This is a genomic window from Microvirga mediterraneensis, assembly GCF_013520865.1.
In the GTDB taxonomy this organism is placed as follows: Bacteria; Pseudomonadota; Alphaproteobacteria; order Rhizobiales; family Beijerinckiaceae; genus Microvirga; species Microvirga mediterraneensis.
The window spans coordinates 1,392,397-1,447,350 of sequence record NZ_JACDXJ010000001.1; the positions used below are offsets into that span (position 1 = coordinate 1,392,397).

The 54,954-nt window shown below is 65.3% G+C and carries 56 protein-coding genes and 1 tRNA gene (2 of these 57 cut by a window edge); 36 read left to right on the top strand and 21 right to left on the bottom strand.

Translation table 11 applies throughout. From position 1 onward, the window contains the following. Positions 1-812, bottom strand: the 5' portion of a protein-coding gene (gltB, locus tag H0S73_RS06535; RefSeq protein WP_181054262.1) for a glutamate synthase large subunit. It extends 3,850 nt beyond the left edge of the window; 812 of the gene's 4,662 nt are visible here — the first part of the coding sequence; its start codon is at positions 810-812; the stop codon falls past the left edge of the window. A 723-nt stretch (positions 813-1,535) separates the two neighbouring features. On the opposite strand from gltB, the gene H0S73_RS06540 reads away from it, so the two are divergent. After that, positions 1,536-2,621, top strand: a complete 1,086-nt coding sequence (locus tag H0S73_RS06540) for a threonine aldolase family protein (protein ID WP_181051392.1) — start codon at positions 1,536-1,538, stop codon at positions 2,619-2,621. 155 nt (positions 2,622-2,776) lie between these two features. Here the strand turns inward: H0S73_RS06540 and H0S73_RS06545 are convergent, their stop codons facing one another. Continuing rightward, the gene (locus tag H0S73_RS06545) at positions 2,777-3,235 is read right to left on the bottom strand and encodes an Hsp20 family protein (RefSeq protein ID WP_181051393.1); all 459 of its coding nucleotides are present in this window, start codon (positions 3,233-3,235) and stop codon (positions 2,777-2,779) included. Between the two features lie 187 nt (positions 3,236-3,422). On the opposite strand from H0S73_RS06545, the gene H0S73_RS06550 reads away from it, so the two are divergent. Next, positions 3,423-4,484: an alpha/beta fold hydrolase gene (locus H0S73_RS06550; RefSeq protein ID WP_181051394.1), complete on the top strand. Its 1,062-nt coding sequence runs from the start codon at positions 3,423-3,425 to the stop codon at positions 4,482-4,484. Here the strand turns inward: H0S73_RS06550 and hisN are convergent. Continuing rightward, positions 4,404-5,186, bottom strand: coding sequence for a histidinol-phosphatase (gene hisN / locus H0S73_RS06555; RefSeq protein WP_181051395.1), 783 nt, complete (start codon positions 5,184-5,186; stop codon positions 4,404-4,406). The two genes, H0S73_RS06550 and hisN, sit on opposite strands and share 81 nt — an antisense overlap. Positions 5,187-5,348: 162 nt before the next feature. Between hisN and H0S73_RS06560 the strand changes: the two genes are divergently transcribed. After that, a complete protein-coding gene (locus H0S73_RS06560) occupies positions 5,349-6,608 on the top strand; it encodes an MFS transporter (RefSeq protein WP_181051396.1) in 1,260 nt (419 codons plus the stop codon). 171 nt (positions 6,609-6,779) lie between these two features. Here H0S73_RS06560 and H0S73_RS06565 read toward each other — a convergent pair whose 3' ends face one another. After that, a complete protein-coding gene (locus tag H0S73_RS06565; RefSeq protein WP_181051397.1) occupies positions 6,780-7,670 on the bottom strand; it encodes an N-formylglutamate amidohydrolase in 891 nt (296 codons plus the stop codon). Between the two features lie 174 nt (positions 7,671-7,844). Between H0S73_RS06565 and cpdR the strand changes: the two genes are divergently transcribed. The 5 genes from cpdR to H0S73_RS06590 all read left to right on the top strand — a co-directional run bounded on the left by cpdR (position 7,845) and on the right by H0S73_RS06590 (position 10,211). After that, positions 7,845-8,201: a cell cycle two-component system response regulator CpdR gene (gene cpdR, locus H0S73_RS06570; RefSeq protein ID WP_036361886.1), complete on the top strand. Its 357-nt coding sequence runs from the start codon at positions 7,845-7,847 to the stop codon at positions 8,199-8,201. A gap of 89 nt (positions 8,202-8,290) precedes the next feature. Beyond that, positions 8,291-8,365: transfer RNA gene (locus H0S73_RS06575), tRNA-Val, on the top strand. 43 nt (positions 8,366-8,408) lie between these two features. Continuing rightward, positions 8,409-8,534 (top strand): type B 50S ribosomal protein L36, encoded by a 126-nt coding sequence (gene ykgO / locus H0S73_RS06580; protein ID WP_009763379.1) that lies wholly within the window; start codon positions 8,409-8,411, stop codon positions 8,532-8,534. Positions 8,535-8,606: 72 nt separating this feature from the next. Beyond that, positions 8,607-9,212 (top strand): tetratricopeptide repeat protein, encoded by a 606-nt coding sequence (locus H0S73_RS06585; protein ID WP_181051398.1) that lies wholly within the window; start codon positions 8,607-8,609, stop codon positions 9,210-9,212. Positions 9,213-9,227: 15 nt separating this feature from the next. After that, entirely contained in the window at positions 9,228-10,211 is a 984-nt protein-coding gene (locus H0S73_RS06590; protein WP_181051399.1) for an alpha/beta fold hydrolase, read from the top strand. On the opposite strand, the gene pyk is transcribed toward H0S73_RS06590, so the two are convergent. From pyk to H0S73_RS06605, 3 genes are all read right to left on the bottom strand, one after another. Then, positions 10,202-11,638 carry a pyruvate kinase gene (gene pyk, locus H0S73_RS06595; RefSeq protein WP_181054263.1) on the bottom strand — a complete coding sequence of 479 codons (1,437 nt, stop codon included), beginning with the start codon at positions 11,636-11,638 and terminating at the stop codon, positions 10,202-10,204. The genes H0S73_RS06590 and pyk overlap by 10 nt on opposite strands. 2 nt (positions 11,639-11,640) lie before the next feature. Further along, entirely contained in the window at positions 11,641-12,102 is a 462-nt protein-coding gene (locus tag H0S73_RS06600) for a DUF1036 domain-containing protein (protein WP_181051400.1), read from the bottom strand. Between the two features lie 194 nt (positions 12,103-12,296). After that, complete coding sequence (locus tag H0S73_RS06605; RefSeq protein ID WP_181051401.1) at positions 12,297-13,235, bottom strand: DMT family transporter; 939 nt, start codon at positions 13,233-13,235, stop codon at positions 12,297-12,299. A gap of 111 nt (positions 13,236-13,346) precedes the next feature. On the opposite strand from H0S73_RS06605, the gene H0S73_RS06610 reads away from it, so the two are divergent. The 5 genes from H0S73_RS06610 to H0S73_RS06630 all read left to right on the top strand — a co-directional run bounded on the left by H0S73_RS06610 (position 13,347) and on the right by H0S73_RS06630 (position 17,317). After that, entirely contained in the window at positions 13,347-14,186 is an 840-nt protein-coding gene (locus H0S73_RS06610; RefSeq protein ID WP_181051402.1) for an N-formylglutamate amidohydrolase, read from the top strand. A 4-nt stretch (positions 14,187-14,190) separates the two neighbouring features. Next, on the top strand, positions 14,191-14,496 hold the full coding sequence (locus H0S73_RS06615) for a DUF1244 domain-containing protein (RefSeq protein WP_181051403.1): 306 nt from the start codon (positions 14,191-14,193) through the stop codon (positions 14,494-14,496). 61 nt (positions 14,497-14,557) lie between these two features. Next, a complete protein-coding gene (locus H0S73_RS06620) occupies positions 14,558-14,818 on the top strand; it encodes a DUF2312 domain-containing protein (RefSeq protein WP_181051404.1) in 261 nt (86 codons plus the stop codon). Between the two features lie 759 nt (positions 14,819-15,577). Next, positions 15,578-16,501: a helix-turn-helix domain-containing protein gene (locus tag H0S73_RS06625; RefSeq protein WP_181051405.1), complete on the top strand. Its 924-nt coding sequence runs from the start codon at positions 15,578-15,580 to the stop codon at positions 16,499-16,501. A gap of 102 nt (positions 16,502-16,603) precedes the next feature. After that, the gene (locus H0S73_RS06630) at positions 16,604-17,317 is read left to right on the top strand and encodes an alpha/beta hydrolase (protein ID WP_181051406.1); all 714 of its coding nucleotides are present in this window, start codon (positions 16,604-16,606) and stop codon (positions 17,315-17,317) included. Positions 17,318-17,563: 246 nt separating this feature from the next. Here H0S73_RS06630 and H0S73_RS06635 read toward each other — a convergent pair whose 3' ends face one another. After that, positions 17,564-18,292, bottom strand: coding sequence for a TetR/AcrR family transcriptional regulator (locus tag H0S73_RS06635; protein WP_181051407.1), 729 nt, complete (start codon positions 18,290-18,292; stop codon positions 17,564-17,566). Positions 18,293-18,411: 119 nt separating this feature from the next. Between H0S73_RS06635 and H0S73_RS06640 the strand changes: the two genes are divergently transcribed. From H0S73_RS06640 to H0S73_RS06660, 5 genes are all read left to right on the top strand, one after another. Next, the gene (locus H0S73_RS06640; protein ID WP_181051408.1) at positions 18,412-19,443 is read left to right on the top strand and encodes an HlyD family secretion protein; all 1,032 of its coding nucleotides are present in this window, start codon (positions 18,412-18,414) and stop codon (positions 19,441-19,443) included. Beyond that, positions 19,440-21,218, top strand: a complete 1,779-nt coding sequence (locus H0S73_RS06645; RefSeq protein WP_181051409.1) for an ATP-binding cassette domain-containing protein — start codon at positions 19,440-19,442, stop codon at positions 21,216-21,218. The genes H0S73_RS06640 and H0S73_RS06645 overlap by 4 nt, the downstream gene beginning before the upstream one ends. Continuing rightward, on the top strand, positions 21,215-22,363 hold the full coding sequence (locus H0S73_RS06650) for an ABC transporter permease (protein WP_181051410.1): 1,149 nt from the start codon (positions 21,215-21,217) through the stop codon (positions 22,361-22,363). Before H0S73_RS06645 ends, H0S73_RS06650 begins: the two co-directional genes overlap by 4 nt. A gap of 7 nt (positions 22,364-22,370) precedes the next feature. Then, positions 22,371-23,489, top strand: coding sequence for an ABC transporter permease (locus H0S73_RS06655; protein ID WP_181051411.1), 1,119 nt, complete (start codon positions 22,371-22,373; stop codon positions 23,487-23,489). Between the two features lie 99 nt (positions 23,490-23,588). After that, entirely contained in the window at positions 23,589-24,449 is an 861-nt protein-coding gene (locus H0S73_RS06660; protein ID WP_181051412.1) for an urea carboxylase-associated family protein, read from the top strand. Between the two features lie 41 nt (positions 24,450-24,490). Here the strand turns inward: H0S73_RS06660 and H0S73_RS25510 are convergent, their stop codons facing one another. Both H0S73_RS25510 and H0S73_RS06670 read right to left on the bottom strand, forming a co-directional pair. Further along, positions 24,491-26,149: a peptidoglycan L,D-endopeptidase MepK gene (locus H0S73_RS25510; protein WP_343058257.1), complete on the bottom strand. Its 1,659-nt coding sequence runs from the start codon at positions 26,147-26,149 to the stop codon at positions 24,491-24,493. A 134-nt stretch (positions 26,150-26,283) separates the two neighbouring features. Next, positions 26,284-28,050: a L,D-transpeptidase family protein gene (locus tag H0S73_RS06670; RefSeq protein ID WP_181051413.1), complete on the bottom strand. Its 1,767-nt coding sequence runs from the start codon at positions 28,048-28,050 to the stop codon at positions 26,284-26,286. Positions 28,051-28,435: 385 nt separating this feature from the next. Between H0S73_RS06670 and H0S73_RS06675 the strand changes: the two genes are divergently transcribed. From H0S73_RS06675 to H0S73_RS06715, 9 genes are all read left to right on the top strand, one after another. Then, the gene (locus tag H0S73_RS06675) at positions 28,436-30,262 is read left to right on the top strand and encodes a M3 family oligoendopeptidase (RefSeq protein ID WP_202049779.1); all 1,827 of its coding nucleotides are present in this window, start codon (positions 28,436-28,438) and stop codon (positions 30,260-30,262) included. 95 nt (positions 30,263-30,357) lie between these two features. Then, entirely contained in the window at positions 30,358-32,301 is a 1,944-nt protein-coding gene (locus H0S73_RS06680) for a PQQ-dependent sugar dehydrogenase (RefSeq protein ID WP_181051415.1), read from the top strand. A 111-nt stretch (positions 32,302-32,412) separates the two neighbouring features. Further along, positions 32,413-33,780 (top strand): ABC1 kinase family protein, encoded by a 1,368-nt coding sequence (locus H0S73_RS06685; RefSeq protein WP_181051416.1) that lies wholly within the window; start codon positions 32,413-32,415, stop codon positions 33,778-33,780. A 57-nt stretch (positions 33,781-33,837) separates the two neighbouring features. Continuing rightward, entirely contained in the window at positions 33,838-35,055 is a 1,218-nt protein-coding gene (locus tag H0S73_RS06690) for a glycosyltransferase (protein ID WP_181051417.1), read from the top strand. Positions 35,056-35,168: 113 nt separating this feature from the next. After that, positions 35,169-35,462 carry an aa3-type cytochrome c oxidase subunit IV gene (locus tag H0S73_RS06695; RefSeq protein ID WP_181051418.1) on the top strand — a complete coding sequence of 98 codons (294 nt, stop codon included), beginning with the start codon at positions 35,169-35,171 and terminating at the stop codon, positions 35,460-35,462. A gap of 79 nt (positions 35,463-35,541) precedes the next feature. Further along, positions 35,542-36,678, top strand: a complete 1,137-nt coding sequence (locus H0S73_RS06700; RefSeq protein WP_181051419.1) for a Re/Si-specific NAD(P)(+) transhydrogenase subunit alpha — start codon at positions 35,542-35,544, stop codon at positions 36,676-36,678. A 20-nt stretch (positions 36,679-36,698) separates the two neighbouring features. Further along, positions 36,699-37,148: a proton-translocating transhydrogenase family protein gene (locus tag H0S73_RS06705; RefSeq protein ID WP_181051420.1), complete on the top strand. Its 450-nt coding sequence runs from the start codon at positions 36,699-36,701 to the stop codon at positions 37,146-37,148. A 4-nt stretch (positions 37,149-37,152) separates the two neighbouring features. Then, complete coding sequence (locus tag H0S73_RS06710) at positions 37,153-38,550, top strand: NAD(P)(+) transhydrogenase (Re/Si-specific) subunit beta (RefSeq protein ID WP_181051421.1); 1,398 nt, start codon at positions 37,153-37,155, stop codon at positions 38,548-38,550. 208 nt (positions 38,551-38,758) lie between these two features. Continuing rightward, positions 38,759-39,238: a GNAT family N-acetyltransferase gene (locus H0S73_RS06715; protein ID WP_181051422.1), complete on the top strand. Its 480-nt coding sequence runs from the start codon at positions 38,759-38,761 to the stop codon at positions 39,236-39,238. On the opposite strand, the gene H0S73_RS06720 is transcribed toward H0S73_RS06715, so the two are convergent. From H0S73_RS06720 to H0S73_RS06745, 6 genes are all read right to left on the bottom strand, one after another. Further along, positions 39,208-39,831 (bottom strand): nucleotidyltransferase family protein, encoded by a 624-nt coding sequence (locus tag H0S73_RS06720; RefSeq protein WP_181051423.1) that lies wholly within the window; start codon positions 39,829-39,831, stop codon positions 39,208-39,210. The genes H0S73_RS06715 and H0S73_RS06720 overlap by 31 nt on opposite strands. Before the next feature lie 117 nt (positions 39,832-39,948). After that, entirely contained in the window at positions 39,949-40,812 is an 864-nt protein-coding gene (locus H0S73_RS06725) for a tetratricopeptide repeat protein (RefSeq protein WP_181051424.1), read from the bottom strand. A gap of 297 nt (positions 40,813-41,109) precedes the next feature. Continuing rightward, complete coding sequence (gene rpsU / locus H0S73_RS06730) at positions 41,110-41,340, bottom strand: 30S ribosomal protein S21 (RefSeq protein ID WP_009763401.1); 231 nt, start codon at positions 41,338-41,340, stop codon at positions 41,110-41,112. Between the two features lie 168 nt (positions 41,341-41,508). Next, a complete protein-coding gene (locus H0S73_RS06735) occupies positions 41,509-42,588 on the bottom strand; it encodes a 5-(carboxyamino)imidazole ribonucleotide synthase (protein WP_181051425.1) in 1,080 nt (359 codons plus the stop codon). Between the two features lie 8 nt (positions 42,589-42,596). Continuing rightward, positions 42,597-43,088 (bottom strand): 5-(carboxyamino)imidazole ribonucleotide mutase, encoded by a 492-nt coding sequence (gene purE / locus H0S73_RS06740; protein WP_181051426.1) that lies wholly within the window; start codon positions 43,086-43,088, stop codon positions 42,597-42,599. 94 nt (positions 43,089-43,182) lie between these two features. After that, on the bottom strand, positions 43,183-43,383 hold the full coding sequence (locus tag H0S73_RS06745; protein WP_036355000.1) for a YdcH family protein: 201 nt from the start codon (positions 43,381-43,383) through the stop codon (positions 43,183-43,185). Positions 43,384-43,686: 303 nt separating this feature from the next. Between H0S73_RS06745 and H0S73_RS06750 the strand changes: the two genes are divergently transcribed. After that, a complete protein-coding gene (locus tag H0S73_RS06750) occupies positions 43,687-43,869 on the top strand; it encodes a YdcH family protein (protein WP_181051427.1) in 183 nt (60 codons plus the stop codon). A gap of 76 nt (positions 43,870-43,945) precedes the next feature. Here the strand turns inward: H0S73_RS06750 and H0S73_RS06755 are convergent, their stop codons facing one another. Continuing rightward, positions 43,946-44,704 (bottom strand): TSUP family transporter, encoded by a 759-nt coding sequence (locus tag H0S73_RS06755; protein WP_181051428.1) that lies wholly within the window; start codon positions 44,702-44,704, stop codon positions 43,946-43,948. Positions 44,705-44,817: 113 nt separating this feature from the next. On the opposite strand from H0S73_RS06755, the gene H0S73_RS06760 reads away from it, so the two are divergent. Both H0S73_RS06760 and H0S73_RS06765 read left to right on the top strand, forming a co-directional pair. Continuing rightward, the gene (locus tag H0S73_RS06760; protein ID WP_181051429.1) at positions 44,818-46,731 is read left to right on the top strand and encodes a propionyl-CoA synthetase; all 1,914 of its coding nucleotides are present in this window, start codon (positions 44,818-44,820) and stop codon (positions 46,729-46,731) included. Positions 46,732-46,743: 12 nt separating this feature from the next. Next, positions 46,744-46,953 (top strand): hypothetical protein, encoded by a 210-nt coding sequence (locus H0S73_RS06765; RefSeq protein WP_181051430.1) that lies wholly within the window; start codon positions 46,744-46,746, stop codon positions 46,951-46,953. Positions 46,954-47,007: 54 nt separating this feature from the next. Here H0S73_RS06765 and H0S73_RS06770 read toward each other — a convergent pair whose 3' ends face one another. Next, positions 47,008-47,724, bottom strand: a complete 717-nt coding sequence (locus tag H0S73_RS06770) for a DUF1013 domain-containing protein (protein ID WP_181051431.1) — start codon at positions 47,722-47,724, stop codon at positions 47,008-47,010. Between the two features lie 152 nt (positions 47,725-47,876). Next, positions 47,877-48,875: an NAD(P)H-quinone oxidoreductase gene (locus tag H0S73_RS06775; RefSeq protein WP_181051432.1), complete on the bottom strand. Its 999-nt coding sequence runs from the start codon at positions 48,873-48,875 to the stop codon at positions 47,877-47,879. A 101-nt stretch (positions 48,876-48,976) separates the two neighbouring features. On the opposite strand from H0S73_RS06775, the gene H0S73_RS06780 reads away from it, so the two are divergent. The 3 genes from H0S73_RS06780 to H0S73_RS06790 all read left to right on the top strand — a co-directional run bounded on the left by H0S73_RS06780 (position 48,977) and on the right by H0S73_RS06790 (position 50,576). Further along, positions 48,977-49,183: a DUF1192 domain-containing protein gene (locus tag H0S73_RS06780; protein WP_181051433.1), complete on the top strand. Its 207-nt coding sequence runs from the start codon at positions 48,977-48,979 to the stop codon at positions 49,181-49,183. Between the two features lie 282 nt (positions 49,184-49,465). Then, positions 49,466-50,002, top strand: coding sequence for a protease adaptor protein RcdA (rcdA, locus tag H0S73_RS06785; RefSeq protein ID WP_202049780.1), 537 nt, complete (start codon positions 49,466-49,468; stop codon positions 50,000-50,002). 235 nt (positions 50,003-50,237) lie between these two features. Further along, the gene (locus H0S73_RS06790; RefSeq protein WP_181051435.1) at positions 50,238-50,576 is read left to right on the top strand and encodes a low affinity iron permease family protein; all 339 of its coding nucleotides are present in this window, start codon (positions 50,238-50,240) and stop codon (positions 50,574-50,576) included. Positions 50,577-50,652: 76 nt separating this feature from the next. Here H0S73_RS06790 and rpmE read toward each other — a convergent pair whose 3' ends face one another. After that, the gene (gene rpmE / locus H0S73_RS06795) at positions 50,653-50,892 is read right to left on the bottom strand and encodes a 50S ribosomal protein L31 (RefSeq protein ID WP_181051436.1); all 240 of its coding nucleotides are present in this window, start codon (positions 50,890-50,892) and stop codon (positions 50,653-50,655) included. A 164-nt stretch (positions 50,893-51,056) separates the two neighbouring features. Here rpmE and H0S73_RS06800 point away from each other — a divergent pair, with 164 nt between their 5' ends. The 3 genes from H0S73_RS06800 (at position 51,057) to pip (ending at position 54,168) form a co-directional block, all read left to right on the top strand. Further along, the gene (locus H0S73_RS06800) at positions 51,057-52,856 is read left to right on the top strand and encodes an ABC transporter transmembrane domain-containing protein (protein ID WP_181051438.1); all 1,800 of its coding nucleotides are present in this window, start codon (positions 51,057-51,059) and stop codon (positions 52,854-52,856) included. Positions 52,857-52,972: 116 nt separating this feature from the next. Then, entirely contained in the window at positions 52,973-53,146 is a 174-nt protein-coding gene (locus tag H0S73_RS06805) for a DUF3606 domain-containing protein (RefSeq protein ID WP_181051440.1), read from the top strand. Between the two features lie 68 nt (positions 53,147-53,214). Next, positions 53,215-54,168, top strand: coding sequence for a prolyl aminopeptidase (gene pip / locus H0S73_RS06810; RefSeq protein WP_181051441.1), 954 nt, complete (start codon positions 53,215-53,217; stop codon positions 54,166-54,168). 1 nt (position 54,169) lies between these two features. Here the strand turns inward: pip and H0S73_RS06815 are convergent, their stop codons facing one another. Beyond that, positions 54,170-54,954 carry the 3' portion of a peptidoglycan -binding protein gene (locus H0S73_RS06815; RefSeq protein ID WP_181051442.1) on the bottom strand. It continues 244 nt past the right edge of the window, so only the last 785 of its 1,029 coding nucleotides appear in the window; its start codon lies beyond the right edge, outside the window; the stop codon is at positions 54,170-54,172.

The following is a 54,954-nucleotide window of genomic DNA, read 5'->3' on the forward strand; positions in this document are numbered from 1 at the left end:
CCGCGCAGCGTGTTGATCTCGCCGTTATGGGCGACCATGCGGTAGGGATGGGCGAGCTGCCAGGTCGGGAAGGTGTTGGTGGCGAAGCGCTGGTGCACGAGCGCGATGGCGCTCTCGAAACGCTCGTCCTGAAGGTCGGGATAGTAGTCGCGCAGCTGCGTCACCAGCACCATGCCCTTGTACACGATGGTGCGCGAGGACAGGCTGACCGGGTAATAGCCCGCGGTGCGCTCGTCCTTCATGTCGTAGACGGCGTTGGAGATGACCTTGCGGGCGATGAACAGACGGCGCTCGAAGGTCTCCGCGTCGTCCATGCCCTTGCCCTTGCCGACGAAGATCTGGCGGTGCTGCGGCTCGGTCGCCTTCACGCTCTCGCCGAGATCGCTCGAATCCACGGGCACGTCGCGCCAGCCGAGAACCTGTAGGCCCTCGTCGGTGATCGCCTTGGTGACGATCTCCTCGACGAGCTGGAAGCCCTCCGGGTCGCGGGGCATGAACAGGTGGCCGACGCCGTACTGGCCTTCCTCGGGCAGCCAGATGCCGACCTTGGCGCATTCGGCGGCGAAGAACTTGTGCGGGATTTGGACGAGGATGCCGCAGCCGTCGCCCATCTTCGGATCCGCGCCCACCGCGCCGCGATGGTCGAGGTTGTGCAGGATGGACAGGCCCTGCTCGACGATGGCGTGGGACTTGCGGTTCTTCATGTCGGCGATGAAGCCGACGCCGCAGGAATCCTGCTCGTTGGAGGGATTATAGAGGCCCTGGGCGGCCGGCAGGCCCGGATCGCGCACCGTTTTGACCGTGTCCGCCATCGTGGCCGTACGGCTCGGCACTTGGGCTTCCAGGCTCTTGGTCGGCTCGTCGCTCATGGCAGATCCTCACATCCGAACACGTCTTCAGGTTGTTTGAGGCGGCTTTCAGGCCTGCCGGATGATCGAATCGTCCGGAGTGCCCGCCGCTTCTTTAAGGTTTTCGAGGGGTGGGTCCGGCAGGGGAGCCCGCACCTCGCGGGCACCTTTGGGCTGTCGTCAGCCCAGAGTCGCCCGTCCCGCCCACGTTTTGCGGGCGGCTTTCGTGGTATCTCGTTTCGTTCGCGTCAGGCGAAGCATCAAGAAAACCCCAGGGCGAAGGCGAGGAGTGCAGGCACTCCAAAAGGGACAGCGATACTGTCCTAATGTCTTCAAAGTGCCAGAGTTCGATGCAGCGCACAAGAGGTCTTGGAAAAATTTTAGACAAAAGTTACAAGCGGGCGATGCCGAATGTAACAAAAGCAGCTTTTTGAGCCTACGGACGAAAGTCTCCGCCGAAGGGTCAATGACCTTGACATGTCGGGGCTGCATGAACTCCCTAAGGGAAGGCATGGACCTCATGCCTGGGTCGGCATTCCCCTTTTCCTGGCAATACTCAAGCGCATCGTGCGAGAAAGTGGCTCTCCGGTTTTTCGCGTCCAACGATGCGCCAGCGAAGAGAGGGAGCATCGGATGGGATCCCGAAAGTGAATTCCACTTTGGGGTCCGATGCTCTAGGAACGCATCATGAATTTCGCCAGCGACAACATCGTGGGGGCCAGCGCTCCCGTCCTCCAGGCCATCGTCCAGGCCAATGCCGGGGCCATGGCGGCCTACGGGAACGACGAGATCTCCCGGCGCGTCAGGGCCCGGTTCAGCGCCATCTTCGAGCGCGAGGTTTCCGTTTTCTTCGTCGCGACGGGGACGGCCGCCAATGCGCTCGCCCTGTCCTCCGCCGTTCCGCCTTACGGCCTCTGCGTCTGCCACCGGGAAGCCCACATCATCGACGACGAATGCGGGGCGCCGGAATTCTTCATGCACGGGGCCAAGCTCGCAGGGCTCCCGGGCGTCGGCGCCAAGCTGAGGGCCGAGGATGTCGCCGCCTATCTCGGGAGCCTGCCCCGGGCGGTCAAGCAGATGCCGCCCAAGGCGCTGTCGATCTCGCAGGTGAGCGAGGGCGGCATGGTCTACGGCCTCGACGAGCTTGCGGCTCTCGGGGCCGTCTGCCGGGAGCACGGCCTGTCCTTTCACATGGACGGCGCCCGCTTCGCCAGTGCGCTCGTCTCCCTCGGCTGCACTCCGGCCGAGATGACCTGGAAGCAGGGCGTCGACATCCTGTCCTTCGGGGCCACCAAGAACGGCGGCCTCATGGCCGAGGCCATCGTGGTGTTCAAGCCCGAACTGGCGGAGGCGCTCGACTACCGGTCCAAGCGCGCCGGCCAGATCATTTCCAAGGGGCGCCTCGTGGCGGCGCAGTTCGAGGGGTACTTCGCCGACGGCCATTGGCTCGACAATGCCCGCCACGCCAATCGCATGGCGGCGCTGCTCTCGCAGGGCCTCCTGCAGGTGCCCGGCGTGCGCCTGGCCTGGCCGTCCGAGGCCAACGAGGTCTTCCCGATCATCCCGAAAACTCTGGACCGGGCCCTGAAGGACGCCGGTATCCTCTATCATGACTGGACGGAGCTGAGCCTGCCGGAGACAGAGCATGTCGCCGATCACGAGGTGCTGATCCGCCTCGTCACCTCCTGGGCCACTCGGGAGGAGGATGTACGCAGGCTTCTGGAGATCGCCTCTTCGGGAGTAGGGAGCCATGCGGCCGGGCGATTGCCCTAACCCTGCCGCATTCGCCCGCGATTGGTTCTCTCCAGAGACCCTTGACCGGCGGGGACCCCTCCAACCCCGGCGGGATACCAAGGACCAGGATCCGACAAAACAAAAAGCGCCCCGGCCGAACCGGGGCGCTCTTCGTTTGGGGCTCTGAAAGGGCCTTAGGCAGCCTGCTTGGCTTCGATGGCCTGGGCGCCGTTCGAGGAAATCGGGATGAGCTTCGGCTTCTTGGCCTCGGGAATCTCGCGCACGAGGTCGAGATGGAGCAGGCCGTTCTCGAGGGCAGCACCCGTCACCTGCACGCCGTCGGCCAGCTGGAAGCGCCGGTCGAAGCTGCGCGCCGCGATGCCCTGGTGGAGCACGTCGGTCTTGCGATCTTCGTTGGGCTTGCGCTCGCCGCGAACGGAGAGGGTGTTTTCCTTGACCTCGATGGTCAGGTCGCGATCGGTGAAGCCGGCGACCGCGATGGAGATGCGATAGGCATTCTCGCCGGTGCGCTCGATGTTGTAGGGCGGGTAGCTCGGAGCCGTGTCGACGCTGACGAGCTGGTCGAGCATCGAGAAGAGACGGTCGAACCCGACCGTGTTGCGGTAGAGGGGAGCAAGATCGTACTGTCGCATGGCATATCCTCCGCTTGAAGCGACATGCAGGAAGGGATCCACCGGAAGAGGCTGGATCCGGGCTGATGCGCCGCCATCATGGCCGGCACGAATTCGATGTGGGAGCCGCTTCGTTTGCTTTCAAGGGGGCCGTTCCTTAAGCTCCGGCCGCCCTATAAAGGCGTGAGATTTCGAGTTGGAACCTGCCGTGGAACTCATCACCACCCCCGACAATCCCCTGCCCGGCGAGCCCAAGCTCATCAGCGTCACGACCCGCGACGGGATCCCGCTTCGCGTGGCGACCTGGATGCCGGAAACCGAGGCGCCGCAGGGGACCGTCTGCATCCTGCAGGGCCGGGCGGAGTTCATCGAAAAGTATTTCGAGGTGGTGGGAGAACTGCTCGACCGGGGCTTCGCCGTCGTCGCCTTCGACTGGCGCGGACAGGGCTTGTCAGGCCGGCAGGTCGGCAATCTCCGCAAGGGCCATGTCAGGCGCTTCTCCGATTTCCGGCACGACCTGGAGGCGGTCCGCGACCAGGTTTTGATGCCGCACATGCCGCAGCCGCATTTCGGCCTGGCCCATTCCATGGGCGGCGCCATCGCGCTCGACGCGGCCTACGAAACCTGGCTGCCCTTCCGCCGTCTCGTGACCACGACGCCGATGATCGCCCTGTGCATCATCAAGCGCACCGCGTCCGCCGCGCTCCTGGCCCGGTTCCTGCGGTTCTTCGGCATGGGCAAGATGTTCGTGCCCGGCGGCGGCGAGACGTCGATCTCGACCCTGCCGTTCAAGGGCAACCGCCTGACCGGCGACCCCGTCCGCTATGCCCGCAACGCCAACGCGGCCCACGCCATCGGGGCGGGGGCCATCGGGGCGCCGACCGTGTCGTGGCTCGACGGCGCCTTCCGCTTCATGAAGCGCTTCGTCGATCCGGCCTACGCGGTGAAGATCCGGGTACCGACCCTGATCGTGGCGGCCGGGGCCGACCCGGTCTGCGCCACGCCGGCTACCGAGCGCTTCGCCGCGCGGCTCAAGGCCGGCTCCGCCATCGTCATCCCGGGCGCCCGGCACGAGATCCTGATGGAGCGTGACCCGATCCGCGAGCAGTTCTGGGCCGCCTTCGACGCCTTCATCCCGGGCACTCCCGACCCGGAGGTCGGAGCGAAACGCGATTCGGCCGAAATTGGCCTATCGGCTGAGCAGCTCGACGGCAGCCGCGTGGACCCGGCGGTCGCCCGCGGCGACGATGCGCCCGCCGTCGGCGGCTGATCCGCCCTCCCAGGTGGTCACCACGCCGCCAGCGCCCTCGATGATCGGCACCAGGGCGGCGATGTCGTAGGACTTCAGGCCCGATTCGACCACGAGGTCGATATGGCCGGCGGCCAGCATGCAATAGGCATAGCAATCGCAGCCGTAACGGGCGAGCCGCGCGACGCTCTCCACCCGGTCATAGGCGCGCAGCTCCTCGCCGGCGAAGAGGCGCGGGCTCGTGGTCGAGATGACCGCGTCCTTCAGGGAGGCGCAGCGGCGGGCCATCAGCTTGCGCTCGCCGCCCGGCCCCCGGTACGTCGCGCTGCCGCCGTCGCCGAAGAAGCGCTCGCCCGTGAAGGGCTGGTGCATCATGCCGAAGACCGGACGGCGCTTGTAGGTCAGCCCGATCAAGGTGCCCCAGGTGGGAAGCCCCGCAATGAAGGCCCTGGTTCCATCGATGGGATCGAGCACCCAGACGTAATCCGCATCCTCGCGCTCGGCGCCGAACTCCTCGCCGACGATGCCGTGGGTCGGGAAACTGCGCTTGATGAGGTGACGCATGATCGCCTCGCTCGCCCGATCCGCCTCCGTCACCGGGTCGAAGGCTCCGCCGCGGGACTTGTCCTCGGTGGCGATGGCAGTGCGGAAGAAGGGCAGGATCGCCTGGCCCGATTGGGTCGCGAGCTCGTTGACGAAATGCGTGAAGTCGATGAGCCCCATGACCTGGCGTATCCCCTAAATGATGAGAGCGGGCGGTATTGGCCCGCCTGCAATCAGCTTCTATCAAGCGCTTGGCGCGCGGCAAGAGAGCGGTCGCGCATCGCGCGGAAAAGTGGGCCCTGTGTCCCGTGCGCTGCACGCGCGTCAAAGGATTTCGCCTTCATGAATTTTGCGTCCAAGTCCGGCACGACCCGATTCGAATCGGCCCTGTTCCTGATCGCGGTTCTCGCCGCGCTCTATGCAGTCAGCCAGTTCCTGCGCAATTCCATCGGCGTCATCGCCAATGACCTCGCCCGCGAGCTGCATCTCACGGCAACCCAGACGGGCCTTCTCTCCAGCGCCTTCTTCTTCGCCTTCGCGGCGGTCCAGATCCCGATCGGCATCCTCATCGACCGGTACGGCCCCAAGCGGGTCATGCTGGCGACGGCCGTGCTGACGGTTGCGGGAACAATCCTCTTCGCCCTTGCTCCTTCGGCTTCCCTGCTCATCGCCGCGCGGGCGCTCATGGGGCTCGGCTGCTCCACCTTCTTCATGGCGCCCCTGGTGATCTATGCCCGGCGCTTCCCGCCGCAGCGCTTCGCCGGGTTGACCAGTCTGCAGATGGGATTGGCCAATACCGGCACCCTGGCGGCGACGGCCCCGCTGGCGGCCTCCGCCGCGGCCTTCGGCTGGCGCGCCTCGTTCCTCGCGGTGGCCGTCCTGACCATCATCATCTGGTTCGCCATCCTGTGGATCGTGCCTAAGGATCCGCACGCGGAGCGGCCGAAGGAGACCTGGAGTGATGCATTCCGTGGCGTGGCCGCCGCCCTGAAGGTGCCGTCCTTCTGGCCGGTCTTCTTCATGCACCTGACCACATATGGGTGCTTCGCCTCAGTGATCGGGCTCTGGGGCGGGCCCTGGCTGTCCGACGTGCACGGGGCCGATCTCGCCATGAGAGGAAACATCCTGCTGCTGGGCGCGACGGCGCAGATCTGCGGCATGCTGCTCTGGGGCGCCATGGACCGGTTCTGGGGCAGCTACAAGAAACCCGTCCTCATCGGCAGCACGGCGACGATCCTCCTGCTTCTCCTGCTCGTCCTCGCGCCTCTCGACCGCACCGCCGTCACGTTCTGGTTCCCCCTCTTCGGCCTCTGCGTCGCCTATACGCCCATCCTGACCAGCCACGGGAAGTCGCTGTTCCCATCGACCCTCACGGGGAGGGGTATCACGCTCATGAATATCGGCACGATGGGCGGGGCGTTTCTCTCCCAGAGCGTGACGGGCATGCTGATCGACCTCATGGGACGGTCGGACCAGGGGCTTTACCGCCCGGAGGGCTATCGCCTCGTTTTCGCGGCTCTCGCGGGCTGGCTGCTCCTGAGCCTTGCCTTCTATGTCAAAGCCATCGATCCGCATCCGAGCAGGCATGCAACAAAGGCATAACCGGAGGCGAGATTTTGGTTGCAATTTGTGCGATGCGGCGTAATTATTGCAGTGCGATATGGCGATGGCGTCGCCGTATCGCTGCCCTTCTTGGGCGTTTCCTCCCTAAACTTCGGGCCGCTGGCAACAGTGGCCTTTTTTCTTGCCCGAACGGGTTTGATGCGCAGAGGATCACTCCGCTGCGATGGACCGAATCGTCAGCTCGCCCTCGATATCCGCGATTACCTGGGTGAAAGCCTGGGTCACGTCCTCCGCAAGCACCGCGAAGCCCGGCTTCTTCTGCATGCTGCGCTCGTCCATGTAGAGCGCCCGGTTGATCTCGATCTGGAGCGCGTGCCGCCCCAGGGCGGGCTCGCCGTAATGCTCGGTGATGAATCCGCCCGCATAGGGCTTGTTGCGGATCACCGTATAGCCGCGTCCTCTCAAGGCCGCTTCCACCAGGTCGATCAGAAGGGTGGCGCAGCTCGTGCCGTAGCGGTCGCCCAGCACGATGTCGGCCTTGGCTCCGTCCTCGCGGCTGACGCTGGAGGAGGGCATGGAATGGCAATCGATCAGGACGGCATGCCCGAAATGCTGGGCCGTGCGGCGCACGAGATGGCGCAGGGTCCGGTGATAAGGCTTGTAGAGCCATTCGATCCGGTGCAGGGCCTCGTCCACGTGGAGGCGGGAGCGGTAGATCTCCTGCCCGTCGGCCACGATGCGCGGGATGGTCCCGAGGCCTCCGGCCACCCGCATGGAGCGGGTATTGGTGAAAGGCGGCAGGCGGCCGTCGAACATGCGGGAATCGAGCTCGTAGGGTTCCCGGTTCAGGTCGAGAAAGGCCCGCGGGAAGCGCGCAGTCATGAGGGGCGCGCCGAGATCCGGCATCGCGCTGAAGAGCTCGTCCACGAAGGCGTCCTCGGAGCGCCTCAGGGCGACGGCATCGAGCCGGGACGCAGCCAGGAAGGACGCCGGATAGACGGCTCCCGCATGAGGCACGTTGAAGACGAAGGGGATCGTCTGCGCCGAAGGTTCGGTGATCGTGAAGGGGGGATCGAACTCATCAACGATGGTTGGCCGCATCAGAAATCTTGGCTTTATTGGAAAAGAAGCAGGTGTTCGCGCTAGTGTAAGGCAGCTCCGCCGCCTGTCCATGACAATATCGTAGCAACGCTGCGTCGTACTTTCACGGCTTGTTTACCATCGACCCGTCATGAAGGAGCGAGTCAAACCGCCACGATTCGGGACTGGCAACCGATGAAGATTCTTCTTGCCGAAGACGATAACGACATGCGCCGCTTCCTCGTGAAGGCGCTGGAGAACGCAGGCTACGACGTCGCCTCGTTCGACAACGGCCTTTCGGCCTATAACCGCCTGAGGGAAGAGCCCTTCGAGCTCCTCCTGACCGACATCGTCATGCCGGAGATGGATGGCATCGAGCTGGCCCGCAAGGCCACCGAGCTCGACCCGGAGATCAAGGTGATGTTCATCACCGGCTTCGCGGCCGTCGCCCTCAACCCGGATTCCCAGGCCCCGCGCGACGCGAAGGTCCTGTCGAAGCCGTTCCACCTGCGCGATCTGGTGAGCGAAGTCGATAAAATGATGGCCGCCTAAAAAAGGCTGGCCTTCAGGCTTGCGCCAGAGCCCGCTTGTGGGTATATCGCCCCCACAGCCGAAGCGGGACCTCAAAATCACCGTTTCCCGGGCGCGTAGCTCAGCGGGAGAGCACTACGTTGACATCGTAGGGGTCGCTGGTTCGATCCCAGCCGCGCCCACCATTTTCTTTTTCCGGCCTTCCCGAAGGGCCGCAGGAGACCGGATATGAAGATCCGTAACTCGTTGAAGTCGATCCGCGGCCGTCACCGCGACAACCAGCTGGTTCGTCGCAAGGGCCGGGTCTACATCATCAACAAGACCCAGAAGCGCTACAAGGCTCGTCAGGGCTAAGCCGGCGCGTGCGGCATCGCCGCACACGATAATCTGAATTGACCACGCATGCCGGGACCCTAAAATCCCGGCATGCGTTTTTTCGCGTGCCTGCTGGCCCTCGCCCTCGTGTCCGCCGCGCTCCCTTCGAGCGCACAGGAACCCGTGCGCCCCAAGGATTCCAAGGAGCAGGCTCAGCCGCCTCGGCCGCGCCCACGGACGTCCACTCTCGACGAGCTCTTCGAGCGTTTAGGAAAAGCGCAGTCCGAGCGCGAAGCGGAAGGCATCTCCTCCCTGATCGAGCGGCGCTTCTCCCGCTCCGGCTCCGATACGGCCGATCTTCTCCTCCAGCGCGCGGGCGAGGCTTATGGAAAGAAGGATTTTCCCCTCGCCATCGAACTGATCGACCGGGTCCTGGTGCTCCAGCCCAACTGGGCGGAGGCCTGGTACAAGCGGGCGACGGTGTTCTACCAGCTCGACGATCCGGTGGGCGCCATGGCCGACCTCAACCGGGCGATCAGGATCGAGCCCCGTCACTTCAACGCCTGGACCGGGCTCGGCCACATCCTCATGGCTTCCGACGACAAGGTGCATGCGCTCGTGGCCTATCGCCGGGTGCTCGCCATCAACCCGCAGATGTCCGACGTGAAGACCATCGTGAACCGCCTCTCGCCCGAGGTTGACGGACAGGATCTCTAAATCCACGTTGCGGGGATGTCCCTGCTCCTCGTTCCCGCCGTGCCGCTTGCGCTCCTGAGCCTCGGAGCCGCGTTCACCTATCTCTACGCGTGGTCGATCGAAAGGCGCTTCCCGCCGACCGGCCGGTTCATCACGGTCGAGGGTTCCAGGCTGCACTACCGGGAGGAGGGGCCTCGTGACGGTCCAGCGCGCGGAACCATCGTGCTCCTGCACGGCGCCTCGTCGAATCTGGTCGAATCCATGCTGAGCCTGGGCCGGGCGCTGTCGCAGCGCTACCGGGTCCTCGCCTTCGACCGTCCCGGCCATGGCTGGAGCGAGCGGAAGCCGGGCCTGGGCGAGGCCGAGCCCGCCCGGCAGGCGGCGCTGATCGCCGGCGCCCTGCGGCAATTGGGCGTCCGGGACGCGGTGGTCGTGGGGCATTCCTGGTCGGGAACCGTGGTGCCCCATTTCGCCCTCGATCATCCAGACGTCGCGGGGGCGGTCCTCGTTCTGTCCGGGATCACGTCTCCCTGGCCGGGCGGCTATGTCGGCTGGTATCGGCGCCTGATCGATTCCCGGGCCGGATGGCTCATGATGCGCACGCTTGCCGTGCCGGTTCTTCTCGTCCTGCGGCCCTGGATGAAGGCGAAGACCTTCCGGCCGCAGCCGGCTCCGCCCCATATCGTGACGAAGGGCTTCATCCCCCTGGCTTTCCGGCCCCGGGCTTACGAGGCCAACATGCAGGATTTCGCCGTCATGTACGATGCGGTCCTGCGGCAGAGCGCGCGCTACGGGGAGATTCGGATGCCCGTGACGGTGGTGGCCGGCGACCGGGACGAGATCGTCTGGAGCGACCTCCACAGCCTCTCCTTCGCCCGGGCGGTGCCGGGCGCGGAGCTGATCCTGATGCCCGGCATCGGCCACATGCCGCAATACGCCGACCAGACGACGGTCCTCGCGGCTATCGAGGCCCTGGCCGGGCGGGTTGCGTCGGCCAGGGTTGAGGCGCCTCAGGCCTGAGCGGCGTGCTCCTGGTTGACGAAGGCGATGCGCACCATGTTGGTGGCGCCGGGGGTGCCGAAGGGCATGCCGGCCACGATGATGATGCGCTCGCCGATGGCCGAGTAGCCCTCGCGCACGGCGAACTTGCAGGCGCGGAAGGCCATGTCGTCGATGTCGCTGGCGTCCTTGGTGCGGATCGAGTGCACACCCCAGACCAGGGCGAGGCGCCGGGCGGTGTTCACGCTGGGCGTCAGCGCGACGACGGTGGAGTTCGGCCGCTCGCGGGCGATGCGGAACGCGGTCGAGCCCGAGAAGGTCCAGGCGGCGACCGTCTTGATGTTGAGCGTATCGGCGATCTGGTGCGAGGCCGCCGCGATGGCGTCCGAGCCGGTGGCTTCCGGCTCCGCGTTCAGGGTGCGCATGATCGACCAGTAGTTCTGGTCCTGCTCCACCTCCTCGGCGATGCGGCTCATAGTGGAAACCGCATCCACCGGGTACTGGCCCGAGGCGCTCTCGGCCGAGAGCATGACCGCATCCGCTCCGTCATAGACGGCGGTCGCCACGTCGGAGACCTCCGCGCGGGTCGGGACCGGCGAGGTGATCATGGATTCCAGCATCTGGGTCGCCACCACAACGGGCTTCCCGAGCTTGCGGGCCGTGCGGACGATGCGCTTCTGGATGCCGGGCACCTTCTCCAGCGGCATTTCCACGCCGAGATCGCCGCGGGCGACCATGACCGCGTCGGAGATCTCCATGATCTCGTCGAGACGGGTGATGGCCTGGGGCTTCTCGAGCTTCGACATCACGAGCGCGCGGCCGCGGGCGACCTTCTTCACTTCGGCCACGTCCTCGGGACGCTGCACGAAGGACAGGGCGATCCAATCCACGCCGGCATCGAGGGCGGCTTCGAGATCCGAGCGGTCCTTCTCCGTCATGGCGGCGACGGGAATCGTCGTGTCGGGCAGGCTGACGCCTTTGCGGTTGGAGATCTTGCCCGCGACTTCCACGATCGTGGTGGCCGAGCCCTGCTTCACGCTCTTCACGCGCAGCCGCAGCTTGCCGTCGTCGATCAGCACCGTGTGGCCGGGCTCGAGCGAGGACAGGATTTCGGGATGGGGCAGGTGCACGCGGTTCTTGGTACCGGGCGTCTTGTCGGCATCGAGGGTGAAGCTCTGGCCCTGCACCAGCATGGCGCTGTCGCCCTCGAAGGCGCCCACGCGCAGCTTCGGACCCTGCAGATCGGCGAGGATCGCGATGGGACGCTTGAACCGGGCCTCGACGGCGCGGATCATCTCGACCCGCTCCTTCAGCTTCTCGCGGGGGAGGTGGCTCATGTTGAGGCGGAAGACGTCGGCACCGGCCTCGAACAGCTTGGCGATCATCTCCGGATTCTCGGAAGCCGGGCCCAAGGTTGCTAGGATCTTCGTGCGCCTGTCGCGTCTCATCGTCATGGCCCCCCTGGCCGGTTCGTTTCGGTGAGCTGGATCGTCCAGCTCTTCTGTTCACCTGTGTCGACTTCGAAGAAGCCGCTGCGGTCAAAGCCTCTTGCGAGGCAATCCTCCGTTCCGCGAATCGTGAATTCGCGCTCCCGGGTGCACATGAAGGAGCGTCCGCTCCATTCACCGCCCCGGTCGTAGTCGATGGCATAGATATAATAGAAGCGGCCGCCCAGCTGCCCCTTGAGCAGCGTCTCGCAGGCGCGCGCGGTGAGATTCCACCAGCCTTCCGTAACCCACCCTTGGGCGTCCCGGTAGCCGAGCGCGATGCCGACCCGGCTCGAGGTCATGTTGCACAGGCGCAGATCCGCCTTCGCGGGCGATGCGGCCAGAAGGCACCCGCTGGCGAGGAACGTCGCGAGTGCAAGGCTTCGCCGCCGGCGAGGGGACGATGTGAGGAGAGCGGCCTTCATGGATGCGGTGTGATCGAATCGAAAGGAATGAAATCGCACAATGCGGTGAGAACTATGTCGAATCGTTGTCGGCCAGAAGTTCAGCCGGGGCAAGGCTTTACAGCAGGCTCGCTGCAGATTTTGCAGGCCGCATGGCCTTTACAACACTCCGGGGCCTCTTTGAAATGGGCCTTGCCCTCCATTTAGAGGGGAATCTATCCGGCCGGTGCATCGGCCTTGGGGCGCGCGATCCAGATGCCGAACAGAATCAAGGCGCCGCCGACGCTCTGCACCAGGGTCAGTGGCTCGCCGAGGATCGCCCAGCCGAACAGCGCCGCGGCAATCGCCTCCAGGAAGATCACCAGAGACGAGAAGACCGCCGGCAATCGCCCGAGCGCGATGGCGAGAAGGCCCTGTCCGCCCGCATGGCTGACATACGACATGGCGAGAAGCGCCGCGATGCCCTGCGCGGTCTGCGGGATCACGCGCGTGTCGAAGAGAAACGCCACGACCAGAAGAATCGCCGAGGTGATCAGCCCGGCCTCGAACGTCACCCGCGCGGCGCCTGCCGTCTTGCGCGCCCGGCTGGCCGCCAGGAAATACATGCCGAAGAAGAAGGCCGTGGCGACGCCGTAGAGATCGCCGACGATCCGGGCGGGATCCGCCTGGAGGCTCTGGCCGATCAGAGCCGCGCCGCCGAGCAGGCAGAGGCCGAGGCCCATGAAGGTCCCCCGCGAGACCCGCTGTCTGAGCACGAGCCACACGGTCAGCACCACGAAGAGCGGCGCCATGGTGGCGAAGAAGGTGGCGTTCGCCACCGTGGTCTTGAGAATCGCCAGGTGCCAGAAGAAGAGATCGCCGGCGAAGACGATGCCCCCGAGGATGCTCGCCCTGGAAAACCGGACCGTCACTGTGCCGGCGGGCGCGCGCTTCTCCTCGATTCGCATCCAGGCGTAGAGGAGGGGCAGGCAGAGCGAGACGCGCCAGAAGGCGCTGGCGAAGGGGCCCACATCGGCCGGTGCCCCGCCTATGCTGGAAGACGCAAAGCGCACGAAGATCGGGGAAATCCCCATGGCGACGGCGCCGAGGCACAGCGCGGCAAAAGCCGAGGTCAAGCCCGGTTCGAGCCGGGCCGTTGTGGATGGGGCGGGCATAAGCGTCGTGAAAGTGTGTTGCGCGGAAGGTCGCGTTGTCAGGGTCGGAGGGGCACGTTAAGGCTTTTCGTCCGCCGTTCAATCCATCCTTCCTGAAATCCGCAGCCCGCCATGTCCGCTTCCGTCGCCGTCGCGCTCGACGCCCCCTCCTGTGAGCCTCATCCCGTCGAGATCGTCCCCGGTTCCGTCGAATCGGGGATCCTCATCCTGTGCGATCACGCCTCCAACGCGGTGCCGCCGGATCTCGGCGACCTCGGTCTCCCCGAATCCGAGTTCGAGCGCCACATCGCCTACGACATCGGGGCCGCCGCCGTGACGCGCTCGCTCGCCCGGCACTTAGGCGCTCCGGCGATCCTGACGCGGTTCTCGCGCCTCATCATCGACCCGAATCGAGGCCGCGACGATCCGACCCTGGTCATGCGCCTGTCCGACGGCGCGGTGGTGCCGGGCAACGCCAGGGTCGACGAGGCCGAGGTGCAGCGGCGCATCGCCCGCTTCTACGATCCCTATGACGACGCCATCGCGGATGCGATCCACAGGGCCATGGCGGCGGGCCATCCGCCCGTCGTGGTGACGGTCCACAGTTTCACGCCGATCTGGCGCGGCTGGGCCCGGCCCTGGCACGTGGGCATCCTGTGGGACGCGGACGACCGCTTCGCCAAGCCGCTCCTCGAAGGGCTGGCGGCTGAGGACGGACTCGTCGTCGGCGACAACGAGCCCTATGATGGGGCGCTGGCGGGCGACACGGTCGACCGGCACGCCACAGTCCGGGGGCTCGCCAACGCTCTCATCGAGATCCGGCAGGACCTGATCGGGTCGGACGAGGGCGCTGAGGAATGGGCCGAGCGCTTCGCCCGGCTGCTCAAGCCGCTCGCCGGCCGGCCGGAGCTGAGGGCTCCTCACATTTTCGGGACCCGCACGCGCGACCGCCTGCGCCAGCACGGAGGGTAGGACCATGAAGAATATCGACGCGAAAACGCAAGGAGAGCTGGAGGCCGCGGCTTTTCGCAGGCTCGTCGAGCATCTGCGGGAGCGGACCGACGTCCAGAACATCGACCTCATGAACCTGGCGGGGTTCTGCCGGAACTGCCTTTCCAACTGGCTGAAGGAGGCCGCCGACGAGCGGGGCGTCGCCCTCTCCAAGGAGGAGAGCCGCACCCATGTCTACGGCATGCCTTACGAGGAGTGGAAGGAGCGCCATCAGCGCGAGGCTTCTTCCGCCCAGCTCGCCGATTTTGAGAAAACGAAGCCCGGGCATTAAAACCGCTTCAACCAAATGGCCATAACACTGGCACCAACACCACAATTAAGGGGCTTCCCTCATGGATGACGCAGCTTTCAATACCGAATCCGTCGCAGCCGACCAGCTGAAGGCCTTCATCGAGCGCATCGAGCGGCTCGAAGAGGAAAAGGCCGGCATCGCGGGCGACATCAAGGACGTCTATGCCGAGGCGAAGGGCAACGGCTTCGACACCAAGGTCCTGCGCAAGATCATCTCCCTGCGCAAGCGCGACTATGCCGAGCGTCAGGAGGAAGAGGCGATCCTCGAGCTCTACATGCAGGCGCTCGGCATGCCTATCTAGTTTCAATAAGTGTTGCGCATGGGATTGTTCATGCGCAACACGCTTGGCCCTGGGTAAGGGCCATTCAGATTGTCGGCTCAATTCAGGTTTTATCATTCGGATTGGGTTTGCTGATCGGAAAACGCGCCGACAGCGGCATGGGGCTGCCGCTGCTGAGGGACATTGGGCCCACACGTCTGATAGGCCGGATCCGCCTGACCGCAGAGCCTGTCGCCGACGCAGCCTGATGAAGCATCCGTCTCGCCGCTCGAAGGCCGTAATCCTCGTCGAACGGGACGTTCCCAAAACGCCGGGTATCTTAGCTCCTGACCTATAGCTGACTGTCGCTGGTCGGGGATCATTTGCCTTGCACGTAGTTTGCCTTGCACGTAGCACGCCCCCCTGGATCAGCTCTGATATCAGGGGGCTACAGGGGCCAGGCAAAATGGCACTGGATTATGCCCCGTTTCAACATGGGTCCGGGTGATTTTGACGTCGGCCATCCTAGAACCCGACCTGTCTGCCATCCATGTCGGCTTCCTCTCCATTTGGCTGACACAAGTGGCTTTGGCAAAGCGGCCTGCCCGATGAACGCATGTGAATGAGTCGCCACAACTGGGATAGGAATGAAGGGCGAACCGAGGGAGAAATGAAGACTCGCCCGCTCAGCTCATCAGTGCCAGAATAAAGCCCGCGAGTGACCGGCGGGGCGAGATGCTCGCTCCGTTTCGACGCTTCTCCCCATAGGCAGACCCTGAGGGAGGCTGAAGGCACAGGCCAATGCCCAGTGTTGCCAGACAGGCGCCCACGAAGAATCCCGTCACCGAGGCGGTCGGGTTGCCGGACGCGCCGGTGCTCACCACACGCGCGGCCCGGGGGACAGGTCTGGCGTTCCTTGAACTCAACTGCGAACGGCGCAACATCGGAATCACCCATCCGGTGCACGAAGATGCGTTCTTGGTTGCACTCCAGTTGAAGACGTGCCCGGATTTCGACTTGTACGCAGATGGCAAGCCGATACCGCCCAAGGACTTTGCTGCGGGCGCCGTCGCAATCTTCGACTTGAGGATGAATCTGGCCACTGATTTGCGCGACCCGTTCCACGCCGTGAACCTCTACCTGCCACACAAGGCGCTTGTGGCCATGGGCGACCATGGCGACATCCCAAGGCACATCCAGGAACTTCGCCATACCCCTGGTACCACCGTTTGGGATCCAGTCGCCCGCGATCTCCTGTTAGCGATGCGACCGGCCCTTGCTGCGAGACCAGACGAGACGCCCGAACTGTTCGTTGATCACCTTGCCCTCGCGCTTTCGATCCACGTCGCCCGTCGCTATGGGGATGTCGCGGCCTTGCCCCGGCAATGGGGCGGCGGCCTTGCCCCGTGGCAGGAACGTCGGGCCAAAGAGCTTCTCGACGTCCACATGGGCGGGGGCATCACGCTGGACACTCTCGCTCGCTCCTGTGGGCTTTCGGTGAGGCACTTCACCCGAGCGTTTCGTCAGTCGACCGGGATGGCACCTTATCAGTGGCTGCAATACCGCCGGATGGAGAAAGCGAAGCAACTCCTGGAGGAATCTTCTGCTCCGCTGAGCACCATTGCCTTGGACTGTGGCTTTGCAGACCAGAGCCATTTCACCAGAACGTTTTCTCGGGTTGTTGGCGTTACGCCAGGGACATGGCGCCGCCTGCAACGCGAATAGTTTGGCTCGATCGTTCCATGTTTGGCCGTTTCGTTCATGACCCGGAGTGTCGCGCCCCCGTAAATCTCGGCCGTCCATTCCGTAAACCCTAGGAGGTGCCAAATGGCCGGTGCTGCTGAAGTCCCCGTTTCGATTGTTCTTGTCCACGGTGGTTTTGTGGACGGTTCCGGCTGGGAGCCGGTCTACACCATGCTGAAGAACGACGGCTACGCGGTCAGTGTCGTGCAGAACCCGACGTCGTCGCTGGCCGATGACGTTGCGGCCACCAAGCGGGTCGTCGCAGGCGAGGCCAATCCTGTCATTCTTGTCGGACACTCATATGGCGGCGTCGTGATCACGGAAGCAGGCAACGATCCGAAGGTCCGAGGCTTGGTCTACATCGCGGCGTTCGCGCCCGACCATGGCGAATCCGTCGCCTCGCTCATCAAGAATCCCGCGCCCGGAGCTCCGGTGCCCCCGATCCTGCCGCCGCAGGACGGATATCTGCTGCTCGACAAGAGCAAATTCGCGGCGTCCTTTGCGGCCGATCTCCCGAAGGACAAGGCGGATTTCATGGCGAACTCACAACTTCCCTGGGGAGTAGAGGCTTTGGAGGGGGCAGTGACGGAGGCGGCCTGGAGAAAGAAGCCGAGCTGGTATCTGGTCGCAACCGAGGACAAGATGATCCCGCCTGAGGCACAGCGTGCCATGGCGAGCCGCGCTGGCGCAAAGGTGACCGAGGCTAGGGGCAGCCACGCGGTTTACGTCTCGCAGCCGGAAGCGGTGGCCGCTCTTATCAAGAATGCTGCGATGGGCGTTGGAGTGGCGGCACCGTAGACATGTGCTCCTCGATTGGGAAGCGGGGACTTCGGTATCTCTGCTTCCCGGTGAAAGGATCCGCCAGGAGCCGCCTTATCGTGGTTGCCGCACAAAGGACGGCAGCCGTGTCACCTGGGAACGTCTTGAAATGGCATTCCTGCAACGTAAGAGCCTGGTCCGCTTCGGCACCTGAGAGCCGACATCCTCTGCGCGGTCGGAGGATCGACCCAGGGCGAGTCTTGGCACAGCACATTCTCGCCGATCTCAAATCTTCCGATGATCGTTGCCGCCTGATACGAGCATTCTGGCAGCGTCGGGGTGGGCCAAGGCCGCCAAGCCCCCTAGGGCAAACTGCACCATGTGATCCGCCAGGGCCTGCGCATTGGCCGCGTCGGCACCCAAGGCCGGGAACAGTTGCGCCACCAAGTGTCTATCGGCCACCAGGAGCATGATGCAGGGGGCCGCGATGCTGACGCAGGCTCGTGCCACGATGGGATGCTCCCTCGGCAGGCCGAGCAGTTCGGAGACGAGCCCGAAGACGAGCAGTTTCTTGGGCTCGATCTCTTTCTGGCGCAGGGCATTGATGTAGGGCGACGGGGCAAGGACCTCCCGGGTGAGCACCCGCACGGCCCAGGACGACGAGGCGGGCCCCGTCACGGTTCTGATGATGAGCTCTATCAGCCCGCGGAGCTTCTGCCTCGGATCGGCATCGCCGGCCATGACGGCGGCCAGGGCCTGATAGCTGACGATACGATGGTGTGCCGTAACGAGAACCTCCTCGTAGAGGCCTTCGATCCCGCCATAGTAATAATTGACCGAGGCCGCGTTGGCGCCGGCCCTTTCCGCGATCTCCTTGGCGGTCGCGCGGTCGAAACCCTTCTCGGCGAATACCATGCCGGCGGCCTCGAGAAGCTGGGCTTTCGTGGTCGCCCCGTCATCGCGCCGGCCTCGGACGCCGGATCGCCTTTTCCTGATCGAACTCGTTTGTGTCATGCGCCCACCGCGTCAGATCCTTCGCCAATATCAAATCTATAATTAAAATTCAAATTTGACATCACGCCGGTGGCGTCCTACCTGTCTTGCACACGACCGTGCTCCGGATTCTGGCCGCCATGCTTCGACGCATCCTTGTCATAATTCTGCTGATCGCAGCCCTCGGAGGCGGCATATGGTGGTACCTGAACCGCCAGCCGGCGTCGGACGAGCTCGTTCTGTACGGCAATGTCGAGCTGCGTCAGGTCACCCTGGCGTTCAACGGGAGCCAGCGGATCGCCGAGGTGCTCGTCGAGGAGGGTGCGCAAGTCCGCAAGGATCAGGTTCTGGCGCGGCTCGAGACCGGCAGGCTGGCACCGCAGGTCGCTCAGGCCGAGGCCCAGGTCGCCAGCCAGCAGGCGGTGGTCGATCGCCTGCGCAACGGCAGCCGCCCGGAGGAGATAGCCCAGGCCCGCGCGAACCTCGAGGCCGCCCGGGCGGAAGCCCTGAACGCCCGGCGGCAATACGAGCGTCAGAGCGCCCTTGCCACGCGGGCGGTCGCCAGCGAGCAGGCCGTCGATCAGGCCAAGGCCGCCACCGACATTGCCGACGCCAAGGTCGACGTCGCCCTGAAAGCCCTGGACCTGCTCGTCGCCGGTTCAAGGGTGGAAGAGATCGCGCAAGCCGAGGCCCAGCTCCGGATGAGCGAGAGCCAGCTCGAGCTCCTGCGCCAGGAGCTTCGCGATGCCGAACTGCGGGCGCCCACGGATGCCATCGTCCGGTCCCGGCTGATGGAGCCGGGCGAGATGGCCTCGCCGACCCGTCCGGTGTTTTCTCTCGCGACCACTGATCCGAAATGGGTGCGGGCCTATGTGTCGGAAACTCAGCTCGGCCGCGTCCGCCCCGGCATGAAGGCCAGCGTGACCACCGACAGCTTCCCCGGCCGGGCGCTGGAGGGCTGGATCGGGTTCATCTCCCCGGTCGCCGAGTTCACCCCGAAGACCGTGCAGACCGAGGAGCTTCGCACCAACCTCGTCTATGAGGTACGCGCGTTCGTGGCCGATCCCGATAATCTCCTGCGCCTCGGCATGCCGGCGACGGTCAGGCTGATCGAGGATGCTGCGGCGCCCGGGGCGCAGCCGGAGGCCAGGCAGGCAGGGCAGACCCCATGACCGAGACTTCCCTCCCGGCTCCGGTCGTCGGCCGCGACCTGCGCAAGACGTTCCGCCGCGAGACCGGCGAGGTGGTCACGGCGCTGGATGGCGTCTCCCTGGCGGTAGGCACAGGCTCCCTGACGGCGCTCGTCGGTCCCGACGGGGCCGGCAAGACGACGCTGCTGCGCCTGATGTGCGGTCTCATGCCGCCCGATGCCGGCGATCTCGCGATCATGGGCATCGACGTCACAGCCGCCCCGCAGGCAGTCCAGGACATCCTCGGTTACATGCCGCAGAAGTTCGGCCTCTACGAGGACCTGAGCGTCCAGGAGAACCTCGATCTCTACGCCGATCTCCACGGCGTGAGCCTGGAGCAGCGCCGGGCGGTCTATCCCCGCCTGATGGAGATGACGCAGCTCGGCCGGTTCCGCGACCGCCTCGCGGGCAAGCTGTCCGGCGGCATGAAGCAGAAGCTGGGGCTCGCCTGTACGCTGGTCCGAGCGCCGCAACTCCTGTTGCTGGACGAGCCGACCGTCGGCGTCGACCCGCTCTCCCGCCGCGAATTGTGGGAGATCGTCCTCAAGCTCGTGCGGGAGGACGGGCTGACCGTAGTCGTCAGCACATCCTATCTCGACGAGGCCGAGCGGTGCGATCATGCCGTGGTCATGCATGCCGGACGGGTGCTGGCGCAGGGCGCGCCTGCCGAGATCATGGCCGAGGCGGCCGGATGCACGTTCCTCGCCACCGCGCCGGAGGGCATGCCGGCGCGCTCGCTTCAGGCTCGCCTGTTCGCCTTGCCCAGGGTCATCGATGCCGTTCCGGAGGCGGGACGGGTCCGCGTTGTGCGGGCTTCCGCCGAGGATCGCGCCCCGCTGGCGATCGATGGCGCGGATATCCCCCTGGAGGCGGTGCCGGCCCGTTTCGAGGACGGCTTCATGATGCTCTTCCACGCCGTTGCCGATGAAGGGGTGCGGAACACGATGACGGTCCGCACACCGCGGACCGGCGGCGGCGATGCAGTCGTCGTCGAGGTGCACGATCTCGTGCGGACCTTCGGCGACTTCACCGCCGTCGATCATGTCAGCTTCCAGGTCCGCCGGGGCGAGATCTACGGCCTGCTCGGCCCGAACGGCGCCGGCAAGAGCACGACCTTCCGGATGCTCTGCGGGCTGCTGCCCGCCAGTGGAGGCACATTGCGCGTGGCCGGGGCGGATCTTCGCACCTCGCGGGCTGCCGCCCGCGAGCGCCTGGGCTACGTCGCCCAGAAGTTCTCGCTCTATGGGCAGCTCAGCGTCGACGAGAATCTCGATTTCTTCGCCAGTGCCTACGGCCTGCGGGGCGGCCGCAAGCGCGAGCGGATCGCCTGGGCGAAGCAGCAGTTCGAGCTCGACCGGTTCTCGGACTTGGCCAGCGGCCAGTTGCCCGGCGGGTTCAAGCAGCGCCTGGCCATGGCGGCGGCCCTGCTGCACGAGCCGGAGATCCTCTTCCTCGACGAGGCCACGAGCGGGGCCGATCCCCTGGCGCGGCGGGAGTTCTGGGGACGGATCACCTCCCTGTCCGAGCAGGGCGTCACGGTCATCGTCACCACGCACTTCATGGAGGAGGCAGAATACTGCGACCGGATTCTCATCCTCGATGCCGGGCGCAGCCTGGCCGAGGGGACGCCGGCCGAGGTCCGCTCCCGCGCCGACACCACGGATGGTCGCCCCCCGACGATGGAGGATGCTTTCATCGCCATCGTCGAGAAGGCCAGGCAAGAGCGGAACAACGGACCTGCGCGGAGCGCCGCATGACGGCGCCCGGTCCAGCCACGGCCCGTGGAGGTGGCGCCCTCCGTCGGATCGCGGCCCTGATCCGCAAGGAAACCTATCAGCTTCTGCGAGACCCGAGCAGCATCGCCATCGGCATCGTCATGCCGCTTCTGATGCTCGTGCTGTTCGGCTACGGCCTGAACCTCGACGTCAAGAACGTGCCGATGGCGCTGGTGATGGAGGACACGTCCGCCGACGCGCGCGGCGTCGCCTCCGGCTTCGAGCTCTCCGAGTATTTCGACACGGTGACGGTCAAGACCATGGCCGAGGCCGAGCGCCTCCTGCTGGCCGGGACCGTCGATGCCATCGTCCGCGTTCCCTTCGACTTCGCACGCCGGGTCGAGCTCGGTTCCGCCGAGATCCAGGTCATCGTCCACGGTGCAGACGCCAACACCGCGCGCATTTCCCTCGGCTATGCCCAGGGCGCGGTCGCAACATGGCTCGCCCGGGAGGCGGCCAGGGGCCGCATGCTCGCTCAGGCCTCGGTCAGCATCGAGAACCGGTTGTGGTTCAACGAGGCCAACGAGAGCACCTACTTCCTGGTGCCGGGGCTGATCGTCCTGGTCATGACCCTCATCGGCGCCCTGCTGACGGCGCTCGTTGTGGCGCGCGAGTGGGAGCGCGGGACGTTCGAGGCGCTCTTCGTGACCCCGGTGCGGTCGGTCGAGGTGCTCCTCGGCAAGACGATTCCCTATTTCGTCCTGGGCATGATCGGGCTGGCTTTGTCCGTCCTCGGCAGCCTGATCCTGTTCGGTGTGCCGTTGCGGGGATCGGTCCTCGTCCTGGCGGGCGTGTCGATCCTCTACCTGCTGGTGGCCCTGGGGATCGGGCTCGTCATCTCGTCGGCCACGAAGAGCCAGTTCCTGGCCAGCCAGATCAGCATGGTGGCCACGTTCCTGCCCGCCATGATGCTGTCCGGGTTCATGTTCGACCTGCGCAGCATGCCCTGGGTGATCCAGCTCGTCACCTACGTCTTCCCGGCCCGCTACTTCGTGAGCCTGCTCCAGACGCTGTTCCTGGCCGGCAACGTCTGGAGCGTGATCGTGCCGAACGCGGCCGTGCTCGCGGCCATGGCGGCGCTCCTGCTGACGCTCGCCGTCCGGTTGACCCGCAAGAGGATCGGATGAGGCAGTCATGATCGAAGCGCTGTTCAGGATCCTGGCGCTGATGCGCAAGGAGCTGCTGGTGATCCTCAAGGATCCGCGGAGCCGGGTCACCCTGATCCTGCCCCCGGTCCTGCAATGCCTCATCTTCGGCTATGCCGCCACCTACGACCTGAACAACGTTCCCTATGCCCTCGTCGATCACGATCGGAGCGCGGCGTCGCAGGCGCTGGCCGCCCGCCTGGACGGGTCCGGGATCTTCACGCGGATCGCCACGCTCGAGCAGACGGACCTGGCGGCCGCCTATCTTGCGAACAGGCGCGTCGTTCTCATCGTCGTCATCGACCAGGATTTCGAGAGGGACCTGACCGCGGGCCTGCCGGCCGCGGTGCAGGTCATCGCCGATGGGCGGAACTCCAACACTGCGGGCATCGCGCAGGGCTATGTCGGCACGATCGCCGCCGCCTTCGGCCAGGCCTGGCGTGTCTCGCACGGCCTTCCGGGGCAGGCGGTGCAGGTGACGACGCGGGCTTGGTACAACCCGTCGCTCGAGACGCGCTGGAACATGATCCCGTCGCTGATCGGAACGATCACGATGCTGATGACGATGATGCTGACGGCCATGTCCGTGGCGCGGGAGCGGGAGGAGGGCACCTTCGATCAGCTCCTCGTGGCGCCGTTCAGGCCGACCGAGATCATGATCGGCAAGGCCGTCCCGTCGATGATGGTCGGGATCGTGCAGTCCAGCCTGATCTTCCTGGTGGCGCTGTTCTGGTTCCAGATACCCTTCGCAGGCTCCTATCTCGTGCTCTATCTCGGCCTCGTCCTGTTTCTGGCCGCGGCGATCGGGATCGGCCTGTTCCTGTCGTCGATCGCCGGGACGATGCAGCAGGCGATGATCCTGACCTTCGTGTTGCTGATGCCGTTCATGCTGCTGTCGGGGCTGATGGCGCCGGCCGAGAACATGCCGGCGGCCCTGCAATACTTCACCCTGATCAACCCGCTCCAATACGCCATCAGCATCACGCGCCGGGTCTACCTCGAGGGCGCGGGCCTCGATCAGCTCCTGCCCGACATGCTCGCGCTCGTTGCCATCGCGGCCGTGACCCTGCCGTTTGCGGCCTGGCTGTTCCGCAACCGGCTGACATGAGGACGCGATCCGCCATGCCGCCATGGTCGCCCTTCTTCGTGCTCGCAGGCCGCGGTCCGGTTGCCTATAAGGAACCAACCACGAAAGCTGGAGAAACGCATGAAGCTCGCCCGGAACCAAGTGCCGGAACCTCTCGATGCGGAGGCGCGCCGGAAAATCGCTCCCGTCATCTGCTACCCGGTCGAGACCCTGCCGCGGCCCGACCTCGCCGCATACCAGGCTGCCCGGGAGGGGTGGGAGAAGATCGCCGAGGTGATCGTGCCGCCCCGCGATGCGCGCTGCTTCACGGTGCCCGCCGGCTGTTTCTTCCGGATCGTCAGCATCGAGGGGCCGCAGGTGGGCGATCTCAATCTCTGGTCGGCGGATGACCTGAACGAGCGCTTCTTCTCCGGCAAGACGCGCGCCCTCAACGGCACGCATGTGTCGACCGGCGACCAGCTCTGGTCGTCCCTGCCTTACTTAAGGCCGATGGCGACGATCACCCACGATACCCTTGGCTGGTACGGCTTCGACGAATTCGGCGGCTCCGTGCACGACGTGATCGGAACGCGCTGCGATCCCTACACGCATCGCCTGCTCTCGGGGCAGGATTATCACCATTGCTGCCATTCCAACCTCACCCGGGCGCTCGCGCACCGGCTGGGGCGTCCCAAAGACGAGGTGGAGCCGGCGGTGCATGACGTGCTCAACGTCTTCATGTGCACCGGTTTCACGCGCGATACGGGACAGTACTTCATGAAGGCGAGCCCCGTACGGCCGGGCGATTATCTGGAATTTTTCGCCGAGATCGACATTCTGGGCGCGCTTTCCGCCTGTCCCGGCGGCGATTGCAGCGCGGAGCATTCGAGCGACGTGGCGGCCTGCCATCCGCTGCTGGTAGAGGTCTACAGGCCGAAGGCGCCGCCGCAGGGCTGGAGCCCTCCGGCGCGCAGCGCCTACGGCCGACAGCACGGCGAGTAAGCGATACCGACAAAAAAGGGCCCCGCGAGGGGCCCTTTTCCTTATCGCACCACCGGCAGCGGCTTGACCGCCGGACCCGTGAATTTGTTCGTCGCCAGATCGCCCACGGGCTTGTTCGAGAAACCCATATGCAGGCTGGGCTCCGCCGACATGAGGGTGCTCAGGGCCGTGGCCGGAGGCTTCTTCGCGGCGGGGGCCGCCTTGGCTTCGGGAGCGGACGCCGGCTTCGCCTTCTCGGCCTTGGGCAGGGCCTTGGGCGTGGAGCCGGTCACCGGAATGTCGACCGGGCTTGCGGAGGCCACCACGATGGGGCGCAGGTCGGGCCGGGGCGGCGGCAGAGGGTGCTGAACGGCCGCCATCTCGGTCGCGCCGCGCGATTCCGGAAGGCCCGGGATCGGGTTCGTGGCCGCGAGCGATCCCGGACGGGCCGGCGGAAGCGGCGCGTAGGCGAGGGCGACGGTGCCCGCGACCGGTTCGATGCCTGTATCGTCCGCGTCGGGCCGGCGCGGCGGCATCGGCGCGAAGGCCATGCCCTTGGGGATCGACAGGTCGGACTGCGATTCCGGTCCCTGCTGCCATGCCAGGACGGGCCCCGATGCGGTCTGCACGGTGCCGGGCGCCCCGTTGATCCGGGTCGGCGGCAGCGGTGCGGAGGCCGGCGGCGACAGATCCTCGCGCAAGGCGGGCGCCATGGCGGCCATGACGGCGGGAGCGGGCGGTTCGGGCCGCGGCTGGATCGCGACGGGAGCCCGGCGGCCCGGCTCGGGAGCCTGGCCCGGCTGCAGCGCCGCATAGACTGACGTGTTGGAATCGCTGGCGTAGTAGTTCTGTGCCGGCTGGGCCGTACGGGAGGCCACGATGGACCGGCTCGGCCGCGAGGCGACCCGGATCTCCTCCGCATCCTCGTTCTCGTCCTCGTCCAGCCCAAACAGAGTCGCCCAGAAGCTCTTGCGGCGCGGCTGGTTGGCGATGGCCTCCTCGGCATCCGCATAGGCGGTATAGCCGGCGACCGATCCGCCCTTGGCGAGCACTTCGGCGCGGGCCTCGTCGTAGCCGGGCAGGGGCCTGCCGTCCGACGGGATATGCACGGTCTTGCCGTCAGGGAAGATGCTGGCAAGCTGCGACCGGGTCATGCGCGGCCAGGCGCGCACGCTGCCCACGTCGAGATGGACGAAGGGCGTGTAGGCATTGGGATAATAGCCGACGCCGCCGTTCTGGAGCCGCATGCCGATGGCGCGCAGGCGCGCGGTGGACACGTCCGGCAGGTAGAAGTCCATGGCCTTGCCCTGCATGTGCTGGCTGTTCTTGGCCACGGCGCTCGAACGCCGCCTGAGCATGGAGTTGGTGTTCGGCGAGCGGTAACCCGAGTTCACATGGACGGGCGCGCTGGACCCGACCTCGCGATAGACCTCCCACACCGTGTCGAACAGGCGTGGATCCATGCGGGTCGGTTCGTCCCGGCGCCAGTCGCGCAGGAACCAGTTGAGCTGCTGCAGAGCGCCCGAATCGTACTGGCCGTTGCGCCTGAACGTGACGGTGAGGCTTTCCTTCGTGTTGTTGTTGTAAAGGCTCAGCGTGCGGGTATCGCCGTTGGCGACGGCATCCTGCGTGCCGCGCACCCCACCCACCATGACGGCCAGAAAGGCCACAAGACCAATGCCGGCGCGCTGCGCCAGGCGGTCCGTACGCAATACTCTCACTGTGGTACTCGTCTTTACCGGTCCGCATCCGGGGATGCAGCAATCCTTATGGTGAAAGGATCTTTGCCGAAGACGGTTACGTTCCCGTTAAGTGAGAGCAAGAAATTGCGTGAGAACCCGACGAAAAGCGGCGGCTATTCGGACAGGTTCAGAGCGGCCCGGACCTTGCGGTCGAGGCCATAGAGGTCCTCGAAGCGCTTCATCTCGCCCTTCTCGTCGACCGCGAGCGTGAAGTAGGTCAGGTGCACGGGCAGCGGGTTCGACAGGTGCACGGTGCGCTCGCCCTTGCCGATGAGCCCGCGCAGCTTCTCCTCGGTCCATTTGCCGTCCTTGCCCATGATCTCCTCGGCGAGCTGGAAGGGCTTGTCGACGCGGACGCAGCCATGGCTGAAGGCCCGCTTGCTGGCGGAGAAGAGATTGCGGTTCGGCGTGTCGTGCAGATAGACCGCATGCTGGTTGGGGAACATGAATTTCAGGAAACCCAGCGCATTGCGCTCGCCCGGCGGCTGCTGAACCATGATCCGGTCGCCGCGGCGGATGATCTTGTAGCCCTTCTTCGCCGCGTAGTCGGGATCGTTGGCCAGCGCCGGCAGGATCTCCTTCTTCATGATCGACGGCGGGATCGTCCAGGACGGATTGACCACGAGGTACTTCATGGTCTCGGAGAAGATCGGCGTCTGGGACTGCTCTTTGCCGACGATGACGCGGGTCTGGTAGACCGTGTCGCGCCCCTCGACCATCTGCAGGCGGAATTCGGGCACGTTCACCATGATGTGCCGCTGCCCCAGATCGGCCGGCAGCCAGCGCCAGCGCTCCATGTTGGCGATCAGGTCGGATTGCCGCTGCGCCACCGAGGGGCCGGAGAGGGCTGCCACCGTCTGGGCATTCAGGACGCCCGTATCCGGCAGACCCTTTTCCTTCTGGAAGGCCGCCACGGCCGAGGCCACGCGCTCGTCGTAGACCGTCTGGTTGCTCGCGTCCTTCGCGAGATTGAACCGCGCCCGGATCAGGGGCACGCGCGGATCCTTCATGCCCACGCGCAGGATCGGACCCCGAGGCAGGCGCACGCTCGGCTGCGAGGGATGGGTCTCGCGCAGTTTCGCCAGCCGCTCCTTCAAGGCTTTGTAGCCGGCATGCGGCGGGTTGTAGGCCTCGAGGGCGCCGCCCGCATCGCCCGCAGAGGAGACCTTGCCCAGCACTTCGTCGACGGCCGGCAGGGCGAGCTTCGGAGTCACCAGGGGGGACAGGCGGGCGAGGTCGATGCGTGCGCCGCGGGCGTCACGGGCATAGCGGATCACCGACAGGGAGAGCTTCACATCGGCCTTCGCCCATTGAGCCGGATCCGCGTCCCTGCGCAGGCCCCTGTCGGGCAGGGCATAATCGGCCGGGTCGAGGCCGTCTTCGTCGGCGGCCTTCAGGCGTTCCATCACGCCCAGGGCGGCGGGCGACCAGGCGCCGTCCCGCGCCCAGACCAGCGGGCGCTCGGCCTGCGCATAGTAGGCCTGCAGGGCCTCCCGATCCTTGGCGCCCACGCGCATGTCGCGCAGGGCCGCATCGTCCGCGAACAATCCTTCCACGGCCATGCGGACGAGGTCCGTCTGCATCAAGGCCGTTACGGGAGCCGCATCGGGCAGGGGAATGTCGATGACGGGAGCGGCCTTGAGATCGACTGCCTTGAGGCTGACGGGAGCCGGTTCGGGCAAGGGGATGGCCTGAGCGGCCGCATCCTTCGGCGCGGAGGCGTCCTGACCGGCGACATCGTGGAAGGAGGGCTCCGCCGGAACGGACTGCACCACCTCGGCCTGCGGATGGCTCGCATCCTCCGCAAAGGCGGACAAGGGCAAGAGGGAGACGGATCCAATGAGACCAAGCCACAGTGCCGTCTTGCGCACGTCACGCATGATCATGCTCCTCATCGCAGTGAAGGTGGAGGCTGGAAAATCCTCCATCAAGTGAAATTCGTCAGTGTTCCCGCGCACGTCCTGTTACGCTTAACGCGCGAAACGCCATGCGGCTTCATCGTCTAGGTCAAGTTGGTTCAATTTTCTGTAAAGGGCCGCGGCCGACCCGACACGGAATGCGTCATGAGCAGTTGAAACGATATGGAGGAACATGCGACGTATGTTGAACGAGAAGGAGTAAACCGTCTCTTAATGGTGAGGCGGCACAAGCCGGCCTCCGGCCGATATGGGTTGATCCGGGGAGCGCGGCGGCCAATATGTGTGCAGACCCTTCCAGCGCGTTCCCAGCAGGCAGTCGCCCGTGACCTTTCAGAGAATCTCCCCCTTGCACCATCCATCCTCCGCCGGCGCCGTGCAGGCCGACCTCGGGTCGCTGCCCGAATGGAACCTGTCTCATCTTTATCCCGGCATGGACAGCGAGGCGTTCAAGCGGGATCTCGCCAAGGCGGAAGCGGAGTGCAAGACCTTCGCCGAAGCCTATCGCGGCAAGCTCGACGCCATGGTCCGGGGCGAGAAGGCGTCCGAGACCCTGAACGAGGTGGTGAAGCGTTACGAGGCGCTCGAAGACCTTCTCGGCCGCCTGATGTCCTATGCGGGCCTCGTCTATTCCGGCGACACCACCGACCCGGTCCGGGCGAAGTTCTACGGCGACACCCAGGAGCGCCTGACGACCGCCTCGACGGAGCTGCTCTTCTTCGCGCTCGAACTCAACCGCATCGAGGATGCGGCTCTCGACAAGGCCATGAGCGAGCCGCCGCTTGCCCATTACAAGCCCTGGATCGAGGATCTGCGCAAGGACAAGCCCTATCAGCTCGAGGACAAGATCGAGCAGCTTTTCCACGAAAAGTCGGTGACCGGCCGCTCGGCCTGGAACCGCCTGTTCGACGAGACCATAGCGTCCTTGCGCTTCACGGTGCGGGGCGAGGAGCTGGCGATCGAGCCGACTCTGAACAAGCTGCAGGATCCGGACGAGAGCGTGCGCAAGGATGCGTCCGACGCCCTGGCGAAGACCTTCAAGGCGAACCTGCGCACCTTCACGTTGATCACCAACACACTGGCCAAGGACAAGGAAATCTCCGACCGCTGGCGGGGCTTCGAGGACGTGGCCGATTCCCGCCATCTGGCCAACCGGGTCGAGCGCGAGGTCGTGGAGGCGATGGTCTCGGCCGTGCGCGAGGCCTATCCGCGCCTGTCCCACCGTTACTATGCCCTGAAGGCCAAGTGGTTCGGCAAGGACAAGCTCGACCATTGGGACCGCAACGCGCCCCTGCCGAAGGTCGAGCAGCGCACCATCTCCTGGAACGAGGCCAAGGATACGGTTCTCTCGGCCTATTCCGACTTCTCGCCGCGCATGGCCGACATCGCCCGACGCTTCTTCGACGAGGAATGGATCGATGCGCCGACCCGTCCCGGCAAGGCTCCGGGCGCCTTCGCTCACCCGACAGTACCATCGGCCCATCCGTATGTGCTCCTGAACTACCAGGGCAAGCCCAGGGACGTGATGACGCTCGCCCACGAGCTGGGCCACGGCGTGCATCAGGTCATGGCCGGCCCCAACGGCGCGCTCATGGCGCCGACGCCGTTGACGCTCGCCGAAACCGCGTCCGTCTTCGGCGAGATGCTGACCTTCCGCCGCCTGCTCGACCAGACCAGGGATCCCGTGCAGCGCAAGGCCATGCTCGCGGCCAAGGTCGAGGACATGCTCAACACGGTGGTGCGCCAGATCGCGTTCTATTCCTTCGAGCGCAAGGTGCATCTGGAACGCCGCAACGGCGAGCTCACGGCGGATCAATTGTGCGAGCTCTGGATGTCGGTGCAGGACGAGTCCTTAGGCCCGGCGATCCGTCTCGGCCCGGGCTACGAGAGCTTCTGGACCTACATCCCCCATTTCATCCACTCGCCGTTCTACGTCTACGCCTATGCCTTCGGCGACTGCCTCGTGAATTCGCTCTACGGCGTCTACGAGCGTTCCAACGAGGGCTTCGTGGACCGGTATTTCGCGCTCCTTTCGGCCGGCGGCACCAAGCACTACTCGGAATTGCTCGCCCCGTTCGGCCTCGATGCCGGGGATCCGGCCTTCTGGCAGATCGGCCTGTCGATGATCGAACGCCTGATCGGCGAGCTGGAGACGATGGAAAAAGAAACGGTTTGATCTCCTGCCACGGGCGGAACGTTCGCTTTCCGCCCGTGGCAAGGGACAGAGCCTAAAAACGATCACTGTGTGGGGCCAAACCTGGAAGGTCGACCATGGCAGTTCGTATTGGGAGTCAAGCAGCAGACCGACTGAGCGGCACGAATGCCGCCGATGTGATTTACGGCTACGATCCGCATGCCAGAACCCCGCCGACGATGGCGGCCAACGCCATCGTGTCCGGTCTCGACCACCCGCTGTACCTGACATCGGCGCCTGGCGATTCGAGATACCTCTTCATTCTTGAAAAGGGCGGCCTGGCGAAAGTCTATGACTCCAGCACGGGCCAGACTCTCGGAACGCCATTCCTCAACGTATCCTCTCAGATCGCGACCGATGGAGAGCAGGGCCTGCTGGGGCTCGCCTTCGCTCCCGATTTTGCGACGAGCCGGACATTCTACGTCTATCTCAGCACGGCCGACCGCGATGTGGAGATCCGTGAATACAAGACGCTCGCGTCGGATCCCCTGGTCGCCGACATGGAAAGCATGCAGCTCATCGACCGGATCGATTATCCATCGTCCAGCGATAACCATCGCGGCGGCTGGATCGGTTTCGGTCCCGACGGTTATCTCTATGTGGCAACCGGCGATGGGGCGGACGGAGACAACTCGCAGAACCTCAGCAATCAGCTGGGCAAGATCCTGCGGCTCGATGTGAGGTCGGATGCCTTCTCCGACCCCACCAAAAACTACGCTCTGCCACCCGACAATCCGGCTTCGATCGATGGATTGGGAAGCGCCGTGGGGACCGGAATCTATGCGGCCGGCCTGCGCAATCCATGGCGCGTGAGCTTCGACCGTCTGACGGGCGAGATGTATATCGGCGATGTCGGTCAGAGTGCCTATGAAGAGATCGATCTCGGACGGGCCGGCGCCAATTACGGATGGGCTGTTACCGAAGGGCCCTTCAATTCAAGGCAATTTCCGAACTACACGAATCCGATCCATGCCTATGACCATAGCCTCGGTCAGGCCGTGACGGGCGGCTATGTCTATCGCGGGCCCGAGCATGACTTTCAGGGAACCTATTTCTTTTCCGATTTCGGCAGCAGCAAGATCTGGTCGCTGCAGCATGTATCCGGCACGTGGTCGTTCAAGGATCTGACGGGGCAGGTCGCCGTTGGCGGCGGCCCGATCGAACTCGTCTCGTCAATGGGCGAGGACGCCTCGGGCAACCTTTACCTCGTCGATTACGGCGGCAAGATTTTCCGTCTGGATCTCAAGTCCGGTATCGGCCCGGACCCCAATGACGATGCCGCCGATGTTCTGACGGGGGGAGGCGGCAATGATCGGATCTATGGCGGTGGCGGAAATGACACCTTGTATGGCGGCAGCGGCGACGATTATCTCCGCGGCGGATCGGGCGCTGATTTCCTGTCGGGCGGCAGTGGCTTCGATTATGCCGATTACCGTGATTCTCCAGGGCGCGTGATCATCGATCTCGCCAAGAAAACCCAGGCCGGCAGCGATGCGGCTGGAGACCGCCTCTCCAGCATCGAGGGCGCTTTCGGCAGCGCCTTCAACGATGTGCTGAAAGGCTCATCGGGGGACAATTTGCTGCGGGGTGGAGCAGGCGACGATATCCTCACCGGTAATGGCGGGATTGACAGGCTCTATGGCGATGCCGGACGCGATACGCTCACCGGCGGTTCGGGCAAGGACTGGTTGTCCGGCGGGGCGGGGGCCGACGTTTTTCGATGGCAAACGATCGGCTCCGTCGGTTCCTCTTTGAGCCGCGCGGATGTGGTGCGCGATTTCAGTCATAGCGCACAGGATCGACTGGATCTGTCGGAGATCGACGCGAATGCCCTTCGCGGCGGTAACCAGGCCTTCACGTTCATCGGCAAAGGCGAGTTCACCGCGGCGGGGCAGGTCCGGTATGAGGTCGTCGGCTCGGAGGCTCTGGTCTATCTGAATACGGATTCCGACCAGACCGCGGAGGGCATCATCCGGCTGAGCGGAATCCACAGCCTGAAATCCAGCGATTTCCTTCTTTAACGTAGTTGCCGAGGACAAAATGCCCGGGCGGATCTGGAAGGATCCGCCCTAGCGATCGGCGGCGCACGCCATATCTTAAGCGCTCCGGTTGAGAGCAAGAGATCCCACGTCATGGCCGATTCCGATCGCGAAGCGAACCGCTTCTCCGCGCGCGCCGCCCGTTACGCCCGGGTGGGCGCCAATATGGGCGGGGTGGCGGCCCGCATGGCCGGTTCGCGGCTGTTCGGGGGCGATGCGCGCGACGCGTCCAACGCGGCGGTGCTGGCCCAGGCGCTCGGCGGGCTGAAAGGTCCGATCATGAAGGTGGCGCAGCTTCTGGCCACCATCCCGGACCTTATCCCGCCCGAATACGCCGCGGAGCTGCAGAAACTCCAGAGCGAGGCGCCCCCCATGGGAGCGGCCTTCGTGAAACGGCGCATGCAGGCGGAGCTGGGGCCCCAATGGCAGAGCCGGTTCGGGACCTTCGATCTCACTCCGGCGGCGGCCGCGTCGCTCGGCCAAGTCCATCGGGCGACCACGAAGGAGGGCGAGAAGCTCGCCTGCAAACTTCAATACCCCGACATGCAATCCGCCGTGGAGGCGGATCTGAGCCAGCTCGAACTCGTCTTCGCCCTCCACCGCCGCATGGATCCCGCCATCGACACCCGCGAGATCGCCAAGGAGATCGGCGAGCGGGTGCGCGAGGAGCTCGACTATGAGCGCGAGGCGAAACACGCGGCGCTCTATGCCCGGACCCTCGCCGACGTTGAGGAAGTCCGCGTGCCCCGGGTCCATCCGGAGCTCTCGACGAAGCGCCTCCTGTCGCTCGAATGGCTGGAGGGCGAGAAGATCCTCGGGTTCACCGAAGCGCCGGTCGAGATCCGCAACCGGCTGGCGGTTGCCATGTTCAAGGCCTGGTGGCATCCCTTCAGCCATGCGGCCGTCATCCACGGCGATCCGCATCTCGGCAATTACACGGTCTTCTCGGAAGGCGGAGAGGCGAGGGGGATCAACCTCCTCGATTACGGCTGCGTCCGCATCTTCCATCCACGCTTCGTCGGCGGCGTGGTCGACCTCTATCGCGGGCTCCAGACCGACGACCGGGCCCGGGTGGTCCATGCCTACGAGACCTGGGGGTTCAAGAGCCTCTCGAACGAGCTGATCGACATCCTCAACATCTGGGCCCGCTTCATCTATGCTCCGCTCCTCGACGATCGGGTCCGCACCGTGGCCGATGGTGTGAAGCCCGGCGAATACGGCCGCCGCCAAGCTTTCGAGGTTCACAAGGCCCTGAAGGAGAAGGGACCGGTCACCGTCCCGCGCGAGTTCGTGTTCATGGACCGGGCCGCCGTGGGCCTGGGCGCGGTCTTCCTGCACCTGAAGGCCGAGCTGAACTATCACCGGTTGTTCGAGAACGAAATTGAACGCTTCTCCCTGGAGAACCTGGAGCAGAAACAGAAAGAGGCCCTGGCGGCTTCCGGTTTACCAAATCCCATGTAATGAGGTTGCATCTTTTGCCGTTAAGCCTTACGCATGACGGTACGTTAGAGGCAGCCTATGAAAATCGCTTTCGTTCACCAGAATTTTCCAGGCCAGTTCCTTCGTCTGGCCAGGACCTTCGTGGCCGAGGGGCATGAGGTCGTGGGCCTGGGGATGGTCAAGCAATGCTCCATCCCGGGGGTGAAGTACTTCTCCTACAATGCGGTCCCCGGCCCGGAGGACGCGCCTTATCAGAACCGTTACTCCCCGGTCGTCCCGCGCCTGCGCCGGGCCTATGGCGTCGCCCACAAGGCCAAGGCCCTGGCGGAGCAGGGGTTCGAGCCGGATGTGGTGGTGGTCAACACGGGCTGGGGCGAGAACCTGTTCCTGAAGGACGTCTGGCCCAAGGCCCGCCACGTGGCCTATTTCGAATATTATTATCACGCCAAGGGGCAGGACCTCGATTTCGATCCCGAGTTCCCGGTCACCGACGAGGAGGTGATCTGGCGCCTGCGCCTGAAGAACTCCATGCAGCTCGGCGCCCTCGATGCCGCCGATGCGGCCGTGGCCCCGACCCGCTACCAGCGGGACACGTTCCCGACCTACCTGCGGGACCGTCTCGCCATCATCCATGACGGGATCGACACCCAGAGGCTTCAGCCCGACCCGAACGTCAGGATCCAGCTCGGCGAGAACGGGCCGCAGCTCACCCGTGAGAAGCCCGTGGTCACCTATGTGACCCGCAACATCGAGCCCATGCGCGGCGCCCACGTGGTCTTCAAGAGCCTGCCTTATCTTCTCGACATCGATCCCGAGCTTCGCGTGGTCGTCATCGGCGGCCGGGGAACGAGCTATTCCGGTTCCGCCCCGAAGGGGCAAACCTGGTTCGACGTCTTCAAATCCCGAATCGAGCGACCGGTGGACTGGTCCCGGATCCATTTCGTCGGAAACCTGCCTTACGACCAGTTCGTGCGGGTCCTGCAGGTCTCCTCGGCCCACGTCTACATGACCTATCCCTTCGTGCTCTCCTGGTCCTCCATCGAGGCCATGGCGCTGGAATGCCGGATCGTGGCCTCGGACACCGAACCGGTCCGCGAGATTGTCCAGGACGGCGTCAATGGACGCCTCTTCCCCTTCTTCGACGAGAAGGCTCTCGCGGAGCGGGTGCGCGAGACGCTGGCGGACAGGGAGAAGTCCGCCGCCATGGCCGCGGAAGCCCGACGGATCGCCGTTTCGAAATACGATTACGAGACCGTCTGCCTGCCCCAGTGGCGCGAGTTCCTGGGGATCAAATAGATGCGAAAAGCATTCATAAAGTTTTCGTTTGGAGCCATTCGAAAGATTGCGGCTCCTGACGGCATGCGCTAAACGCAGCAGTTAACTAGTGACGCTGAACAGGGCTTTGAATCATGGCCGATACAAAACATGCGCCGCACGGGGGCTACAGTCCGGATATGGACGGCCGCGCTCACGAGGCGACCTATCACGGATTTGTCCAGTTTGCGGAAATCGCCACCGCGGTCATCATCTGCCACGTGCTGGCGCTGGCCGTCGGCGGCATCAAGCATGCCTGGCTCACGGCGATCTTCGGCGTGATCCTCTCGCTCGTCGCGGGCGGCATCGGCGCAGTGGCTCCCTCCGTGGGCGTGCGAGCTCCGGCAGCAGTCGGAATCCTCCTCGTCCTGGCGCTCATCCTCTACTGAGCGGCGGAGAGCCTTTCGAGAAACAGACACGAGATAAGAGCTTGATTTCAAGCCGTTGACCACATCCAGGGGGGCCTATATGCGGATCGCCGTTCTCTCCGAAACCGATGGAGCGGAGACCCGTGTTTCCGCCACCCCTGAAACGGTCAAGAAATACAAAAGCCTCGGCGCGGACGTGGTCGTCCAGGCCGGGGCCGGCATCAAGGCCGGCATTCCCGATGCCGAGTTCGAGGCCGCAGGGGCGTCCATCGTCAGCTCGGCTGAGGATGCCCTGAAGGATGCCGATGTCGTCCTCAAGGTCCGCCGCCCCGCCGAGGGTGAGCTGACGGGCGTTAAGCCCGGCGCCCTCGTCATCGCCATCATGGACCCCTACGGCCAGGACGCCGCGCTCAAGGCCCTGGCCGATGCGCGGGTCTCCGCCTTCGCCATGGAGCTGATGCCCCGCATCACCCGCGCGCAGGTCATGGACGTGCTGTCCTCCCAGGCCAATCTCGCCGGCTACCGGGCCGTCATCGACGGTGCCGCCGAATACGGCCGTGCCATGCCGATGATGATGACGGCGGCCGGCACCGTGCCGGCGGCCCGGGTCTTCGTCATGGGCGCAGGCGTCGCCGGTCTCCAGGCCATCGCCACCGCCCGTCGCCTCGGCGCCGTGGTGACCGCCACCGACGTGCGTCCCGCCGCCAAGGAGCAAGTGGAGAGCCTGGGCGCCAAGTTCATCGCGGTCGAGGACGACGAGTTCAAGCAGGCCGAGACCGCCGGCGGCTACGCCAAGGAAATGTCGGACGCTTACAAGGCCAAGCAGGCCGAGCTTGTCGCCTCCCATATCGCCAAGCAGGACATCGTCGTCACCACGGCGCTCATTCCCGGCCGCCCGGCCCCGAAGCTCGTCTCGCGGGCCATGGTTGAATCCATGAAACCCGGCTCGGTCATCGTCGATCTGGCGGTGGAGCGCGGCGGCAATTGCGAGCTGGCCCAGGCAGGCCAAGTGGTGGACCATAACGGCGTGAAGATCGTGGGCCACCTCAACGTGCCCGGACGCCTCGCCGCCAGCGCATCCAGCCTCTACGCGAAGAACCTCTATGCCTTCGTCGAGACGCTGGTGGACAAGGAAACCAAGGCTCTGGCCGTGAAATGGGACGACGAGCTGGTCAAGGCCACCTGCCTGACCCGTGACGGCGCCATCGTCCACACCGCCTTCCAGCCGACCGCTTAAACCGTCCAGGGGAGGACACCATGGCAACGCTTACGCCCGAACAGGCCGTCGAGCAGGCCCGAGCGGCGGCAGAGGCTGCCCGCCGCCCGGCCGAGGCGGCCCAGACCATCGCCGACCAAGTGGCCGAGGCCGCCGGCAATGCCGCCGCAATCGTGACCCACGGGGCCGTCGACCCGACCGTGTTCCGCCTCGCGATCTTCGTGCTGGCAATCTTCGTCGGCTACTACGTGGTCTGGTCGGTGACCCCGGCGCTGCATACGCCGCTGATGTCGGTCACCAACGCCATCTCATCGGTGATCGTGGTCGGCGCGCTGCTGGCGGTGGGCGTCAACGTGGCGCCGTCCCTCGGCGAAGGCCCGATCTGGGCCCGGGCGCTCGGCTTCGTCGGCCTTGTGCTTGCCAGCATCAACATCTTCGGCGGCTTCCTGGTGACCCAGCGCATGCTTGCCATGTACCGCAAGAAGGGATGAGGCGATGTCGGCCAATCTAGCCTCGATCCTCTACCTCGTCTCCGGCGTCCTGTTCATCCTGGCGCTGCGCGGCCTGTCCCATCCCACCACCTCCCGGCAGGGCAACCTCTACGGCATGGTGGGCATGGGGATCGCCATCCTCACCACCCTGTTCGTCTCCCCGCCGAGCGGATTCGGCGGCTGGGCCCTGGTGGTCCTGGGGTTGGCCATCGGCGGCGGCATCGGCGCCGTGGTCGCCAAACGCGTACCCATGACGGCGATGCCGCAGCTTGTGGCCGCCTTCCACTCCCTGGTGGGCCTCGCGGCCGTGCTGGTGGCGGCGGGCGCCCTCTACGCGCCGCAGGCCTTCGGCATCGGCTCGGAAGGCACCATCCACGGCGGGTCGCTGTTCGAGATGGCGCTCGGCGTCGCCATCGGGGCCATCACCTTCACCGGCTCCGTGATCGCGTTCCTGAAGCTTGACGGGCGCATGTCCGGCAGGCCGATCCTGCTGCCGAGCCGGCACCTGATCAACATCGCCCTCGGCCTTCTTCTGCTGGTGCTGCTCGTCGTCTTCATCCGCACCGAGAGCCATGCGGCCTTCTGGCTGATCGTGCTGGTCTCCTTCGTGCTCGGCGTGACGCTGATCATCCCCATCGGCGGCGCGGACATGCCGGTGGTCGTGTCGATGCTCAACTCCTATTCGGGCTGGGCGGCGGCGGGCATCGGCTTCACGCTGGGCAACCTCGCGCTCATCATCACGGGCGCGCTGGTCGGTTCCTCTGGCGCGATCCTGTCCTACATCATGTGCAAGGGCATGAACCGCTCCTTCATCTCCGTGATTCTCGGCGGCTTCGGCGGCGAGACGGCCGCCGCCGCGAGCGGTGCGGTCGAGACCCGTCCCGTCAAGCAGGGCTCGGCGGACGATGCCGCCTTCATCATGAAGAACGCCGCCAAGGTCATCATCGTGCCGGGCTACGGCATGGCGGTCGCCCAGGCGCAGCACGCGCTTCGCGAGATGGCAGACGAGCTCAAGAGCGAGGGCGTCGAGGTGAAGTACGCCATCCATCCGGTGGCGGGCCGCATGCCGGGCCACATGAACGTGCTGCTGGCGGAAGCCAACGTGCCGTACGACGAGGTGTTCGAGCTCGAGGACATCAACGGCGAGTTCGCGCAGGCCGACGTCGCCTTCGTCATCGGCGCCAACGACGTGACGAACCCGGCCGCCAAGACCGATCCGTCCTCACCGATCTACGGCATGCCGATCCTCGACGTGGAGCGTGCCAAGACCGTGCTGTTCATCAAACGCGGCATGGGCTCCGGCTATGCGGGCGTCGAGAACGAGCTGTTCTTCCGCGACAACACCATGATGCTCTTCGGCGACGCCAAGAAGGTGGTGGACGAGATCTTGAAGAATCTCTGATCTGACCGTCAGGAAAATGTTGCATGCCCGGCCGCGCGCCGGGCATTTTTGTGTCATCACCGGCCTCGTGCCGGTGATCTCGATTCATTGAGGCACGGCGCTCCATCGCATCGGGATGGCCAGGACAAGCCCGGCCATGACAAGAGGCGGCAATGACGGCTAGAGCAAAAACTGATTTAAGAAGCCGTCTTCTATTCGGAAATTCCTCATGTCCAACATCTTCCTCCGCACCGCCCTCCCGGCCGACCGGGATGCCGTCATCGAGCTGATCCATCAGCTCAACGTCTTCGAGGCCGATCTCGTGGGCGACCGGCGGCGGGACTACGGGGCCGCGGCGGAGTATTACGACGAGCTGATGCAGCGCCTGTCCCGGCGCAGCGGCCGGGTCGTCCTGGCGGTGGCCGAGGGCGTGACCGTCGGCGCCATGGGATTCTCGCTCGATCAGGATGCTGCCTATGTGATCGACGGCGTGCGCAACCACGGCACGGTGACGGACCTGATCGTGCATGGCGACTGGCGCGGGCAGGGCATCGGTCAAGCCTTCCTGAAGGAAGCCGAGCGCCTGACCCGGGAGGCTGGCCTCAAGCGTCTCTTCATCGGCGTTCTCGCGGCCAATGAGCGGGCCGAGCGCACCTACCGCACCTTCGGCTTCGAGCCTTATGTCTCGATCCTGTCGAAGGAACTCTGAAGAGCCGGATAAGCCTCGTCCCAGGTCATGAGCATCGTCAGCTTCGGCCAGCGGGCGGGCCAATTCTTGCTCGCGACCCGTTTGCGGTACACGCCCATCTTGTGCTCGAAGGCTGGCGTCGGTCGCACGATCAGGTTCAGAAGATCCTGAATGCCGTGTGGCGCCATTATCTCGACCTTGCCGCCGACCGAACGCGCGGCGATCGCCGTGGCAGTCTCCGGCCAGCAGGCAATTGCGTCGCATGTGTTCCGGTAGGGCGCGTCCCCATTGGCATGATGCATTCGCGCCTGGTTTCTCACCTGCCACGTCATATCCGGCACAAGGATTCGGAGCTGGGCTTCAAGCGACGCGTCTCGTTCCTTGCTTACATCGGTAGGGTCCAGAAAAACGACGTCCACATCATTGAGACATGACATATCAACGGCGCGTCCGTGCAGCACGTCCCAGACGGTGTTGCGGATAAAGCCCGCCCCGATCCAGCCATCCGGCAGCCCGAGGCTCTCCACATGCGAAAGAAGCGCATGCAGGTCCGCATGCGCTTCGAGAAGGCGTTCGATATCGGCGAGGCCGCGCAGGGGAGTGGCGGGGTTCATGCGGCCTCGCTCCGGAGGCGTTGAAGCATCGGACGTGAACCCACGTCCGATGCTTCAAGTTTTTGTTCTACCGCATCTTTCCGCGCAAAACCGGTTCCCACTTTTGCGCCCGATGCTTTACGAGCGGAACAGCCCTGCGACGCCACCCTGGAGCTTGGAGCTGCCCTGTCGGGCGACGCTGTTGCTGCTGTCGAGGGCCAGCGCGCGCTGATAGCTCTCGAGCGCCTGGCTCCGGTCGCCCTTGCGCTCGAGGGCCACGCCGCGCCAAGCCCAGGAATTGGCGTCCTTGTTGTCGACGTTGAGGGCCGCGTTGAAGTCCTCGATGGCCTTGTCGTACTGGTTCGTCGCCACGAAGCTCTGACCGCGAGCCGCATAGGGGGCGCCCACGAAGGGATTGCGGTCGATGGTGGCGTCGAAGTCCAGGATCGCCTGCTGGTGCATGCCTTGGCGCTGGTAGAGCAGGCCGCGCGAGTGGAGCGCTTCGGCCGATTCGGGCAGCAGGCGGGTCGCCATGTTCAGGTCGGCGAGGGCTTCCTGATACTGGTTCTGGGCGCGATACAGGTTGGCGCGGCCGATATAGGCTGGGCCGTAATTGGGATCGGCCTGGATCGAGCGCGTGAAGTCGGAGAGCGCCTGGTCGTTACGGTTCGTCTGCCGCAGCGCGAGCGCGCGATTGGTATAGGCCGGCGCGTAATTCGGGTCGAGCTGCACCGCCTTGGTGAAATCGGCGATGGCGCTGCTGTAATTGCCCACGCGGGCATAGGCCGCCCCGCGGGTGTTGTAGGCGCTCGGGTCGTTCGGGTTGCGCTGGATCACGTCCGACAGGGAGGAGATGTTGACCGTGCTCGTGCCCTGCGTGTCCTCTTCCACCACGGCGATGCGCTGGGTGGGGCCTCCGCCCACGGTGCTGCAAGCGGAAAGGCCGAGGGCGACGAAGGTCAGGCTCAGGGGGGCAAAACGGCGAATCGATGGGGCGAACACGTTCGTCTCCAGCTTATTTACTCACAGTACCAGGAAGCGGCACTCTGGCGGGAAATCCTTAACAGCCGCGAAACAAGGCATCAAAAAGGCGATAACGCAACAGGAATTGCAACTTAGTTCGCAATTAGGGAAACGACCGGAAAGCGGATCCGGTCTTCGCTGATGCGGCCTATGGGTCGCATTCCGATGCTTCAGCCGGGAAAGACGTGCCCCAGACATGCAAACAGCGCCCCGCTTTCGCGACGGGCGCTGGTTCACAACCGATCGGCGAGGCCTTTTCAGGCCCGCTCGGAGAGCTTAGCGGGTCGGACGGGGCTTCGAAGGCAGCAGGCCTTCGCGCTGCATGCGCTTGCGGATCAGCTTGCGAGCGCGGCGGACGGCTTCAGCCTTCTCGCGGGCCTTCTTCTCAGACGGCTTCTCGTAGTGGCCGCGAAGCTTCATCTCGCGGAAGATACCCTCACGCTGCATCTTCTTCTTGAGAGCGCGGAGCGCCTGATCGACGTTGTTATCCCGGACAAGAACCTGCACGCGAATTCCTCGTGTTTGAACCGTTTCGATTGTGACAAAAAAGCAATGAGGCGCGTCATGCGCACCTCTATCTGGTCGGCGTCGATACCAGAAGAAGCCTTGCCTGTCCAGGGTTGCTTCTCAAGAAAAGCGCCTATCCGGAGGGCAACGGTTCCGTTTGGGAATGGTTCAGCCCCGTTCCGGAAAAACCCGGGTGACATGACCCATCTTGCGGCCCGCCCGGGCTTCCGACTTGCCGTAGAGATGCAGATGCGCTCCCGGATCGGCCAAAATTTCCTCCCAGGCGTCCGCATCGTGCCCGATCAGGTTCTTCATTTCGACCCGGCCGAGGCGGGCGGTGCCTCCCAGAGGCCAGCCGCAGACGGCCCTCACATGCTGCTCAAACTGCGAGGTTGCGGCGCCGCCGAGGGTCCAGTGGCCGGAATTATGGACCCGAGGGGCGATCTCGTTCACCACGAGACGCTCGGACCCGTCCCCGGTTACGAGAAACAGCTCGACCGCAAGCACGCCCACGTAGTCCAGCGCTTCCGCGATGGAGCGGGCGATGCGGAAAGCCTGTTCCTCCGTCTCAGGGGAGACGCCGGCCGGGACCCGGGTGGTGTCCAGGATGTGATTGCGATGCTCGTTGGCGCACAGGTCATAGGCCGCGAAGGCGCCCGCGGCCGTGCGGGCGGCCACCACGGAAACCTCACGCTCGAAAGGCACAAAGCCTTCCAGGATGGAGGCTGCGCGTCCGATCTCCTCCCAGGCCGCCAGGGGATCGGCCTCGGGCGCGATCTTCACCTGCCCCTTGCCGTCATAGCCGAAGCGGCGGGTCTTGAGCACGGCGGGGCGCCCGATCCGCCCGACGGCCTCGGTCAGCTCGGCCTCGCTGGACACCGGCGCGAAGGGCGCGACCGCGATGCCGAGGCCCGCGATGAAGCTTTTTTCGAGAAACCGGTCCTGAGACACGGCCAAGGCCTGCGCATTGGGGGCGAGCAGCGCGTGGGCGCTCAAGATAGCGGCCGTCTCGCTCGGCACGTTCTCGAACTCGTAGGTGACCACGTCCACGGCTTTGGCGAAGCGCACCAGGTTCGCCTCGTCCTCATAAGGCGCGATGGTGTATTCGGTCGCCACCTCGAAGGCCGGGCTGTTCTCCTCCGGCGCGTAGATATGCGTCCTCAGGCCCAGCTGCGCCGCCGCCATGGCGATCATGCGGCCGAGCTGGCCGCCGCCGAGAATGCCGAGGGTGCAACCGGGACGGATCATGGGTTTCTCTAGCCTTCGTTGGAGGGGCGCTCGGCCACGCTCTCGCTCTGGCGCTTCCGCCATTCGTCGAGGCGCAGGCTGAGGGCGGGATCGTGCAGGGCCAGCACGGCGGCCGCGAGAAGCGCCGCATTCACGGCACCCGCGCGACCGATGGCGAGCGTGCCGACCGGAATGCCGGCGGGCATCTGCACGATGGAGAGCAGGCTGTCCTGGCCCGAGAGAGCCTTCGACTCCACCGGCACGCCGAAGACGGGCAGGGGGGTCATGGCGGCAGTCATGCCGGGCAGGTGGGCGGCTCCTCCGGCCCCTGCGATGATGACCTGAAACCCTTCCGCCCTGGCCCCCTTGGCGAAGGCCACCAGCCTGTCCGGCGTGCGGTGCGCGGAGACGATGCGGGTGTCGTAGGGAACGCCCAGGGCATCGAGCGTCTCGGCCGCGTGGCGCATGGTGGCCCAGTCGGACTGGCTGCCCATGATGATGGCAATAGGAGGACGCGCCATGGTGTGGCTCCGGCTTCAGGGCCTTGATTGCCCAGCGGGAATAGCGAAGCCGTCTCGGGCAGGCAAGGGCGTTCCCGAAAAGGCGGGGCGATTCTCAGGCGATGATGTCGGGGGTCAGCTGATCTTCGAGGCGGATGATCTGGTCCTTGAGGGAAAGCTTGCGCTTCTTCAAGCGCTGAACCTGGAGCTGGTCCCCGGCGACCATGCTCTCCAGGGCGTCGATGGCCATGTCGAGATCACGGTGCTCCTGTTTCAGACGGGCCAGTTCCGCTTCCAGTTCAGCCAATTCGGTCATTGAAAATACCTAGAGCCTCGGACCCAAAAGTGGATTCCACTTTTGGGATCGATCCGATGCTCAATCCCTTAAGCGGCGCATCGCTGGCTGCGGAAACCGGGCCCACTTTTCCGCACGATGCGCTAGATGCCAAGCTGCGTTCGGCAGCCGGGCCAAGACGGGCGGAAGTATGCTCTCGGGCCCTGTGGAGAGCAAGATAGCCGGAGCATCTTCTACTCTCGAATCTTTGAATTTCGCCTTCGACTCGCCACACTCTGTCTGCCACAATGTTGTCCGTCAGTAGATCGAATAGGAGGAACTGACATGCCGCTGCAGAATCACCTGACGGAACTGGAACGGAAGCACCGCGCCCTCGAGCGAGAGATCCAGGATACGCTCAACAGACCGTCGTCGGATGACATGAGGCTGGCAGAACTCAAGAGGAAGAAGCTTCAGCTTAAGGACGAGATTACAAGACTGAGAACGTCCGAATCGGTGGTGCACTAGCCACCCGATCCCTCACCCTTTCCCAACTGAAGAAGCCGTCGCTTCACCAAGGAGCGGCGGCTTTTTCGCGGATATCCTAGAGATAAGCCACTGCGCCGTCGTAGATGAGCTTGGCGCCGACGAGGATCAGCAGAACGTAGACGGCCGTGTAGAACGCCTGGCCTGAGACCCGTCGCACAAGCAGCACGCCGGCCCAGGTCGACGCGATGGCCACCGGGAACAGGGCGCCGGCGGTCGTCATGTTCTCCGCCGTGAACTGCCCGAGCGCCAGATAGGGTGGCACCTTGATCCAGTTGACCAGCGCGAAGAGCACGGCTCCGGTGCCGACGAAGATGTCCCGCGGCAGGCGCTGGGGCATGACATAGATCTGGAAGGGCGGCCCGCCCGCATGGGCGATCATGCTGGTGAAACCCGTGACCCAGCCCCAGAAGACGCCGCGCGGCACGTCGGCCGGGGCTGGCTTGGGCGGGGTCGCGCGGCGCTCCACCACCATGCGGCGGATGGCGAAGGCCACGGAGATCACCCCGACGGCCAGCTTGACGGCCGCATCGGAGACTTGGGCGGCCAGGAGATAGCCCGTGACGATGCCCGAGATGGCGCCCAGGAGCATGATCACCACGTTGCGCCGATCCCAGGTATGCCGATAGGCCCAGACCGACACCACATCCTGCACGATCAGGATCGGCAGGGTGATGGCGGCGGCCTGCACGGGCGAGACCACCAGGGCCATCAGGGGCAGCGAAAGGACGCCGAGGCCCGAGAACCCGCCCTTGGCCAGCCCGAGCAGGATCACCGCGGGAATGGCGGCGGCATAGAAGAGGGGATCGGTAATCACGACAACACTCGCCGAAAGTCGACTCACCGAAAGTCGCCCCTGACCACGGCTTGATGGCCTGCTACCACAGCAGGCGCTTGAAGTCTCATGCAGAGAACGCAAGGGGGAACGCCATGCCATCCGCCCAAAGCCGCTATCATGAGGTCTATGCCGGCTGGAAAGCCGATCCGGTCGGCTTCTGGGAACAGGCGGCGCGGGAGATCGACTGGATCAAACCGGCCGCGAAGGTGTTCGATGGCCAAGCCGGCATCTACGGCCGCTGGTTCGTCGGGGCCGAGTGCAACACCTGCTACAACGCCGTCGACCGGCATGCGGCGACCCGGGGCGGCCAGGCGGCGATCATCTATGACAGCCCGGTCACCGGCACGAAGCGCAGCATCACCTATGCCGAGCTGCGGGACGAGGTGGCGACGCTCGCGGCCGTGCTTCAGGAGATGGGCGTCACGAAGGGGGATCGCGTCGTCATCTACATGCCGATGATCCCGGAGACGAGCTTCGCCATGCTGGCCTGCGCCCGCATCGGGGCGATCCATTCGGTGGTCTTCGGCGGCTTTGCCGCCAAGGAGCTGGCGACCCGCATCGACGATGCGAAGCCGAAGGTCATCCTCTCCGCATCCTGCGGCATCGAGGGGGCGCGCGTCATTCCCTACAAGCCGCTGCTGGATGAGGCCATTTCGCTCTCCTCGTCCAAGCCGGAAGCCTGCCTCGTCTTCCAGCGGCCGCAGCTCGCCTGCGCCCTCATCGAGGGGCGCGACCGGGACTGGGCCGACGCCGTCACGGATGCGGAGGCGGAGGGCCGCCGGGCCGAATGCGTGCCGGTGGCCGCGACCGATCCGCTCTATGTCCTCTACACCTCCGGCACGACCGGCATCCCCAAGGGCGTGGTGCGCGACAACGGCGGCCACATGGTCGCGCTCAAATGGTCCATGGAGCATTTCTTCGGCGTGAAGCCTGGCGAAGTGTTCTGGGCCGCGTCGGACGTCGGCTGGGTGGTGGGCCATTCCTACATCGTCTATGGGCCGCTGCTGCACGGCTGCACGGCCATTCTCTATGAGGGCAAGCCGGTGGGAACGCCCGATGCGGGCGCCTATTGGCGGGTGATCTCCGACCATGGCGTCGTGACCCTCTTCACCGCGCCCACGGCGTTCCGCGCCATCAAGAAGGAGGATCCGAAGGCGGAGCTCCTGAGGACATACGACCTCTCCTCGTTCCGCGCCCTGTTCCTGGCGGGCGAGCGGGCCGATCCCGACACGGTCCAATGGGCCGAGGACATCCTTCAGGTGCCGGTTATCGACCATTGGTGGCAGACGGAGACCGGGTGGCCGGTCGCGGGCAACCCGCTGGGCTTGGGCGCGCTGCCCGTGAAGCACGGCTCGCCCACGGTGCCGATGCCGGGATACATCCTCGAAGTGCTTGATGAGGGCGGGCGGCCGGTCGGCCCCAACACGATGGGCGCCATCGTCATCAAGCTGCCCCTGCCGCCCGGCGCCCTGCCGACCCTGTGGCAGGCGGACGAGCGGTTCCGGGAATCCTATCTCTCGGTCTATCCCGGCTACTACAACACCTCGGACGCCGGCTATCTCGACGAGGACGGCTATATCTGGGTCATGGGCCGCACCGACGACATCATCAATGTCGCGGGCCATCGGCTGTCCACGGGCGGCATGGAGGAGGTGCTGGCCTCCCATCCGGCAGTGGCGGAATGCGCGGTGATCGGCGTGAAGGACGCGCTCAAGGGCGAGGTGCCGTGCGGCTTCGTGGTGCTCAAATCCGGCATCGACCGGCCGCCCGAGGCCATCGAGGCCGAACTCGTGGCCCTGGTGCGCGAGAAAATCGGCCCCGTGGCCGCCTTCAAGCTCGCGATCACCGTCGCGCGCCTGCCCAAGACCCGCGCCGGAAAGATCCTGCGCGGCCCCATGAAGAAGATCGCCGATGGCGACACCTGGTCGACGCCCGCCACCATCGACGATCCCATGATCCTGTCCGAGATCGGCGACGCGCTGCGGGCCAGGGGACTGGCGGGGTAGGAAACCTTGCGGATGACGGAAGAGAAAGAGGACGGGCAGGCCCGTTTCGAAGCGTTGCTGGCGCAGGCCCTGGGAGACGATGAAAAGGCGTTGGCTCATCGAGCGGCCAAGGACCAGCGCAATGTGGCGCGCATCGATGCCGTCGGGGCGAAGACAGAGTTCGAACGTAATCGCGACAGGCCGGCAAGGCCGCGCCGGAGACGGCCGAAGCGTCAAGGATAAGGTCCCGAAAACGAAGAAGGCCCGGATCGCTCCGGGCCTTTTGCATGAAGAAACTTACTCTTCGTCCTCGTCGTCGCGCTTGAGCTGCTTGAGCTTGGCGAAGACCGAGTTGACGTCGATGCTCTCTTCCTGGGCCGGCTTCGGGCGGCTCATGTCGGCGAAGGGGTCGACCCGCTCGGGGGCCGTCGAGACCTCGGCCGGCATCAGGGTGCCGCCATGGTCCTGGGCCTCCACATGCGGGCGGTCCTTGGCGGCGCGCTGCACCTCGAAGTCGAGGTCGATCTGCGAGCACAGGCCGAGGGTGACCGGGTCCATGGGCGAGAGGCTGGCCGAGTTCCAGTGGGTGCGCTCGCGGACCTGCTGGATCGTCGTCTTGGTGGTGCCCACCAGACGCATGATCTGCGCGTCCTTCAGCTCGGGATGGTTGCGCACGAGCCAGAGGATCGCGTTGGGGCGGTCGTGGCGGCGGGACACGGGAGTGTAGCGCGGCCCCTTCTTGACCCGCTTCTGCTCCGGCAGCTTCACCCGCGACTCGGCGAGCCGGAGGTGGTGGTTCGGGTCGGCTTGAGCCTTCTCGATCTCCTCACGGGTCAGCTGGCCCGTGGTCACCGGGTCGAGGCCCTTGATGCCGGCCGCGACCTCGCCGTCGGCAATGCCCTTCACCTCGAGCGGGTGCAGCTTGCAGAAATCGGCGATCTGGTCGAACGACAGCGATGTATTCTCGACGAGCCAGACGGCTGTCGCCTTCGGCATCAACGGTCCCTGGGACATCTACGTGAACCTCCTTCAGGCCGGGCGCCGGATCATCGGCGCCGCACGGCAAAACTCTCTCGCGCTCCGAACCGGTCCGGACCGGAGCATCTCGTCTCACGATGTGAGGGAAACGAGATGATTATAGGGATCGTGCCGGTATGTTGCAAATTTTAAAGGGTGAGAACGATCTTACCGATATGCTCGCCCCCATCCATGCGGGCATGGGCCTTTGCCACGTCTTCGAAGGCGAATGTCGAATCCATCACCGGCCTGCATCGCCCCTGCGCCAGGAGCGGCCAGACCTTCTCCTCCAGGGCCTCGGCGATGTCGGCCTTCTCGGCGGGCGAGCGCGGGCGCAGGGTCGAACCCGTATGGGTCAGCCGCTTGACCATCAGGCGGCGGAAATCGACCTCGGCTTTCGGACCCTGGAGAAAGGCGATCTGCACGATCCGGCCGTCCTGGGCGGCCGCCTCGTAGTTGCGGGAAATGTAGTCGCCGCCGACCATGTCGAGGATCACGTCCGCGCCCCGGCCGCCCGTGGCCTCCTTGACGGCGGTCACGAAGTCCTGGCTCCGGTAATTGATCGCCACGTCGGCGCCGAGGCGCAGGCAGGCATCGCATTTCTCCTGGCTGCCGGCCGTGGCGATCACGGTGGCGCCGAAGGCCTTGGCGAGCTGGATCGCCGTGGTGCCGATGCCGGAAGTCCCCCCATGGACGAGGAGCGTCTCGCCCGATTGCAGGCGGCCCCGGTCGAAGACATTGGTCCAGACGGTGAAATAGGTCTCCGGGATGGCGCCCGCTTCCTCGAAGGAGAGGCCCGGGGGAATGGGAAGGGCGTTGCTCTCGTGGACGACCGCGTAGTCCGCATAGCCGCCGCCCGGCACCAGGGCCATGACCGGAGCCCCGACGGCAAAGCGGGCGGCGTTCGGGCCCGTAGCCGCCACTTCGCCGGCGACCTCGAGCCCGAGGATGTCCGGGGCGCCGGGAGGGGGCGGATAGCCCCCTTGCCGCTGGATTACGTCGGGGCGGTTCACGCCCGCGGCCCTCACGCGCACCAGGATCTCGCCCTCCTTGGGCGTGGGAACAGGGCGCTGGACCACCTTGAGAACCTCCGGTCCGCCGCTTCCTTCGGCGATCACCGCGCGCATCATCTCAGGGATCTGCCCCATTTTTCCCTCCTTTGGTCAACAATCTCCCGGGATATAGGCTCCGGTGCCAAGGAATACATGCCAGATTGACCGAATGACCAACCGTTGAAGAGGAGAATGCCATGGCTCTCGATCCCTTCGCCGATGAACCGCGCCAGATCATGAGCGGACATGAAATCGGCCAGGATCTCTCGATGCTCTCCATCGACGAGCTCGACGAGCGCGTGGATGTGCTGGAGCGGGAGATCGCCCGCATCAGGGAGGCCAGGGCCCGCAAGGAAAACTCCCGCGCGGCCGCGAGCGCGTTCTTCAAGCTGGGGCAGGACTGATCCCGCCGTAACGAAAAAACGTCCTTAACGGCGCATTAACCATTCCCGGATAGACCTGACGGCATCCGGGCTTCTCCCTGGATGCCGAGTGGCTTCGAAGCCCACTCTGTTTGACGCTTCCCTGTTAGACTTCAAGAGCCGCCTCGCGCGGCTCGATTTTTATCGGCGCCGCCTTAACCTTAAGAAGAGGTTACCGAGGCAGGCCCGATCAGACCGTCCTATACTCTTCTCAACATTGCGTAACCCCCGCCTGTGAGGCGCGGGGGAGAGATTTTTTGGGAGATGTGCGTGAACGAACCCGACGTGATCCAGCTCGACATCGATCCTGTCCGGTTCGGGCAGAGCTTCGTGGGTTCCGAGGCCTTCAAGGCTCTTTTCCAGGAGGGCATGGAGCTCATCGAGGAAACGGCTGCCTATCTCGATGGCCCGGGCCGCGAGGAATCCCGCCACCTGCCGCGCCAGGCGAGCCTCGTCTATGCCAGCGAGAGCATGCGTCTCACCACTCGCCTCATGCAGGTCGCCTCATGGCTGCTGCTCCAGCGGGCCGTGGCGGAAGGGGAGATCACGGCCGATCAGGCTCAGCTGGAAAAGAACCGCGTCCGCCTGAACTCCCAGGACACCGCGACCACCATCGCCGAATACGAGGGGCTTCCCGCCCGCCTGCGGGACCTGATGGGCCTCGCGACCCGGCTCCACGCCCGGATCCTGCATCTCGAACGCCTCATCTCGGAGGCCGAGGAGGCTCCCCGGGCCCCGGGCCCCAACCCGGTCGCCACCCAGCTCGGAATGCTGCAGCGGGCCTTTGGGGCGGTGAAGTGAGCAAGGGGAGCGGCCACGATGCCGCACCCTGCGCTAACTCCGCGTCGAAGGGTTGAAACCCCTGCCTGAAGGTCTACACCTAACCTGTCGGCCGCTCTTGTGCCGTCAACCCAAGGATATGCAACCCATGTCAAGCGACAGTCGAAAGACCATGCCGCCTCAGGCTCGCGCAGAAGGCTGATCGCTCGGCTCTCCTGCGATCGGGCCCGTGGCGGCTGGTCGCGAGGAGAGTTCCATGAAAAAGTTCATCACCAATCGGTTCGAAATCCTGTCCGAATGGATTTCCGACAACCTGGGCAGCCCCTATGCCTTCATGGCGGCCTGCCTGCTCGTGGCCGTCTGGGCCATCTCCGGACCCGTCTTCCAGTTCTCCGATACGTGGCAGCTCGTGATCAACACCGGCACCACGATCTGCACCTTCCTGATGGTGTTCCTGCTGCAGAACACGGGCAACCGCACCATCGACGAGATGGAGGAGCGCCTGCGCTCGCTGGAATTCCTGAACCGGGAGCTTCTCCGCGAGATCCGCACCCTGAAGGCGCTCGATGAGCCCGCCGCCAGGGAGGCGGCCTGAGGCGGCTCCCCGACGCCGACAAAGAAAAAGCCCCGCCGAAGCGGGGCTTTTTCGGTTCCGGTCCGAAGGACGCGGATTACTTCTTGGCGCCGAGGCCCAGGCCGCCGAACTTCGAGTTGAAGCGCGACACGCGGCCGCCGCGGTCGAGCAGCTGCTGCGTACCGCCGGTCCAGGCCGGATGGGTGTTCGGGTCGATGTCGAGGTTGAGGGTGTCGCCCTCTTTGCCGTAGGTCGAGCGGGTCGTGAACTCGGTGCCGTTGGTCATGACCACTTTGATGAAGTGGTAATCGGGGTGATCGGTTTCTTTGCGCGCCATTGCCATAGTCCTTCTCGCGGCCAGCCAGATCTGGTCAGCCCGCAATGTTGAGATCGAGCCTGAATTGATGAATGCGCGCCTATACCTCACTTAAGACCTTGAAACAAGCCGGGGCAAAGGTGCTAAACCGCCCCTTGTGGCGATTCCGTAAAACGCAAGGTGTCATGGCCGATCATTCCCAAGGGCAGACCCGCCCCAAGGCTGCGCTCAGCGCCCTGAAGCCGCTCGTCCCCTACGGACTGGCCTACAAGGGGCGGATCGCGGCCGCGCTGGCGGCGCTCGCGGTGGCCTCCGGGGCCACGCTCGTCATGCCGATCGCGGTGCGGCGCGTCATCGATTTCGGCTTCTCGGAAGAGGGGCGGGCCTATATCGGCGCCTATTTCGTTCTCCTAGTCGTGGTCGTGGGCGTTCTCGCCCTGGCGAGCGCCTTGCGCTATTACTGCGTCATCACCCTCGGCGAGCGGGTGGTGGCGGACCTGCGCTCCGCCGTGTTCCGGCACCTGACTTCGCTCGATCCGGCCTTCTTCGACCAGACCAAGAGCGGCGAGATCGTCTCCCGGCTCACGGCCGACACCACCCAGGTCAAGGCGGCCTTCGGGGTCAGCATCTCCATCGCCCTGCGCAATCTCTTCCTTTTCCTGGGTGCCACCGTCCTCATGATCATCACGAGCCCGAAGCTCTCGGCGCTCGTGCTGCTCGCCATCCCGGTCATCGTCCTGCCCCTGGTCTTCTCCGGCCGCGCCGTGCGGCGACGCTCGCGGGCCGCACAGGACAGGCTCGCCGACGCCTCGGCCTATGCGGCGGAGGCCATCGGGGCCGTGCGGACCATGCAGGCCTTCGGCATGGAAAGCCTTACGGCCGCCCGCTTTACGGCCGCCGCCGAGGAGGCCTTCGGTGCCGCAAGGCTCTCCACGACCATGCGGGCCTTCCTGACGGGAGCCGGCATCTTCCTTGTATCGGCGAGCGTGGTCGGCGTGCTCTGGTACGGCGCGCAGGACGTGCTGGCCGGGCAGATGACGGGCGGTCGCCTGTCGCAGTTCGTGCTCTACGCGGTCTTTGCGGCGAGCTCCCTCGGCCAGCTCTCGGAGGTCTATGGCGAGCTCGCCCAGGCGGCCGGCGCGGCGGAGCGCCTCGGCGAGATCCTCGCGGCGAAGCCCGCCGTCGAGAGGCCGCAGAACCCCAAGGCCCTGCCGGAGCCGCCGCTCGGCACGGTGGCGTTCGAGGGTGTACATTTCGCTTATCCGACCCGCGCCGACCAGCGGGCGATTCACGGTCTGAGCTTTGCGGTGAGATCCGGCGAGCGGGTCGCGATCGTCGGGCCCTCGGGGGCGGGCAAGAGCACCATCCTGCAATTGCTTCTGCGCTTCTACGATCCGCAGAGCGGCACGATCCGCGTCGACGGCGTCGCGGTCCACGAGGCCGATCCCACGGCCCTGCGCGCCCGGATGGCCCTCGTGCCGCAGGAGCCGACGATCTTCGCCGCCTCCGTCCTCGACAACATCCGCTACGGGCGCCCCGAGGCCACGGAGGCCGAGGTCTTCCGCGCCGCCGAACTCGCCTCGGCCGACGGCTTCATCCAGGCTCTGCCGGAAGGCTACCGGACGATGATCGGCGAGCGGGGCGTGACCCTCTCGGGCGGCCAGCGCCAGCGCCTGGCCATCGCCCGGGCGATCCTGAAGGACGCCCCGATCCTGCTTCTCGACGAAGCGACCTCGGCGCTCGACGCGGAGAGCGAGCGCAAGGTCCAGACGGCCCTCGACCGGCTGATGGAAGGTCGCACCACGCTCGTCATCGCCCACCGCCTCGCCACGGTCCGATCCGCCGACCGCATCCTGGTCATGGACAAGGGTGTGATCGTGGAGGAGGGCACCCACGAGACCCTGCTTGCCCAGGGCGGCCTCTACGCCCGTTTGGCCCGGCTCCAGTTCACGAGCGCGGAGGAGCACCACGAGGCGGCGGAATAGGCGCTGCCTCAAAAAGGTGCACCGGCACGGGCTGACATCCGGCCCGTCCTTCCTATGTGATCCCAAACCGTTGCGTCGGATCGAAGGCACGCTTGGGATCGACCGGGGACGCAGACATGGGCGTCAGCAGAAGACATCCGCAGGACTCGACCCGCATCAACATCCTCGAGCCGTGGGATCTCCAGTACTGGTCCGACCGCTGGAACGTCCCGCGTCGACAGGTGGTGGAGACCATCCGCCGCGTCGGCGATCAGGTCCATGACGTGGCGCAGGCTTTGGGGAAGGGGTAGGCGGAATACGCTGCGCTTACCTTGAGGTCACGTCTGGCATGACAGCACCATCGTGATAAGCATGATCGATGCCCGACCTCTACCCTCATCTTGATCCCTACGACTCCGGTATGCTCGATGTGGGCGACGGGCATCGCGTCTATTGGGAAACCTGCGGCAATCCTGTCGGGAAGCCTGCTCTGGTGCTCCATGGTGGTCCCGGTTCCGGCTGCTCGGTGAATACACGACGGTATTTCGATCCGAGCGCTTACCGCATTGTGCTCTTCGATCAGCGCGGAAGCGGGCGCAGCACGCCGCATGCCAGCTCTCCAGACGTTGATCTCTCCACGAACACAACGGCTCATCTGATTGCCGATATCGAACGCCTGCTGCAGCATCTTGGAATCGAACGATGGCTGGTGCTGGGTGGCTCATGGGGTTCGACCCTGGCGCTCGCATATGCCGAGCAATATCCCGATCGCGTGACGGAAATGGTGCTGTTCAGCATTGCCACCACCACGGCGGCTGAAATCGAGTGGATCACCTGCGGTGTCGGGGCTTTCTTTCCGGAGGCATGGAGCCGGCTTCAGTCAGGCGTGCCGGAGGCGGATCGGGAAGGGAGCCTCGTCGAAGCCTATCACCGTCTCCTCATGCATCCGGATCCTGTCGTCCGTGAAAGGGCAGCGCGGGATTGGTGCGATTGGGAGATGGCGATTGTCGCTGTCCACCCGAACCACAAGCCGCATCCCCGTTACGAGGACCCAGCCTTCCGGCTGGGCTTTGCGCGGCTCGTCACACATTTCTGGCGCCACCGGGCATGGCTTGAAGATGGCGCATTGGTGCGGAATGCCAATCGCCTCGCGGGCATTCCTGGCATCCTCATCCATGGCAGGCTCGATATCGGCGGTCCGCTCGTCACGCCCTGGAACCTTCAGCGACATTGGCCGGGTAGCGAACTGATCGTCGTTAGCGAAGCAGGGCACGACGCCCGTGATCCCGGTATGACGGAGAGCATTGTCGCGGCAACGAACCGCTTCGTGTAAATCACCGCTCCGTCAGCTTCAGCTCGATGCGCCGGTTGCGGGCATAAGCCTCTTCCGTGGTGCCGTTGTCGAGGGGTTGGAACTCGCCGAAGCCGGCGGCGACGAGGTGCTGGGGCTGGACGCCTCGGGCGACCAGGGCCTGGACCACCGCAATGGCGCGGGCCGACGACAGGGCCCAATTCGACGGGAATTGCGACGTTGCGATGGGGCGCTGGTCGGTGTGGCCGTCGACGCGAATCACCCAGGGGATGTCCGGAGGCACCTGGCGCTCCAGCTCGATGAGCGCGGAGGCGATGCGGTCGATCTCGCCGGAGGCTTCCGGGCGCAAGTTCGCCTGGCCGGCCGGGAAGAGCACCTCGGACTGGAACACGAAGCGGTCGCCGACGATGCGCACGTCCGGGCGGTTGCCGAGGATCTGCCGCAGGCGACCGAAGAAGTCGGACCGGTAGCGCGCCAGCTCCTGCACCCGCTGGGCCAGGGCCACGTTGAGGCGGCTGCCGAGATCGGCGATGCGGGCCTGGCTTTCCTTGTCCCGGTTCTCGGAGGCGGCGAGAGCCTCTTCCAGGGCCGCGAGCTGGCGGCGCATGGCGGCGATTTGCTGGTTGAGGATCTCGACCTGGCTCAGTGCCCGGCCGGTGGCCTGCTTCTCGGTCTCGAGCTGCGTGCCCAGCTCCTGCGCCTGGGCCTGGGCGGCACCGCCGCTGTCGAGAAGGCCCTGGAGGCGTGCCCGCTCGGCCTCGTTGGCGCGCAGGGTCGTCTGCAGGGACGTGACCGTGTCCTCGATGG

Coding starts and splice junctions, on each gene's coding strand:
- H0S73_RS06540 (WP_181051392.1), top strand. CDS start 1,536: ATGAATTTCGCCAGCGACAACATCGTGGGGGCCAGCGCTCCCGTCCTC.
- H0S73_RS06545 (WP_181051393.1), bottom strand. CDS start 3,235: ATGCGACAGTACGATCTTGCTCCCCTCTACCGCAACACGGTCGGGTTC.
- hisN (WP_181051395.1), bottom strand. CDS start 5,186: ATGGGGCTCATCGACTTCACGCATTTCGTCAACGAGCTCGCGACCCAA.
- H0S73_RS06560 (WP_181051396.1), top strand. CDS start 5,349: ATGAATTTTGCGTCCAAGTCCGGCACGACCCGATTCGAATCGGCCCTG.
- H0S73_RS06565 (WP_181051397.1), bottom strand. CDS start 7,670: ATGCGGCCAACCATCGTTGATGAGTTCGATCCCCCCTTCACGATCACC.
- cpdR (WP_036361886.1), top strand. CDS start 7,845: ATGAAGATTCTTCTTGCCGAAGACGATAACGACATGCGCCGCTTCCTC.
- ykgO (WP_009763379.1), top strand. CDS start 8,409: ATGAAGATCCGTAACTCGTTGAAGTCGATCCGCGGCCGTCACCGCGAC.
- H0S73_RS06585 (WP_181051398.1), top strand. CDS start 8,607: ATGCGTTTTTTCGCGTGCCTGCTGGCCCTCGCCCTCGTGTCCGCCGCG.
- H0S73_RS06590 (WP_181051399.1), top strand. CDS start 9,228: ATGTCCCTGCTCCTCGTTCCCGCCGTGCCGCTTGCGCTCCTGAGCCTC.
- pyk (WP_181054263.1), bottom strand. CDS start 11,638: ATGAGACGCGACAGGCGCACGAAGATCCTAGCAACCTTGGGCCCGGCT.
- H0S73_RS06600 (WP_181051400.1), bottom strand. CDS start 12,102: ATGAAGGCCGCTCTCCTCACATCGTCCCCTCGCCGGCGGCGAAGCCTT.
- H0S73_RS06605 (WP_181051401.1), bottom strand. CDS start 13,235: ATGCCCGCCCCATCCACAACGGCCCGGCTCGAACCGGGCTTGACCTCG.
- H0S73_RS06610 (WP_181051402.1), top strand. CDS start 13,347: ATGTCCGCTTCCGTCGCCGTCGCGCTCGACGCCCCCTCCTGTGAGCCT.
- H0S73_RS06615 (WP_181051403.1), top strand. CDS start 14,191: ATGAAGAATATCGACGCGAAAACGCAAGGAGAGCTGGAGGCCGCGGCT.
- H0S73_RS06620 (WP_181051404.1), top strand. CDS start 14,558: ATGGATGACGCAGCTTTCAATACCGAATCCGTCGCAGCCGACCAGCTG.
- H0S73_RS06625 (WP_181051405.1), top strand. CDS start 15,578: ATGCCCAGTGTTGCCAGACAGGCGCCCACGAAGAATCCCGTCACCGAG.
- H0S73_RS06630 (WP_181051406.1), top strand. CDS start 16,604: ATGGCCGGTGCTGCTGAAGTCCCCGTTTCGATTGTTCTTGTCCACGGT.
- H0S73_RS06635 (WP_181051407.1), bottom strand. CDS start 18,292: ATGACACAAACGAGTTCGATCAGGAAAAGGCGATCCGGCGTCCGAGGC.
- H0S73_RS06640 (WP_181051408.1), top strand. CDS start 18,412: ATGCTTCGACGCATCCTTGTCATAATTCTGCTGATCGCAGCCCTCGGA.
- H0S73_RS06645 (WP_181051409.1), top strand. CDS start 19,440: ATGACCGAGACTTCCCTCCCGGCTCCGGTCGTCGGCCGCGACCTGCGC.
- H0S73_RS06650 (WP_181051410.1), top strand. CDS start 21,215: ATGACGGCGCCCGGTCCAGCCACGGCCCGTGGAGGTGGCGCCCTCCGT.
- H0S73_RS06655 (WP_181051411.1), top strand. CDS start 22,371: ATGATCGAAGCGCTGTTCAGGATCCTGGCGCTGATGCGCAAGGAGCTG.
- H0S73_RS06660 (WP_181051412.1), top strand. CDS start 23,589: ATGAAGCTCGCCCGGAACCAAGTGCCGGAACCTCTCGATGCGGAGGCG.
- H0S73_RS06670 (WP_181051413.1), bottom strand. CDS start 28,050: ATGCGTGACGTGCGCAAGACGGCACTGTGGCTTGGTCTCATTGGATCC.
- H0S73_RS06680 (WP_181051415.1), top strand. CDS start 30,358: ATGGCAGTTCGTATTGGGAGTCAAGCAGCAGACCGACTGAGCGGCACG.
- H0S73_RS06685 (WP_181051416.1), top strand. CDS start 32,413: ATGGCCGATTCCGATCGCGAAGCGAACCGCTTCTCCGCGCGCGCCGCC.
- H0S73_RS06690 (WP_181051417.1), top strand. CDS start 33,838: ATGAAAATCGCTTTCGTTCACCAGAATTTTCCAGGCCAGTTCCTTCGT.
- H0S73_RS06695 (WP_181051418.1), top strand. CDS start 35,169: ATGGCCGATACAAAACATGCGCCGCACGGGGGCTACAGTCCGGATATG.
- H0S73_RS06700 (WP_181051419.1), top strand. CDS start 35,542: ATGCGGATCGCCGTTCTCTCCGAAACCGATGGAGCGGAGACCCGTGTT.
- H0S73_RS06705 (WP_181051420.1), top strand. CDS start 36,699: ATGGCAACGCTTACGCCCGAACAGGCCGTCGAGCAGGCCCGAGCGGCG.
- H0S73_RS06710 (WP_181051421.1), top strand. CDS start 37,153: ATGTCGGCCAATCTAGCCTCGATCCTCTACCTCGTCTCCGGCGTCCTG.
- H0S73_RS06715 (WP_181051422.1), top strand. CDS start 38,759: ATGTCCAACATCTTCCTCCGCACCGCCCTCCCGGCCGACCGGGATGCC.
- H0S73_RS06720 (WP_181051423.1), bottom strand. CDS start 39,831: ATGAACCCCGCCACTCCCCTGCGCGGCCTCGCCGATATCGAACGCCTT.
- H0S73_RS06735 (WP_181051425.1), bottom strand. CDS start 42,588: ATGATCCGTCCCGGTTGCACCCTCGGCATTCTCGGCGGCGGCCAGCTC.
- purE (WP_181051426.1), bottom strand. CDS start 43,088: ATGGCGCGTCCTCCTATTGCCATCATCATGGGCAGCCAGTCCGACTGG.
- H0S73_RS06745 (WP_036355000.1), bottom strand. CDS start 43,383: ATGACCGAATTGGCTGAACTGGAAGCGGAACTGGCCCGTCTGAAACAG.
- H0S73_RS06750 (WP_181051427.1), top strand. CDS start 43,687: ATGCCGCTGCAGAATCACCTGACGGAACTGGAACGGAAGCACCGCGCC.
- H0S73_RS06760 (WP_181051429.1), top strand. CDS start 44,818: ATGCCATCCGCCCAAAGCCGCTATCATGAGGTCTATGCCGGCTGGAAA.
- H0S73_RS06765 (WP_181051430.1), top strand. CDS start 46,744: ATGACGGAAGAGAAAGAGGACGGGCAGGCCCGTTTCGAAGCGTTGCTG.
- H0S73_RS06770 (WP_181051431.1), bottom strand. CDS start 47,724: ATGTCCCAGGGACCGTTGATGCCGAAGGCGACAGCCGTCTGGCTCGTC.
- H0S73_RS06775 (WP_181051432.1), bottom strand. CDS start 48,875: ATGGGGCAGATCCCTGAGATGATGCGCGCGGTGATCGCCGAAGGAAGC.
- H0S73_RS06780 (WP_181051433.1), top strand. CDS start 48,977: ATGGCTCTCGATCCCTTCGCCGATGAACCGCGCCAGATCATGAGCGGA.
- rcdA (WP_202049780.1), top strand. CDS start 49,466: ATGTGCGTGAACGAACCCGACGTGATCCAGCTCGACATCGATCCTGTC.
- H0S73_RS06790 (WP_181051435.1), top strand. CDS start 50,238: ATGAAAAAGTTCATCACCAATCGGTTCGAAATCCTGTCCGAATGGATT.
- rpmE (WP_181051436.1), bottom strand. CDS start 50,892: ATGGCGCGCAAAGAAACCGATCACCCCGATTACCACTTCATCAAAGTG.
- H0S73_RS06800 (WP_181051438.1), top strand. CDS start 51,057: ATGGCCGATCATTCCCAAGGGCAGACCCGCCCCAAGGCTGCGCTCAGC.
- H0S73_RS06805 (WP_181051440.1), top strand. CDS start 52,973: ATGGGCGTCAGCAGAAGACATCCGCAGGACTCGACCCGCATCAACATC.
- pip (WP_181051441.1), top strand. CDS start 53,215: ATGCCCGACCTCTACCCTCATCTTGATCCCTACGACTCCGGTATGCTC.